56 protein-coding genes and 6 pseudogenes (1 of these 62 running past the window's edge) are annotated in these 56225 nt (G+C 62.2%); 32 read left to right on the forward strand and 30 right to left on the reverse strand.

The genetic code is table 11. The features are described 5' to 3' along the window. The coding region (locus AC1RU4_RS17560; RefSeq protein WP_492892412.1) for a transposase at positions 1-282 on the reverse strand (282 nt) is incomplete at its 3' end. 585 nt (positions 283-867) lie between these two features. On the opposite strand from AC1RU4_RS17560, the gene AC1RU4_RS17565 reads away from it, so the two are divergent. Next, positions 868-1590, forward strand: coding sequence for an acyltransferase (locus tag AC1RU4_RS17565; protein WP_492892413.1), 723 nt, complete (start codon positions 868-870; stop codon positions 1588-1590). Positions 1591-1923: 333 nt separating this feature from the next. On the opposite strand, the pseudogene AC1RU4_RS17570 reads toward AC1RU4_RS17565, so the two are convergent. Together AC1RU4_RS17570 and AC1RU4_RS17575 are read right to left on the reverse strand one after the other, a co-directional pair. Continuing rightward, a pseudogene (locus AC1RU4_RS17570) lies at positions 1924-2558 on the reverse strand (integrase core domain-containing protein); the annotation flags it as partial. 606 nt (positions 2559-3164) lie between these two features. Then, entirely contained in the window at positions 3165-3461 is a 297-nt protein-coding gene (locus AC1RU4_RS17575; RefSeq protein WP_492892414.1) for a hypothetical protein, read from the reverse strand. A 337-nt stretch (positions 3462-3798) separates the two neighbouring features. On the opposite strand from AC1RU4_RS17575, the pseudogene AC1RU4_RS17580 reads away from it, so the two are divergent. The 3 genes and pseudogenes from AC1RU4_RS17580 to AC1RU4_RS17590 all read left to right on the forward strand — a co-directional run. After that, positions 3799-4132, forward strand: a pseudogene (locus AC1RU4_RS17580) (transposase); the annotation flags it as partial. Positions 4133-4481: 349 nt separating this feature from the next. Then, complete coding sequence (locus AC1RU4_RS17585) at positions 4482-4685, forward strand: hypothetical protein (protein WP_492892415.1); 204 nt, start codon at positions 4482-4484, stop codon at positions 4683-4685. A gap of 14 nt (positions 4686-4699) precedes the next feature. Then, positions 4700-5332, forward strand: coding sequence for a DNA methyltransferase (locus tag AC1RU4_RS17590; protein WP_492892416.1), 633 nt, complete (start codon positions 4700-4702; stop codon positions 5330-5332). A 46-nt stretch (positions 5333-5378) separates the two neighbouring features. Here the strand turns inward: AC1RU4_RS17590 and AC1RU4_RS17595 are convergent, their stop codons facing one another. Together AC1RU4_RS17595 and AC1RU4_RS17600 are read right to left on the reverse strand one after the other, a co-directional pair. After that, on the reverse strand, positions 5379-5693 hold the full coding sequence (locus AC1RU4_RS17595; protein ID WP_492892417.1) for a type II toxin-antitoxin system RelE/ParE family toxin: 315 nt from the start codon (positions 5691-5693) through the stop codon (positions 5379-5381). After that, positions 5683-5958: a type II toxin-antitoxin system ParD family antitoxin gene (locus tag AC1RU4_RS17600; RefSeq protein ID WP_492892418.1), complete on the reverse strand. Its 276-nt coding sequence runs from the start codon at positions 5956-5958 to the stop codon at positions 5683-5685. The genes AC1RU4_RS17595 and AC1RU4_RS17600 overlap by 11 nt, the downstream gene beginning before the upstream one ends. Positions 5959-6514: 556 nt before the next feature. On the opposite strand from AC1RU4_RS17600, the gene AC1RU4_RS17605 reads away from it, so the two are divergent. From AC1RU4_RS17605 to AC1RU4_RS17630, 6 genes are all read left to right on the forward strand, one after another. Continuing rightward, the gene (locus AC1RU4_RS17605; RefSeq protein WP_492892557.1) at positions 6515-6907 is read left to right on the forward strand and encodes an SH3 domain-containing protein; all 393 of its coding nucleotides are present in this window, start codon (positions 6515-6517) and stop codon (positions 6905-6907) included. Positions 6908-7221: 314 nt separating this feature from the next. Continuing rightward, complete coding sequence (locus tag AC1RU4_RS17610; RefSeq protein ID WP_492892419.1) at positions 7222-7482, forward strand: hypothetical protein; 261 nt, start codon at positions 7222-7224, stop codon at positions 7480-7482. 392 nt (positions 7483-7874) lie between these two features. After that, complete coding sequence (gene mobQ / locus AC1RU4_RS17615) at positions 7875-9098, forward strand: MobQ family relaxase (protein WP_492892420.1); 1224 nt, start codon at positions 7875-7877, stop codon at positions 9096-9098. 39 nt (positions 9099-9137) lie between these two features. Beyond that, positions 9138-9467: a hypothetical protein gene (locus AC1RU4_RS17620; protein ID WP_492892421.1), complete on the forward strand. Its 330-nt coding sequence runs from the start codon at positions 9138-9140 to the stop codon at positions 9465-9467. Between the two features lie 115 nt (positions 9468-9582). Next, the gene (locus AC1RU4_RS17625; RefSeq protein WP_492892422.1) at positions 9583-9873 is read left to right on the forward strand and encodes a ribbon-helix-helix domain-containing protein; all 291 of its coding nucleotides are present in this window, start codon (positions 9583-9585) and stop codon (positions 9871-9873) included. Further along, on the forward strand, positions 9860-10195 hold the full coding sequence (locus AC1RU4_RS17630; protein WP_492892423.1) for a type II toxin-antitoxin system RelE/ParE family toxin: 336 nt from the start codon (positions 9860-9862) through the stop codon (positions 10193-10195). The genes AC1RU4_RS17625 and AC1RU4_RS17630 overlap by 14 nt, the downstream gene beginning before the upstream one ends. Before the next feature lie 397 nt (positions 10196-10592). Here AC1RU4_RS17630 and AC1RU4_RS17635 read toward each other — a convergent pair whose 3' ends face one another. The 3 genes from AC1RU4_RS17635 to AC1RU4_RS17645 form a co-directional block, all read right to left on the reverse strand. Further along, positions 10593-11021 carry a hypothetical protein gene (locus AC1RU4_RS17635; protein WP_492892424.1) on the reverse strand — a complete coding sequence of 143 codons (429 nt, stop codon included), beginning with the start codon at positions 11019-11021 and terminating at the stop codon, positions 10593-10595. 509 nt (positions 11022-11530) lie between these two features. Beyond that, complete coding sequence (locus tag AC1RU4_RS17640; protein ID WP_492892558.1) at positions 11531-12043, reverse strand: GNAT family N-acetyltransferase; 513 nt, start codon at positions 12041-12043, stop codon at positions 11531-11533. Further along, on the reverse strand, positions 12044-12334 hold the full coding sequence (locus tag AC1RU4_RS17645) for a type II toxin-antitoxin system TacA family antitoxin (protein ID WP_492892425.1): 291 nt from the start codon (positions 12332-12334) through the stop codon (positions 12044-12046). A 181-nt stretch (positions 12335-12515) separates the two neighbouring features. On the opposite strand from AC1RU4_RS17645, the pseudogene AC1RU4_RS17650 reads away from it, so the two are divergent. Continuing rightward, positions 12516-12725: pseudogene (locus tag AC1RU4_RS17650) on the forward strand (integrase core domain-containing protein); the annotation flags it as partial. 130 nt (positions 12726-12855) lie between these two features. On the opposite strand, the gene AC1RU4_RS17655 reads toward AC1RU4_RS17650, so the two are convergent. Both AC1RU4_RS17655 and AC1RU4_RS17660 read right to left on the reverse strand, forming a co-directional pair. Then, entirely contained in the window at positions 12856-14172 is a 1317-nt protein-coding gene (locus AC1RU4_RS17655; protein ID WP_492892426.1) for a hypothetical protein, read from the reverse strand. A 36-nt stretch (positions 14173-14208) separates the two neighbouring features. Then, a complete protein-coding gene (locus AC1RU4_RS17660) occupies positions 14209-15030 on the reverse strand; it encodes an NAD-dependent epimerase/dehydratase family protein (protein ID WP_492892427.1) in 822 nt (273 codons plus the stop codon). Between the two features lie 155 nt (positions 15031-15185). On the opposite strand from AC1RU4_RS17660, the pseudogene AC1RU4_RS17665 reads away from it, so the two are divergent. Beyond that, positions 15186-15455 (forward strand): annotated as a pseudogene (locus tag AC1RU4_RS17665) (transposase family protein); the annotation flags it as partial. Between the two features lie 284 nt (positions 15456-15739). Here AC1RU4_RS17665 and AC1RU4_RS17670 read toward each other — a convergent pair. The 3 genes from AC1RU4_RS17670 to AC1RU4_RS17680 all read right to left on the reverse strand — a co-directional run bounded on the left by AC1RU4_RS17670 (position 15740) and on the right by AC1RU4_RS17680 (position 16944). Next, positions 15740-16153 (reverse strand): right-handed parallel beta-helix repeat-containing protein, encoded by a 414-nt coding sequence (locus AC1RU4_RS17670; protein ID WP_492892428.1) that lies wholly within the window; start codon positions 16151-16153, stop codon positions 15740-15742. A gap of 99 nt (positions 16154-16252) precedes the next feature. After that, positions 16253-16549, reverse strand: coding sequence for a hypothetical protein (locus tag AC1RU4_RS17675; protein WP_492892429.1), 297 nt, complete (start codon positions 16547-16549; stop codon positions 16253-16255). Further along, a complete protein-coding gene (locus AC1RU4_RS17680; RefSeq protein ID WP_492892430.1) occupies positions 16549-16944 on the reverse strand; it encodes a glycosyl hydrolase family 28-related protein in 396 nt (131 codons plus the stop codon). The genes AC1RU4_RS17675 and AC1RU4_RS17680 overlap by 1 nt, the downstream gene beginning before the upstream one ends. 177 nt (positions 16945-17121) lie before the next feature. Here AC1RU4_RS17680 and AC1RU4_RS17685 point away from each other — a divergent pair. The 3 genes and pseudogenes from AC1RU4_RS17685 to AC1RU4_RS17695 all read left to right on the forward strand — a co-directional run. Beyond that, positions 17122-17879 (forward strand): IS5 family transposase gene (locus AC1RU4_RS17685; protein ID WP_492892431.1). Its coding sequence is split into 2 segments (ribosomal slippage): positions 17122-17431 and positions 17431-17879, totalling 759 coding nucleotides; the frame shifts between segments, so codons are not numbered across the junction. A 223-nt stretch (positions 17880-18102) separates the two neighbouring features. Continuing rightward, a pseudogene (locus AC1RU4_RS17690) lies at positions 18103-18600 on the forward strand (HNH endonuclease); the annotation flags it as partial. A 113-nt stretch (positions 18601-18713) separates the two neighbouring features. Continuing rightward, positions 18714-18770 (forward strand): annotated as a pseudogene (locus AC1RU4_RS17695) (hypothetical protein); the annotation flags it as partial. A 95-nt stretch (positions 18771-18865) separates the two neighbouring features. On the opposite strand, the gene AC1RU4_RS17700 reads toward AC1RU4_RS17695, so the two are convergent. Together AC1RU4_RS17700 and AC1RU4_RS17705 are read right to left on the reverse strand one after the other, a co-directional pair. Beyond that, positions 18866-19900, reverse strand: coding sequence for an enoyl-CoA hydratase/isomerase family protein (locus tag AC1RU4_RS17700; RefSeq protein WP_492892432.1), 1035 nt, complete (start codon positions 19898-19900; stop codon positions 18866-18868). Positions 19901-19944: 44 nt separating this feature from the next. Next, on the reverse strand, positions 19945-21165 hold the full coding sequence (locus tag AC1RU4_RS17705; protein WP_492892433.1) for a CaiB/BaiF CoA transferase family protein: 1221 nt from the start codon (positions 21163-21165) through the stop codon (positions 19945-19947). Positions 21166-21475: 310 nt separating this feature from the next. Between AC1RU4_RS17705 and AC1RU4_RS17710 the strand changes: the two genes are divergently transcribed. The 6 genes from AC1RU4_RS17710 (at position 21476) to AC1RU4_RS17735 (ending at position 27829) form a co-directional block, all read left to right on the forward strand. Continuing rightward, positions 21476-22465 (forward strand): LysR family transcriptional regulator, encoded by a 990-nt coding sequence (locus AC1RU4_RS17710; protein ID WP_492892434.1) that lies wholly within the window; start codon positions 21476-21478, stop codon positions 22463-22465. Positions 22466-22752: 287 nt separating this feature from the next. After that, on the forward strand, positions 22753-23724 hold the full coding sequence (locus tag AC1RU4_RS17715; RefSeq protein ID WP_492892435.1) for a Bug family tripartite tricarboxylate transporter substrate binding protein: 972 nt from the start codon (positions 22753-22755) through the stop codon (positions 23722-23724). Positions 23725-23895: 171 nt separating this feature from the next. Beyond that, the gene (locus AC1RU4_RS17720) at positions 23896-24357 is read left to right on the forward strand and encodes a tripartite tricarboxylate transporter TctB family protein (protein WP_492892436.1); all 462 of its coding nucleotides are present in this window, start codon (positions 23896-23898) and stop codon (positions 24355-24357) included. A 10-nt stretch (positions 24358-24367) separates the two neighbouring features. Continuing rightward, positions 24368-25867 carry a tripartite tricarboxylate transporter permease gene (locus AC1RU4_RS17725; RefSeq protein ID WP_492892437.1) on the forward strand — a complete coding sequence of 500 codons (1500 nt, stop codon included), beginning with the start codon at positions 24368-24370 and terminating at the stop codon, positions 25865-25867. A 74-nt stretch (positions 25868-25941) separates the two neighbouring features. Beyond that, positions 25942-26772 carry an N-acyl homoserine lactonase family protein gene (locus AC1RU4_RS17730; RefSeq protein WP_492892438.1) on the forward strand — a complete coding sequence of 277 codons (831 nt, stop codon included), beginning with the start codon at positions 25942-25944 and terminating at the stop codon, positions 26770-26772. Positions 26773-26833: 61 nt separating this feature from the next. After that, entirely contained in the window at positions 26834-27829 is a 996-nt protein-coding gene (locus AC1RU4_RS17735) for a D-2-hydroxyacid dehydrogenase (RefSeq protein ID WP_492892439.1), read from the forward strand. Positions 27830-27887: 58 nt separating this feature from the next. Here the strand turns inward: AC1RU4_RS17735 and AC1RU4_RS17740 are convergent, their stop codons facing one another. The 8 genes from AC1RU4_RS17740 to AC1RU4_RS17775 form a co-directional block, all read right to left on the reverse strand. Beyond that, entirely contained in the window at positions 27888-28763 is an 876-nt protein-coding gene (locus tag AC1RU4_RS17740; RefSeq protein WP_492892440.1) for an HpcH/HpaI aldolase/citrate lyase family protein, read from the reverse strand. A gap of 119 nt (positions 28764-28882) precedes the next feature. After that, on the reverse strand, positions 28883-30142 hold the full coding sequence (locus AC1RU4_RS17745; protein WP_492892441.1) for an MFS transporter: 1260 nt from the start codon (positions 30140-30142) through the stop codon (positions 28883-28885). A gap of 74 nt (positions 30143-30216) precedes the next feature. Further along, the gene (locus AC1RU4_RS17750) at positions 30217-30924 is read right to left on the reverse strand and encodes a GntR family transcriptional regulator (protein ID WP_492892442.1); all 708 of its coding nucleotides are present in this window, start codon (positions 30922-30924) and stop codon (positions 30217-30219) included. 34 nt (positions 30925-30958) lie between these two features. Continuing rightward, a complete protein-coding gene (locus AC1RU4_RS17755; RefSeq protein WP_492892443.1) occupies positions 30959-31915 on the reverse strand; it encodes a hydroxymethylglutaryl-CoA lyase-like TIM-barrel protein in 957 nt (318 codons plus the stop codon). 124 nt (positions 31916-32039) lie between these two features. Beyond that, positions 32040-33281 (reverse strand): CaiB/BaiF CoA transferase family protein, encoded by a 1242-nt coding sequence (locus tag AC1RU4_RS17760; protein WP_492892444.1) that lies wholly within the window; start codon positions 33279-33281, stop codon positions 32040-32042. A 92-nt stretch (positions 33282-33373) separates the two neighbouring features. Next, entirely contained in the window at positions 33374-33757 is a 384-nt protein-coding gene (locus AC1RU4_RS17765) for a DUF4387 domain-containing protein (RefSeq protein WP_492892445.1), read from the reverse strand. A gap of 2 nt (positions 33758-33759) precedes the next feature. Continuing rightward, entirely contained in the window at positions 33760-35139 is a 1380-nt protein-coding gene (locus AC1RU4_RS17770; RefSeq protein WP_492892446.1) for an acyclic terpene utilization AtuA family protein, read from the reverse strand. 25 nt (positions 35140-35164) lie between these two features. Further along, a complete protein-coding gene (locus AC1RU4_RS17775; protein ID WP_492892447.1) occupies positions 35165-36862 on the reverse strand; it encodes an ABC transporter permease in 1698 nt (565 codons plus the stop codon). 308 nt (positions 36863-37170) lie between these two features. Here AC1RU4_RS17775 and AC1RU4_RS17780 point away from each other — a divergent pair, with 308 nt between their 5' ends. Both AC1RU4_RS17780 and AC1RU4_RS17785 read left to right on the forward strand, forming a co-directional pair. Continuing rightward, the gene (locus tag AC1RU4_RS17780) at positions 37171-38187 is read left to right on the forward strand and encodes an ABC transporter substrate-binding protein (protein ID WP_492892448.1); all 1017 of its coding nucleotides are present in this window, start codon (positions 37171-37173) and stop codon (positions 38185-38187) included. 17 nt (positions 38188-38204) lie between these two features. After that, the gene (locus AC1RU4_RS17785) at positions 38205-39320 is read left to right on the forward strand and encodes an ABC transporter ATP-binding protein (protein ID WP_492892449.1); all 1116 of its coding nucleotides are present in this window, start codon (positions 38205-38207) and stop codon (positions 39318-39320) included. Between the two features lie 294 nt (positions 39321-39614). On the opposite strand, the gene AC1RU4_RS17790 is transcribed toward AC1RU4_RS17785, so the two are convergent. Further along, the gene (locus tag AC1RU4_RS17790; protein ID WP_492892450.1) at positions 39615-40616 is read right to left on the reverse strand and encodes an AraC family transcriptional regulator; all 1002 of its coding nucleotides are present in this window, start codon (positions 40614-40616) and stop codon (positions 39615-39617) included. A gap of 277 nt (positions 40617-40893) precedes the next feature. Here AC1RU4_RS17790 and AC1RU4_RS17795 point away from each other — a divergent pair, with 277 nt between their 5' ends. The 3 genes from AC1RU4_RS17795 (at position 40894) to AC1RU4_RS17805 (ending at position 43973) form a co-directional block, all read left to right on the forward strand. Next, positions 40894-41244 carry a hypothetical protein gene (locus AC1RU4_RS17795; RefSeq protein ID WP_492892559.1) on the forward strand — a complete coding sequence of 117 codons (351 nt, stop codon included), beginning with the start codon at positions 40894-40896 and terminating at the stop codon, positions 41242-41244. A 119-nt stretch (positions 41245-41363) separates the two neighbouring features. After that, positions 41364-42986, forward strand: coding sequence for a DUF1254 domain-containing protein (locus AC1RU4_RS17800; protein WP_492892560.1), 1623 nt, complete (start codon positions 41364-41366; stop codon positions 42984-42986). A 183-nt stretch (positions 42987-43169) separates the two neighbouring features. Further along, the gene (locus AC1RU4_RS17805; protein ID WP_492892451.1) at positions 43170-43973 is read left to right on the forward strand and encodes a hypothetical protein; all 804 of its coding nucleotides are present in this window, start codon (positions 43170-43172) and stop codon (positions 43971-43973) included. Positions 43974-44227: 254 nt separating this feature from the next. Here the strand turns inward: AC1RU4_RS17805 and AC1RU4_RS17810 are convergent, their stop codons facing one another. The 6 genes from AC1RU4_RS17810 to AC1RU4_RS17835 all read right to left on the reverse strand — a co-directional run bounded on the left by AC1RU4_RS17810 (position 44228) and on the right by AC1RU4_RS17835 (position 49326). After that, entirely contained in the window at positions 44228-44950 is a 723-nt protein-coding gene (locus AC1RU4_RS17810; RefSeq protein WP_492892452.1) for an amino acid ABC transporter ATP-binding protein, read from the reverse strand. Continuing rightward, complete coding sequence (locus AC1RU4_RS17815) at positions 44943-45596, reverse strand: amino acid ABC transporter permease (RefSeq protein ID WP_492892561.1); 654 nt, start codon at positions 45594-45596, stop codon at positions 44943-44945. The genes AC1RU4_RS17810 and AC1RU4_RS17815 overlap by 8 nt, the downstream gene beginning before the upstream one ends. 26 nt (positions 45597-45622) lie before the next feature. Beyond that, positions 45623-46285 carry an amino acid ABC transporter permease gene (locus tag AC1RU4_RS17820; protein ID WP_492892453.1) on the reverse strand — a complete coding sequence of 221 codons (663 nt, stop codon included), beginning with the start codon at positions 46283-46285 and terminating at the stop codon, positions 45623-45625. A 28-nt stretch (positions 46286-46313) separates the two neighbouring features. After that, positions 46314-47129: an ABC transporter substrate-binding protein gene (locus AC1RU4_RS17825; RefSeq protein ID WP_492892454.1), complete on the reverse strand. Its 816-nt coding sequence runs from the start codon at positions 47127-47129 to the stop codon at positions 46314-46316. Between the two features lie 133 nt (positions 47130-47262). Continuing rightward, positions 47263-48270 (reverse strand): trans-3-hydroxy-L-proline dehydratase, encoded by a 1008-nt coding sequence (gene lhpH, locus AC1RU4_RS17830; RefSeq protein WP_492892455.1) that lies wholly within the window; start codon positions 48268-48270, stop codon positions 47263-47265. A gap of 333 nt (positions 48271-48603) precedes the next feature. Beyond that, positions 48604-49326, reverse strand: coding sequence for a GntR family transcriptional regulator (locus tag AC1RU4_RS17835; RefSeq protein WP_492892562.1), 723 nt, complete (start codon positions 49324-49326; stop codon positions 48604-48606). A 332-nt stretch (positions 49327-49658) separates the two neighbouring features. On the opposite strand from AC1RU4_RS17835, the gene AC1RU4_RS17840 reads away from it, so the two are divergent. The 6 genes from AC1RU4_RS17840 to AC1RU4_RS17865 all read left to right on the forward strand — a co-directional run. Then, a complete protein-coding gene (locus AC1RU4_RS17840) occupies positions 49659-51827 on the forward strand; it encodes a N,N-dimethylformamidase beta subunit family domain-containing protein (RefSeq protein WP_492892456.1) in 2169 nt (722 codons plus the stop codon). A 31-nt stretch (positions 51828-51858) separates the two neighbouring features. After that, positions 51859-52887, forward strand: coding sequence for an Ldh family oxidoreductase (locus AC1RU4_RS17845; RefSeq protein ID WP_492892457.1), 1029 nt, complete (start codon positions 51859-51861; stop codon positions 52885-52887). A gap of 53 nt (positions 52888-52940) precedes the next feature. Next, positions 52941-53378, forward strand: coding sequence for a GNAT family N-acetyltransferase (locus AC1RU4_RS17850; protein WP_492892458.1), 438 nt, complete (start codon positions 52941-52943; stop codon positions 53376-53378). A gap of 325 nt (positions 53379-53703) precedes the next feature. Beyond that, positions 53704-54396 carry an HAD family hydrolase gene (locus tag AC1RU4_RS17855; protein WP_492892459.1) on the forward strand — a complete coding sequence of 231 codons (693 nt, stop codon included), beginning with the start codon at positions 53704-53706 and terminating at the stop codon, positions 54394-54396. Beyond that, positions 54393-55352: a sugar-binding transcriptional regulator gene (locus tag AC1RU4_RS17860; RefSeq protein ID WP_492892460.1), complete on the forward strand. Its 960-nt coding sequence runs from the start codon at positions 54393-54395 to the stop codon at positions 55350-55352. The genes AC1RU4_RS17855 and AC1RU4_RS17860 overlap by 4 nt, the downstream gene beginning before the upstream one ends. A gap of 226 nt (positions 55353-55578) precedes the next feature. Further along, on the forward strand, positions 55579-56225 hold the 5' end (the start) of the coding sequence (locus AC1RU4_RS17865) for an ABC transporter substrate-binding protein (protein ID WP_492892461.1). 673 nt of this gene lie beyond the right edge of the window; 647 of the gene's 1320 nt are visible here — the first part of the coding sequence; its start codon is at positions 55579-55581; its stop codon lies off the right edge, out of view.

Below are 56225 nucleotides of genomic sequence, written 5' to 3' on the forward strand. Positions count from 1 at the left end.
GGGCTTTGCGTCGTGCCATCGGGAACCTCCATCAGCTCCAGTATGGCCGCCCTGCACACGAAATTCCTGACAGTCCCCCCTTTCACCGGCGAGCCCTGCGAAGATGCGATCGAACACTCCGAGCCGACTCCAGCGGATGAAGCGATTGTACAGCGTCTTGTGCGGGCCATAGCCTTTGGGCGTGTCCTTCACTGCAGGCCGTTGCGGATCACGTAGACGATGCCGATCATCCACACGCGGCACGCCATGCGACAACAGAAAACACGCCTCGGTCCGCGCCATCTGGCGCTCGCTCAACAGAAACAGATCACCCCTCACAGCATCCTCTCAGACACCGTGAACATACGTCACCACACTTTATCAGGTCCTGAGCCCAGGTGTTTGGTCCCAGGATGTAATGGCGTCTTTTTGTCGCCATCAGAAAAAATGGGGGTGCTATGGAGGTACTATGGACCAGATTCTTCATGAGGGCACCAAGACTCCATACACCGTTCGAACGGAGCTACAATGATCGCAGGCTTCAACCGCGGAACTCGCGCGGCGCTTCGAATTCAACGAGAAAACCGTGAGGAGGTGGCGGGCTCGTCATACGGTCGAAGGCGAGCCCATGAGCCCGAAGGGGCGGCGCGGTTCCGTTTCTTCACATTGAGAAGGCTGCGATCGTCACGCTTCGCGTTTAAGTCCGTCTGCCGTTGGGTGGTGTTTTCATCGCGCAGGAGGCCGGCCGAATAGAGAAGAGCCATTTTGCACACCCGCGCAGATCCAATTTTCAAGGGCGTATTGACAATACAAAGCAATTCGTGTTTATACTTTCCCCATTATTAGGTAGAATTTACACTTTGGTTTCCGGGTAACGAAGGGGGTTTAGTGACCTATCGTCGCGTTTCCGTGTCGAGCTTGGTGGGCCTTCGTGGCTTTCATGCGGTTCGCTGTACTGATCTCAATATTTGGATAACAGAAGAATGTTTGAGGAATCTTGAGTCTGGCGCTGCTGTGTTAGAACTCAGGATGGCTAGCCCTGACCTCACTCCTGTAGTTGCAATTGGCAAATACACGGGGACTATTGAAGTAAGATTCAAGAGTAACAATGCCGCTTTCTTGTTGGAAAGTTGCGGTCAAATAAATTTGTCGGCATTATTTTATTCCAATGCACTATTGCGAGTTGGGCGCGGCACGACAATCAATTCTTGTAACGCAACTCTTTCAGACGCCTCAATCGAAATCGGTCAAGACTGCATGTTTTCACATGGGGTCACAATGCAACCTAGCGATCAGCATGACATTTACGATATAAATTCTAGTGTGCTGATAAATACAAAGCGTTCTATCAAACTTGGAAAGCATGTTTGGCTTGGCAAGGAATGTTATATTGGCGCCGGCGTTGAAATTGGCGAGGGCGCCATTGTTGGGGCGCGAGCGGTGGTAGTGTCCAATGTGCCGGCTTTTTCAATTGCCGCAGGAAATCCTGCGCGTACAGTAAAAGAGAACATATCTTGGCGTCGCGAATTTGCTTCTGGACGTATAGCTGGGAGTAGCGCGTCTACAATAATGGAAAAAGTACGGTCATCTGGGTTTGTTTTGCCGGAATGAATTCTGCCTCTCGATGGAGTATTGAATTTCTAATGTTGTCGCTTAGGGAATCATTAGAAATTCGTACCATAATGATACTCAACAGTTAGAAGTGAATATTGCTGATTTCATTGCGGTTTACTATTCGGACTTCTGCTTTTGAAGATCCATTTGAGGCTAGGTTGAGGATGATCTGGCCTGTTTCAAGCTTGGGTATGGCCCCGAGCGGGCAATGGTCAGATGGCTGATGTTGAGAAGCGAGCGAAGCGCTATCCGAGCGATCTGACCAACAAGGAATGGTCGATCGTTCGCCCGCCTCTGTTGTCGTTGACGTCGCCCCCGCTTTACCCTCGATCATAACTGGATTCTGGTCTCGTTTTGGCCCTTTCGGAACCGGGTTGCAAACTCGTTTGGGGTGAGGCCGCCGAGACCCGTATGCGGCCGTCAGGTGTTGTAGTCCGTCCTCCATTTTTCAATCAGCCAGCATGCTGCCGGCAGGTTGCGGAACAACTGCTCGTTGAGACACTCGTCGCGGAAGCGGCCGTTCAGGCTCTCGACGAAGCCATTTTGCATAAGCTTGCCGGGCGCGATGTAGTGCCACTCGACACCCTGATCCTCTTGACATCGCAGGATCGCTCGCGACGTTAACTTGGCGCCGTTGTCGCTGACGATCATGAGCGGCCGGCCGCGAAGGGCGATGATTGCATCGAGCTCCCGGACAACGCGCTGGCCAGAGAGCGAGGTGTCGACGATGAGCGCCAGACACTCTCGCGTAAAGTCGTCGACGATGACACGGAAGCGACGGCCATCGATGAGCATGTCGGCGACAAAGTCGCGGCTCCAGCGCTGGTTCGGCCCCTGTGGCATAGTCATCGGCGCCCGTGTCCCGAGCGCGCGCTTGCGCCCGCCACGCCGCAGCAGGATGTGCAGGGTCGGTAGCCGAACCGCCGACGTTGACCCGCCAGGGACTCCAGGCGCCCACGGATCTTCTTCATCTCCGCCTCCTTCCTACGGAATCCAATTCAAACCGAAGGCATTTTAGGGGGAAACGTCAGCGTTACTGAGGCGGAGGTGCAAGCCAATGGCGAATCTAGCATGAGGTGATGAATGCCTTGCGCTACACGGACCGTTCGGACGGATGCCGCCGAAGAATCTCCTACCGTGGCAGATTCTGCATTGGCGGTCCCGCCACCTCATGCATCGGCTGCTGTTCGGATCGTCCATGACGCGACAGTCATGCTCGCGATCATCGACAGTCAGCCCGTCAAAACGCCCGCGCCGAGAAAGCACGGGCTTGAGCGGCTAAGAAACCACCGGCATTCCGTCCTCCGCCCGCTTCACAACAAACGCGATCTGCGCCTCCGGGAACCGCGACGCCTTCATGGAACTCTCCCTGTCTCCGAGCCAGGGATCAAAATGGGAAATTCCGGCTCAAACTGGCCCGAAAAGCCGGAAGCATGTCAAGGGCACGGCAGGACACTCCACATGCGCCGCAATCTAACCCTTCGACAACGCAATCAGGCCCCTTCCGCTTCACTACGAACATATTAAGAAATATAATTTGAACTTATATCAATACATCCATTACATTATATTTAATGCAAAGCATTATTTTTGTCGAACTTCCGATCTATATGGACAACTATCTTTTTGTCATAAAAATGATCCGGCACCTGTCCAAATATTGCAATAATATTCGGCTCATCTCCTTCATATGTTTTTGGATTAACATTTAATGAAAATACAACAATTCCTTTATTAGATTTGATTAATATCTTAGATATACGCATTGCATCTTCAGATGAATTAAATTCTACTGGGATTCCCCTGGTAAATGAACCAGACTCATCCACCTGGAAGGGCTGAACTACAAAGAACATCTTTTTTGACATGCATCTCTCCAGCCGCCGATCATGGCCATATTTCCGAATAGATTTAAACAAAATCAATTCATATCGCAAAACAATATCTGTGACATATTGACGTTGGCCCCTCCAATTTGTCCTCGATCATAAGCGGACGCTGTTCTCACTTGATCTATTTGAGTTCCGCCAGCTTCGTGGACACCGAGATTGGGTGTTTCATGAAGCCGAAGGTGACAGATACAGCGAAGACGGTTTGGGCGTGAGTTCAAGATCGCGGCAGTGTCGATCTAATCCCGGAAAACTGGACCGTTTGAAGTTGGAGTTTTCCGCGCCAAAATCCCTTGATTGGGAGGAGCGGAACACGATGAAGGTATCGAAGTTCTCGGACGCGCAAAAGGCGTTCATCCTGAAGCAGGGGGCGGATGGCGTGCCGGTGGCGGATATCTGCCGGCACGCTGGGATCAGCCCGACGACGCACTTCAACTGGAAGAAGAAATACGAGGGCCTCGCCCCGCTTGGGATGCTCCGGCTAAAGCATCTCAAGGGTGAGAACACGTAGCTGAGAAAATTCGTCGCCGAGCTGTCCCTCGACTGTGAGATGCTGCAGGACATCATTCGCCAAAAATCTGAGCCTTGGTCGCACGCGCGAGCTCGTTGGCGTGATATGTGGCGAGTGGCAGGTGTCAATCCGGCGGGCCTGAGCCAAGCAATTTCACATCTGACGCGGTGTCGGGACGCCCGTACTGTCTGTTCGGCGCCACCGCGATCCGCGCGATATTCACCCGAGCTTCGCCTCTTCCAGCTCCGGTCTTGCGCCCCTTGAAGTCGGCTTCTGTGAGGTTTCACTTGGATCGATCTCGCCCGTGGCCGGCATCGGACGGGAGATGCGGCAGGTCCTGCCACGGTCAAGCAGCTGCCCGCTCCGTTCGCGTTCCGCTCCCGTGTTGCTGATGACCGCGGACGCCTTTTGGGCTCAGGTCTCCACCGCTTTCAATCTCCCGACCGGCCACGAAGGGCGTGACCGGATAATCAAAGGGAGAACCCCACATGAAGAAACCAGCATCAACCGGTCCCAGTCACGACGTCTACGTCGTCGAGGGCGAAGGAGAAACCGCTTTCTGGACCCGCATCGGAGCCGCCTGGCCGCATACGAACGGCGAAGGCTTCAACATCCAGCTGACCTGCGTGCCCGTTGATGGCCGCCTGGTCATCCGCAAGCGCAAGCCCAAAGACGCCGGGGTGGGCCGATGAGCCCACTCACTACCATGCCGCACGACACCGTGCGGCATGGGGACTGCGTCCGCCTGATGCGCCGCATGCCAGCCGAAAGTGTCGATTTCATCCTCACCGATCCGCCCTATATCTGCCGCTATCGGTCGCGCACCGGGCAGACCGTGCGCAACGATGACAATGGCCGCTGGGTGAAGCCCGCCTTTGCCGAGATGTACCGTGTGCTCAAGCCCGGCAGTCTCTGTGTGAGCTTCTACGGCTGGAACAAGGTCGACGTGTTCATGGACGCCTGGCGGTCCGCCGGATTTTATCCTGTAGGCCATCTGGTGTTCTGCAAGGAGTATGTGTCGTCCAAGCGTTTTCTGGGCGCGAGCCACGAGCAGGCTTATCTGCTGGCGAAGGGCCATCCGTCGCGGCCGGACATGCCGCCGAGCGATGTCCGAGACTGGGTCTATACCGGCAATCGTCATCATCCGACCGAGAAACCCGTGCCAGTGCTTGAACCGCTGATTGAAGCGTTCTGTCCCGCCGGTGGCGTGGTGCTCGACCCGTTCTGTGGGTCCGGGTCAACGTTGGTCGCGGCCCGGAAGTGCGGGCGGTGCTTCGTCGGATTCGAGCTCGATTACAACCATCACCGCACGGCGCTCACGCGTGTTCAGGCGCCTTAGGGCGCCCTTCTCATCTGCGCGGCCCGCTCAGCGTCACCGGACGGGCCTAGTCCTCCGACCTCTCGTCCAAGACTGCTGCCTCGTAGTCGCGCCCCGCATAGAACACCCGGAGGATTTGAACCTCCCGGTCACGGACACGGTACGCAATCAGCGCGCGCCGTTTCATGGCGAGGAGTCGAACGCCCGGGCCGAGATCCTCTCGGCTGGGCGCGCGTTCGGGCATTTGCGTGAGCGCTTCGCAGCGCTCCCTGATTTGTCGGATGAAGGCGATCGCCCGATTTAGGCTGTCCTCGGTGATGAAGTCGTAGATCTGCTCGAGATCGGCGGCGGCGAGAGGGCGGAATATGACCTCAAGCGCCACTGCGTGACGCTTTCACCTGCCCCGCATACTTCTGTTCGAAGCGGCTGAAGACCTCGTCGGCTGACACGCTCGGACGCGGGTCGTCCAAGGCTTCCTGAATGCGGGCTTGGAGCACGGCATTGAGGGCTTCATCTTCGCGGTCGAGAGCCCGTAGAGCGGCGCGCATCACTTCGCTCGCGGACGCGTATGCTCCCGAGGCCAGCCGGGCATCAACGCTGGCTTGCTGCTTGCCGAGGGTGACGGTGAGGGGCTTATTGGTTCTCATGGCGGTATCTTTCCTTGTACCTCTTTATACCACAGAGTGTATGACACTGTCATACACTTCCTGACAGGTCTTCTGCGGCCTATCCCTCTCTTTCTCTTCTGAACCTTTCCAGCCGTTTAGCTAGCCTCGTCTCAAACTGGCCCGCCCCTCGACTCTGCGTTGCAGAAGCGCGAGCATGCTGCCGGGCACTGAGGGGGCCAAGGTGGGCATTCAACTCAAATCCGTATCACCACGCGACCGCGGCGCGGCGCGTGTGTCGTTTACGTCGCTTCGCTCCTCTTCGCGGCACGCGGTCTGATCGGGCCGTGCCATGGCCAGGAATCAGGCCGGATGCCTTGGCTGGGTCATTCTGAGCGCTCTCGCGCTCGGCTACTGTTCGTCGCGCGACAGCTCCCAGGTCGCGCCAGTCGCTTCGCCGGCTGCGCCGCGCGCGACCGTTCAATCCACATCCTATTCGCGGTCGCCGCCGGCTGCGGAGACCCGCCCGACGAGCCCGCTTGCCGCGGTCCCGTCGATCACGACGCCTGAAGAGGCATCGTCCGCGTCCACGGCGGTGATGTACACCACCGCCCGCGTCAATCTCCGTGCAGAGCCGTCGGTGATGGCCCGCGTGCTGATGCGCCTCGAAGCTGGCGCTTCGGTCGCTGTGTCAGGGATAGAGGGTCGGTGGTGGCGTGCCGCCTTCGGCGGCCAGCGCGGGTGGGTCCATGCTGATTATCTCACCGCGTCAGCGCCGCCTACGGCCGCGCCGTCGCGGGAATCTCCCATCAGGTCTCCCGCACCAGCAGCGTCACTTGCCCCGTCGCGAAGCCCGGGCCGCACACCCATCCGTGAAGCCTATGTGGGAACCTGCGACTGCCCTTACGACTACAAACGGAACGGGGCCAGGTGTGGTGCAACCAGCGCCTACAGCAGGCCCGGAGGTCGTGAGCCGGACTGTTACGAGTAGTCCCGCTGCAACCTGCCACCCAATCAGCGGTTCTGTCCGATATCGTACCAATCGCGATTCGGGCACCGTCACCCTGTTTCATGAAGATGAAAGTTGCCTGAATGCCGGCGGAGGCGGTCTCATGGGATCAAGCATCCGTTCCCTCGGGTGACCGGCGCGTGGAGATGCGCGGCCCGTGTCCCCCGTCAAGAGGCTGCCCGCTCCATTCGCTGCGCTCCCGTGTTGCCTCCTGACCGGGGCCCGCCCCTTGGGCTCACGAGGCCGCGCGGAGAGGTCAGCGCCGGTCACCCAAGAGAGCCGGCGCCGATCAACCCATGAAAGAAACCGCCATGACCGCCCGACCCCTCAAGCCCTACCGCATCCTCCTGACCGAGGTGCGCGTCTCCGAAATCACCATCGAGTCCGACACCGACTACGACCTCGAGGACTGGGCCCGTGAGGGCTGGGAGGCAACCGACCCGTACGATCCCGAGCCCTATGCCACGCTCGTAGAGCGCCGCCTCGCCAAGGTGACCGTGCTCGAGAGGTCCTGCCTGCCCTGGAGCCGCAAGGTCGAGATCAAGCTTAAGGTCTGAGGAGCCTTGCACCTCTGAAGGGCCCTGCAGGGCCCTTGGAGCGTTTCATCAAGGCAAGCTGGTGCTTGCGGTTCTCGGTTCGCATAATCGTTTCAGGTGCGTCTGAGGCGGTCTGGCCGGGGGCGGCTTGTCCTCGGAGTCGCCGGTGCGCCGGCTCTCTCCGTGGAGCGTGATTGTCCGTCATCACATGTCGGAGAGGGGTGCCGGTCGGCCCTTCGCTTGTGGTGCTGCTCTGTTGCCGGAAAGCCAGGGAGAGAGGTATTTTCGTGGCAGGGGGTGGTAATGGCGCACTTATACATCGCTGCGCGACATAGGTGCACGGCCGCCACCGGAGGTAGCTATCCGCCGTATGGTGTCGCCATGAGGCGACGTCTTTTCATATGGAGGCGCCCATGGCGTCCTACCATTTCGCAGTGCAGGTCGTGAAGCGATCGCAAGGTCGCTCGGTCGTGGCCATGGCCGCGTACCGGGCAGGAGAACGTCTACACGATTCGCGGCGAAACCACGTGGAGGATTACAGCAAACGTCGCGGGGTCACCCATCGGGAGATCCTGGCACCGGAGGGTAGCCCCCAGTGGTTAACCGATCGTGAATCCCTTTGGAACGCGGTTGAGCATGCGGAGAAGCGGGTCGATGCCCAATTGGCCCGGGAGATCAATCTCGCCCTCCCCCATGAACTCACGCACGATCAGAGAGTCGAACTTGTTCGTCATTTTGTCCTCGAGCAGTTCGTTGCCCGCGGCATGGTGGCCGATCTGGCGATCCATCAGCCGGTGGTCGAGAAGGGGGACAATCACCTCAATCACCATGCCCATATTCTGCTGACCTTACGCCAGGCCACCTCAGAGGGGTTGCGGCGCGTGAAGACGCGCGAGTGGAACTCCGACGACATGCTGGCTGTCTGGCGGACGGCATGGGCGGAGCACCAGAACCGGGCTCTCCAGCGCAACGGGCATGCGGCCTTGGTCAATCACCGCACATTGGCAGCTCAACGGGCGGCGGCGCGCGAGAAGGGGGATCGGGCGGGCGCCGTCTTGCTTGATCGCTTGCCGGAGATCCATATTGGGCCGTTGGCGAGGCAAGTTGCCACGCATGGTCGGCAGGTCCATAGCCGTGACCGTGAGGTCGGGCCGAAGCGTTATCGGGTGCCCGGCAAACCGGCAGTGCGGCGCGTTCGGCATTACCCTGCGCATGATCGGGGGAGTCGCCTGGACTGGGTGACCCGTATCCTGAAGGGGAACGACCGTCACGCCCGGACGGGCGTCGAGCGTCTGGAGTTTCGTGCAGCGCGGTTGCAGCGCAAACTTCATTATTGGGAGACGCGGGCGAAGTTCGGCCTAGATGGCCGCGCCATGCGGTCGGCTCTGTCTATTGACCGAGCTATGGCCTCTCAACGAGGAAAGCCGCTCACGGCGGATCAACGGCGCCTGCAGTCGCACGCGGGCAAACGCGTCGATCTGCTCAAGCGATTGCTCAGGGAGCTGGCCAATGTGTTACGCGCGATGCGTCATCAGCGCGAAGCTGTCCTCACGCGATCACGCGAAATCAACGACTGGACCCAGCGTCTAGGCGATATGCTCATGCGCGAGCATCCATCGCGCGACCTCAGCCGCTAAAATTTCCCAGAGCTGCCACCCTTGGAGACGTCTACCGCCATGGGCATTATCGTCATCCCGATCATTACGGTGTTCCTGCTGGCCACGGCCTCCTTCCTCATGGATCGCCGGCTCGGCGAAGTAATGACCTTACCAATGCAATGGGACCTGCAAGGCCGCGTGAACTGGACGGCTAACAGGCGGCTGGCTCTCGCCTTTACGCCGATTCTCGCGGCGGCCCTGATGGCATGGACGGCTTGGAGGGGCGTCGAAGACGCTTCTGTCGTTGGCACGGAGCTGGCTCTGATCGTCATGGCCCTCGTGTTCGGGGCCGTCCATGCCGTTCATTTGGGGCTCGTCATGCGGTGGATGCGTCGAACCGAGGCCTGATGCAGGTAGCCGCGTCACCACGCACCCACCGTATTTACATTGAATATTAGTAAATAAGACTGGCGTCAGGTCAGATTTTATCCTACTATATAAGATAGTAACGGAGGATAACGCCATGCAGAATGCTGAGAAGGTGAGCGTGACGATGACGCCCGACATGATGCGGGCGATACGAGAAAGCGTGGAAGCTGGCGAATTCGCGACCACCAGCGAGGCGATGCGGGATGCGGTTCGGGTCTGGCAGCGTCAGCGGCTGGAATATGCGGAGCGCTTGGAGGCCATGCGTGCTCGGATACGTCACTCTCTCGACGATCCGCGCCCGAGCTTGAGCGCCGAGGAAGTGGAAGCGGAGATGGCCCGCTTCATCGCCGCGGAAGGCAAAGCTGCCGGCAATGCGGCAGGCTAAGGTCGTCTATCGGCCGCAGGCGCTCGCCGATCTCCAGCATATTTACCGGATCGTCGCCGATATCAGTCAAAGCCACGAGGTGGCGGGCGGCTTCGTTCAACGGATTATGGTCCGCTGCCGCAAGATCGGGGATGTGCCCAAAGGCGGTAGACCGCGGAATGACCTCATGGAAGGGTTGCGGACGGTTCCGTTCGAGCGCCGGGCCGTCATCGCTTATGTCGTGACGGCACAGGTCGAAATTACCAACGTCTTTTACGGTGGCCGCGACTACGAGGCGCTCTATCACGACCGGCCGGCTGAGGACTCCCCGCTCCAAGAGTGAGCTGGCTGATTGGGTGTACTTGCCCACCGGCAGCTTACCAAGCGCTTAGGCCGCTACACTCAGACCATTGGACGGGGTTGCGGCTTCGTCCGTCCGGCGGTCCTGTCGCGCACCGCACTTCAATCCCTACAGGTAGGACAAATCCCTTCCACCCAGCGCATACACCCCTTTTTTAAGCAAGCCTTGCCGACCAGGAAGACATCCTGCCCCTGATATTCAATAATTATTTATAATTCAGATACTTAAGCTATTTTTATCGTTCAAGCTTGGGATCCCGAGCTACAAATCCTATTGGCTGGCCCAACTCCAGAGCAATTAGCACAAGATTTAGCACACACCTCATGGAAATAATTTTTATTTCTTTAAAATCAATAACTTATAAAACAGACAAGCAGGCTCATAACCTGAAGGCCGCAGGTTCAAATCCTGCCCCCGCAACCAACGATTCTTGTGAAAGCAAGGCACCCGAAACCCCGGCTTCCGAAAGGACGTCGGGGTTTTTCTTGTTCGCCGCGAACCGAAGGATCGCGGTCAGGTCGCCGCGCAGCACGATCGCCAGTTCGGCCTCGTCGGGCACAAGCGTCACCTGATCGACCAGCGTCCGGAACACCTCGGCCGCCTCGGCCTTACCGTCCTCGCTCTGCAGGCTCTCATAAAGCGCGGTAATCCGTTGGCGGTAAATCTCCGCCATGTTCGGATACAGGAGGGGCGGCGGCTCTTCCGCATTCGCAAGCTGGTTCTTCAGCCCCGCCTTTCGGGCCTCGAGCCGCTTCATATCCTCGACGATGGCTTCGATCGGCCCGCCAGCCTTGATAGCGGTCAGCAACTTTCCGAGTTCACGTTCAATGCGCGGAAGCTCATCTCGCATGGCGGCGAGAGCGCGACCTTCATAAGACGACCTCCTTACTCCGGGAGGCGGTCTCGCGTCCGGCTGTCTGTTTCGGCCTGAACGAAGTCCCGTGCGGCTTGTCGCGCCAGCAGTCGGACCAGATTGACGAGGCGTGGATCAGGCTTCGACGACGCTGGCACAACCGGTTCGCGGGCCGCGTCGGCGACCACACGAAGCTTTTCGGCTGTTGTACGTCTCGGTCGCGCCACGATCGCGTCCTTGTCCTCGCGCGGAACACCCCGCTTCGCGCCAATGATGCCAAGCAACAGCGCGTTGGCAAGAGAGAAATTTCTTGTAAATTAATGGATTATGGAGCAGCGCAGCGAAAGCTGGCGAATATCGGCATAATTCCGGGCGATGGAACGAGTTCGATCGGACCAAAATATTTTTGTGATCGCCCCAACCGACACCATTTCTTCTGGTCGTCATCGTATTCGCCACCATCCCTATATCCTCTCGAAAGCCGCCTCCGCTGTCGAAGTCAATAGAAAGAGCCGCTGCGGTCGCAAGGGGAAGGACCGAAACCCGAAACCCTCATAGAAGGCCGAGGCCACCGCGTCCTTCGCCTCAACCACGATCGCAAACACCGCAACCGCGCGGCTGGCCCCCAGGATACGTCGCACGGCATCGGCCAACAGCAGTTCACCGATGCCTTTCCCGCGCACCCGGACATCGCGAGCCAGGCGGCCGATCAGCGCCGCCGGGATGGCGTCATAGCGAGGAAGCTTACGTCCGACTTTCTCGGGCAAATCGTCGATCGCCAGCGTGAACGAACTCAGGCTGTAGAAGCCGACGATCCCAAGTTCGTCGTCGGCCGCAACAAACACCCGTGCGATATTCCGCTTGTCGTCCTGGCTGGCACGACGCTGAAACCAATCGTCGAGATCAGGCTGGCCACACGAGAACTGTTTTCGATCGTGACCCTTGTCCAGGACGCGACAGCAAATCCCATGAGTCAGTCAGCCCACCAAGTCCCGATGCCGCCGAAGGGCCGCCACCAATCTGTCCGCTGGTTCCGGAGGATCGAGTACGGCGGCAAGGAAGGCATCCCGATCGGCGCCGGTCAGCACCATGCGTTCGTGTTCGTCCAACACGCGGCGCGCACCCTCATAGGCAAGATCGCCGGCCGTCAAACCCGATACCGCTATGGCGCGCTGGATCAGTTCCTTGGCGGAGCTGGCAACACGCAGTTCGATCCGGTCTTTTTTCAGTTCACGGGGTGGATGGGCAGGGCGAGCAGAAGACGGCATAGCAGCATCCTTTCATTCGAAATAAGCACGGCAAAACACCGTGCGCTGTCAATCGCAATCTTCTCGGCCGGTCCTCCCAAAACGTCTGTTCGATTTCTCCCGGCCATCGATTTACCTTTTCGAATAACCGGATCGAGCTGCGAGGCGTTGCGGGCGGGCAGACGACCGAAGACGACACCGATCAGTCTCGAACAAGCTGCGCGACGAACTGCTGAACGGCGAGATCTTCTACAGTCTGGCAGAGGCCAGGATCATCATCGAGAGCTGGCGCCGGCACTACAACACCGAGTGGCCCCACTCCTCGCTCGGCTACAAGCCTCCAGCACCGGCAGCGATCATCCCGCCCTTGCCGCCTACATCAACCCCGGCCACAAGGCCGACAATGCATTAGACTGAAACCGGACCACTCAATCGGGGCAGGCCAGCACCCAGACCACCTGAGTGCCCTTAATCTCGCAGGAGTTGTATCCGGGAGAGGGGTCGGCAACCTCCGTCCTTTGACGGGTGTGACTGATATTCACTCAAAGCCCCGCCACCATCAGGCGCCTTGCAGCGGCCATCGCCGTCAGCGTATGCGGCGCAAGGCCGATCCGGCGCAGCACGGAGGCGTCGATGCAGGAGACGCTTCCACCCGACCAGCCCCGTAGAACCGCATCGACCGGCAGCGCTTCGCCGCCGCCGCGCAGCCGGACGCTCAGCGCGTGATAGTGGAACCCGAGGCCGGGAGCGGTCCGGCTGACATGCAGGACCTTGCCGCCGAGAGCCCCCAGGTCCTTCAAGGTAGCGTCCCGCTCCTTGTCGGTCGCATCGCTCGGGCCCTCGCCCGACACGAGGCCGCTGGCGGCATCGATGGTCACGCGGGCAAAGCTGCTGTCGGTCCATATCTGCACCGGCTGCACGCGGGACGCCGCCGCGGGAGCCGGCCACCTCTTGAGGACCGGAAGCGCGACCCCGACGGTCGAGGCCAGCAGCAGGTTCAATTCCGCCGCGCTCATGTCGTAGAGCGATGCGAAAACCGTGCAGCGGCCGTCGCGCCGCCGCTCCAGCGTCAGCGCATTGAAATGCCGGGTCGCCGTGACGGGCCGGGCCTTCAGCAGGTCCCGCAGGCCGGTCATATAGGCCATGCAGGGCGCATGGTCGCGGAACGACAGCTCGGCAATGTCGGGGACCGAGGCGCGCACAAGCTGGGCGGTGCCGATCACGCCTGCCGCCAGCACGATCCGGCGCCCGGCGATGACGCAGCCATCGGACAGATGCACCTCCCACAGGCCGTCCGCCCGCCGCGAGAGGCACTGCGCCCGGAGCGGAAGCACCATGGCGCGGGACATAAGTGCCTCCGCCACCCGCCGCATGGACGACAGGCCGAGCCGCGTGTCTCCGGCGCTTCCGGCCAAGAGCCGCGGCAGATGAAGCCGATAGTCGCCGGGGAGACCATCAAGCACCGGAAGGTCGGCTCCGCCCTCCAGCGCGAACAGCGCCTCAATGGCGGCGCAAGCCTCGGTATAGGCGGCGTGATCGGCGAAGATGTCGGCGGGATAGGGATCGCCCGCGCCATAGCAAATGAACTGCTGGCCCCAGTAATTGGCCAGACCACCGACCGCCGCTGTGGGAAACAGCGGCTTCCTGAGCGGTGGCGCCGTGTCCATCGGCGCCCCCAGGCCGGGAACCTCCCCTGCTTCCAGCGCCACGACCCGTATCTTCGGATGGATGCCGGCGCCGGTTCCGGGCACGGCGCCGGTCACGACGGCCAGATCGGCACCGGGTTCGATGGCCGAAAGCCCGGCCACGGCGGTCGGCCCGGCACCGATCAGAATGGTGTCGAAGCGGGAAGGCATCATGACGGGAGCTTTCAGGAGAGTGCGTGATCGCGTCCTTCAGAAGGAAGCGAGCTTCAATTCTAACGCGGCCAGTGACGGCTGCGTCGTCATGGGACGCAACGCAACAAGACCGTCGATACGCTCCAGCAGCGGGGATGCGGGTCTCAAGGAAAAATCAAGCAAGGCTGCAAGCCCCCGGACCGGAGTCGCAGGAAACGGGATCATCAGCGGCGTCCGCTTGCCGCTGCGCAGAGCAACCGCACGGATCATTTCCTCGAAGGTCAGAGGAATCACGCTGCCGAGTTCATAGCAAACCATAGGCGCATCGGCCTCCACAATCCTAACGAGTGCTTCGGCCAGTTCCTCGACATCGATCGGCTGGATGCAGGGGAGCGACGACAGGATCGGCACCGCCGGCAGCTTGGCCAGCGACGCGAACACGCCGAAAACGCTGCCTCCCATGCGATCATAGACCAAGCCCGGGCGCACGACGATCTCATCTTCCTGCGTCAGATTTTGTTCGATCGTGAATTTACTGTGGCCATAGTCGTTTCCGGCATCCGGCCGGGCCGATTGACTGGAAATGAAGATGAAGCGCCCGCGCTTTCCTGCAGCCCGAAGCGCGCGATGCTGGTTCAACAGCGTGGCCGTGCCCTCGATATCGAGGCGGGACGCCAGTTCCCGGTTGCGCGAGGCCTTCAGCACGGCGCTCGCCAGATGGATGACGGCGATGGCCGCGTCGCAGGACGGCGGCAGCGGGGCGCCCAGCCGCCATTCCTGGCCGGAGGGGGCAATGACCTCATATCCGCGCGCGCGAAACCGCGCGACGACATGCCCGCCGATGAACCCGCGCCCGCCTGTGACAACAATCTTCTTCACCACAATTCCTTGCCCTGCAGCGCACAAAAGCGCACTGCTCCTTCATTTCTTATCATTCCGCCCCAAAATACCTCAACGTTGGCCCGCAATGGAGATTCCTTCTGTGACGGCTCCACGAGCACAAGGGCGCCGGGGTGAAACGTACCGGAGCGCTAGGAGCCTGCACCACCCTCTACAACCGTTTCGTTTGCTGGCGGGCCGCCGGGTTCCGGGACCGGCTGCCCGAAGCGGTCTGCGCCGCCGATGACGGCGACATCGTGATGATCGACCACTCCTGTGTTCGCGTGCCTCAGCAAGGCGCCGCGATCAAAAAAGGGGCGACGACGATCGTTGCCGTGGACGCTGCCGAGGCTGCCTGAACATCAAGATCCATGCGCTGGTCGACCCCCGAGGACGGCCGATCCACCTCAAGCTGACCGCCGGGCCGGCCGACCAACCCCTGTGGAGTACGAGTTGCTAGGACACCTTCCACCTGACGGAATCCTTCCCCGCCCACAAGGTGCATGACACCTACGCCCTCCGCGCGGCGATAGCGAAGCGCGGCAGCGGCGCCATGCGCCGCCACGCACCACCCACTAGGATCGCTGAGCCTTTAATGCATGGCTCCATCATCAAAGGAACTACGTCGAGCGCCTCTTCAAACGCGCGAAACTAAGAAACCCCCTTCATCTTTTGCAACCAAAAACGAAGGGGGAATCAGTTTAGAATTTTATGTTTTGTTTGCAGTTACGGTCCAGCCCGACGCTCCGTCAGAAATATTCTGGAACGCTCCATTTGCGTTATCAGTAAGTATACATCCAACTACGAGGCCCGCGCGCACAGCGCCGCCCAAGGAAAAAATAGCATATCCATTACAGTTCGTAATTTGCGTCGACTCTATCAAAATTCGAGCTCTGCTTGTTGACATCGGCGTTTGAATTTTGAATCCTCCACCGGATCGATAAGAAAAATCACATCCGGAAACCGTCAACTTTCCCTCATCTTGGTAAAAAACTGCGGCGTCAGAGCCCTGCTGTGCACGAACTCCCGTCAGAATTACGCATGCGCCATAGTCTACTGGCGCACCTGGCGTGACGGGAGGGCCTTGATAGGCTATCTCAAAACCCGTCGTGCCACCATTCACTACACATCCAGACGCCTGAAGACTCTGCAAGCTCTGCGATGAAATGTTTATATTCGCGGCAACCGGATTATCGCCAGAAAATGTCGGAAGAAATGTAATTTAACGATTACGAATATTAGAAAATATCTTGTGACAATACAGAGAATGCCTACCAGCCTCGGCGACAAACCCTCCCAAATAAACTCCGCCAACGCCACCACCAATAGAATAACCATCACGTCCGGGCTGCTGTATGGTAATTTCACCCTCGCAAAGCAATCCTGCCCCACCGGTGGCGCCATCTGAAAAAATCTGCACTCCGTCGCTGACAGGCTTGATAATCTTAATATCCCGAATCAGAGTCGACGCGACGCCATTCAGGACAATACCGTTATAAACTTGGGCATTACCCAGCATTATAACCCTTTCAATAACAAGACGCGCAACACCGTATGCATAAATTGCGGCACCTCCCGTTTTGATGCAGCAATGAAATTAAACCATTCAATTATTAGATCATCAACACGATTCACAGCATTGTTATTTATTTCCATGATATTTTGATTCAATGAACTTGATCTTTGTTTTATGATTGTCAATCCGTAATCACCCCAGATACGACCTGAATAAGATTGATTTGTATTCGGACTTCCTGGGAATACAATTTTAGTGATGCTGTAAATTACTGGTGGAAAATATACTGATTTTCCTGTTGTCGCACTATCACTGAGTGCTGAGTTAATGGCATTTGTATCGTTTGTCGTTCCATCTCCTGTGGCGCCGTAATCTTTTACGTTCAGGAAATCGGCCATAACACTCTCTCCGAAAACGCCCGATGCATAGGCGACGATTCACAAAAACTAAGGTAGCAGCGTCGACTACTGGCGGAACAGGTCTTTCTCACGTGGCCGGCGCGCCTAGGTAGTGGCCCTATAAATTTGCGGATGTGATGGGGCCGTGATTCAAGCTCTCCGAACTGGGAGAGCGGCATGCGTCGACACGAACTGACGGACGAGGAGTGGGCGGTCATCGCGCCACTTCTGCCAAACAAGCCGCGCGGTGTGGTGCGGGTGGATGACCGGCGGGTGATCAACGGCATCCTCTGGCGTTTTCGCACCGGCGCCTCGTGGCGAGACGCGCCGGAGCGGTACGGCCCGCGCACCACCCTCTACAACCGCTTCGTGCGCTGGCGGTCGGCCGGGGTTTGGGATCGCCTGCTGGAAGCGGTATCGGCCGCCTATGACGGCGATCTGGTGATGATCGACAGTTCCTGTGTTCGGGTCCACCAGCATGGCGCGGCGGTCAAAAAGGGGGCGTCGACGATCGTTGCATGGGACGCTCCCGGGGCGGACTGACCACCAAGATCCATGCCCTCGTCGATGCCGAGGGCCGACCGATCCGGCTCGTCCTCACCGCCGGACAGGCCGGCGACGCGCCGGCGGCCCACGCCCTCCTGTCGGATTTGCGGGCGGGAAGCATCCTGCTCGCCGACAAAGCCTATGACACCGATGCGATCAGGGCAGAGACCTCCAGCCGCGGCGCTTTCCCCAACATCCCGCCACGGATCATCCGCAAGCGGACTTTCGCCTTCAGTCCCTGGCTGTATCGACAGCGCCATGCCGTCGAACGCTTCTTCAACCGCATCAAGCAGATGCGCGGCCTCGCCACGCGCTACGACCGGTTGCCGGAAAACTTCCTCGCAGCACTCAAGCTCGCTGCCCTCCGCATCTGGATCAGGGCGTTATGAGTCCGCTGCCTAGGACAGAAGGGACGTGTCGGCAATCTTCTCGAATGGAATTGGGCGCGTTACGGGCGCTAAGCGCATTGGTCTGCCCCCTGAAAAGTGGTCCTCCCTGAAGGGGGCTTTCGCGCCTTTAGAGGATGGCGCAATGGCGCAGAAGAAACACAAGCCCGAAGAGATTGTCGCGAAGCTTCGTCAGGTCGACGTGCTGGTGTCCCAGGGACGTCCAGTTGCCGAGCCGCTGCTCCCGCGCGTCGACGATAGCGCATCCATTGCCGGCTTCCACGAAGAACAAGCTCCCTTCGAGTTCGAGCAGAGCCGCGAGCGCGTCAGCACTCTCTCGTCGCGGATCGTGCGGGATCGGATCTTCCGGTGGGTCGTGCTGCGGGCCTATGGCGAGCGCTGCGCGATCAGCGGACTGAAGCTGATCAACGGCGGCGGCCGTGCCGAGGTCGCGGCAGCGCACATCCGGCCGGTGGAAGCGAACGGTCCCGACATCGTCAGTAATGGACTGGCGCTGTCGGGTACCGCGCACTGGATGTTCGATCGTGGGCTGATCAGCCTCCCAGATAACCTGGAGATCCTGATCTCCCGCCACGCCAATGACCCCGATGGCGTGCGTGCCTTCATCGACAAGGACGGTCGTGCCATCGCGCCTCGAAAGGCGTTCGAGCGTCCGCATCGGCACTTCCTGCAATGGCACCGGGAGCACTGCTTCAAGCAGTGAAACGGAGGCTCCCTATGCCGCCTCCCACACGCGGTTGAGGATCTGTGCCGCAAGCGCCGCCTTGTCCTGCGACAGGAAGCGGCCGTAGTGCTTATGCGACCGAGCTCGATCGACTTCTTGCGATCAAGGCAACCTACGATGCTGACAATGTTGTCCGGCGTTGGGGATAGGATCGATCGTGGGATGAAAGAAGGACTGCTGACCTCGCCGGCCATCGCCGGTTCGAGCCGCATCTCGCCGACGTCGTCGCCGCTTGAACTCTAATCTAAACGCAGACCGGCTCGAAGAGTGGATTCGAATACAGCCGCTTGGCAAAATTTGCCTCGATAAGGCGGGCGTTCTCCGCCGCCCATCGTGGCGATTGATCCTTGTCGATCAGCGCCGCGCGCACGCCTTCCACGAAATCCGGGCTCTGGATGAAAGCTTCGGCAAAGGCCAGTTCTCGGTCGAGGCAGGCCGCGAGCGGGCGCTCGGCGCCCCACTCCAGCATGCCGAGCGTGATATCGAGGCAAGACGGGCTGGCCCGGCGCAATCCTTCCAGCGCCTGAAAACTCCAGGGCGAGCTTTCCCGCTCCAGCATGCGCGTCATCTCCGCCACGCTGGGTTGGCCGAAGCAACGCGCAATCACCGCCCGGTTCTCGTCGAACGGACCGGCGGGGGGTGCCTCGGCGAAGGCGTCCAATATGTCTTCCACCCGCTGGCGCGAGCGGCACAGTTCCTCGGTGAGCTCGGAGAGTGACGTGGAGGGTATGAAATGGGTAGCGAGCCCCACCCGCACCGCATCCCCCGCCGGAATGCGCATGCCGGTCAATCCAAGACAGGTCCCCACGAAGTCCGGCAGACGCGAAAGGAAGAAAGTACCACCAATATCCGGGAAGAAGCCGATCCGCGTCTCCGGCATCGCGAAGCTCGCCCGCTCGGTGACGACGCGATAGCGGCCATGGACGGAAAGCCCCATACCGCCGCCCATGCACACGCCGTCGATCAGCGAGACATAGGGCTTCAGATAGCGCGAGATCAGAATGTTCACCGGGTATTCGGCGAGGAAGAATTCCATGGCCTCGCGCACCTGCCCCGAAGCCGCGAGTTGCTGGATGTGGCGAATATCGCCGCCGGCGCAGAAGGCCCTGGAGCTTGTGGAGGTGAGCAGCACCCGCTCCACCGCCGGCTCGCCGAGAAAGGCGGCGAGCGCCGCCTGGATGTCCCGCACCATGGCGGTATCGAGCGCGTTGAGCGCCTGCGGCCGGTCTAGCGCGATGATGCCGGCACGTCCCCGGCGGTCTGTCTGGATATTTCCCAAGGCGGAACCTCCCTTCCAGCCTCCCGTGCGGTGCGCGGCAGTCGCTACTGCACCGCGCCGCTTTCCTTCAACTTGCGAATGCGTTCCTCGCTGTAGCCGCAGGCGGCCAGCACCGCCTCGGTATGCTGGCCCATGGTGGGCGCGGCGATGGGGGCGGGTCCCGGCGTGCGCGAGAATTGCAAGGGCTTGGTCATGCCGCGATAGCTGCCCACCACCGGGTGCTCGTAGGTGGTGACAAGATCCTGGGCGAGTATCTGCGGGTGATCGAACATGTCCTCGATCGGCCGCACGGGGGCGTTCGGTACGCGCTCGCCGAAAATCTCCGCCCATTCCTCAGCGGTATGTTTCTGGAGTCCCGCGCGCATCCGCGGCAGGATCAGCTCGGCGTTCGCGATGCGTAGTCCCATGGTCGCAAAGCGCGGATCCTCCTTGAAGTCCGGCATGTCGAGGAAGTCGCACAGCGCGTCCCAGAAATGCTTGGAATGCGAGGAAATGTAGATGTAGCCGTCCCTGGTGGGATGGATGCCAGTCAGCGGGGCGAGGCGTATATCGCGATTGACCTCGCGGCTCTCCTCCCTGGTCCAGACAAAACGGCCGGATTGCATGGTGATGGCGCTGCGCAGCAGCGAGGCGCCGATATACTGCCCGCGCCCATCCTTCTCCCGCTGAAACAGGGCGGAGGCGACGCCGAAGGCGACCAGCGAGGAAGTGTAATAATCTACCACCGAGCCGAGCACGATTTCCGGGTCGTTGCCCTCGCCGCCCTGGAACGTACACAGGCCTGTCAGACACTGCAGGACCTGGTCGAAGCCGGCATTGTTGGCGAGCGGGCCGGTGTCTCCGAAGCCCGTGATGCCGCAATAGATCAGGCGTGGATTGATGACGCTGAGGCGCTCATAGTCGATCCTGAGCCGACCCGGCACCGAGGGGCGGAAATTGTGCACCACCACATCGGCGGTGCGCACGAGGTCGAGGAAGGCCTCCAGCCCCGCTTCCTTCTTCAGGTCGATGACGATGCCGAGCTTGTTGCGGTTGGTGCCGACGAAAGAGCGGCTCTCGCCCGGAATGGTGGAAGGGTAATGGCGCATCATGTCGCCCTGCGGCGACTCGATCTTGATGATTTCCGCGCCCATGTCCCCGAGCAACGCGCAACCATAAGGGCCGGCTAGATAGCTGGTGAGATCGAGCACCCGGATGCCCGTCATCGGCCCCAGCGGCTGGCGCTGCTCATCTGCCGGCTCGTCGAGATCGGAAGTATTTCTCACGCGCCTATCCAGCATGAGGGGTATCCTTTACAGATAAAGCTTATAATTGTGGACCAACGCCCAACGCGACAACACAACGAAAGCAGCTCTCGTCCCATTGTTAAATATTGGTACTCCCTCTTACGCCAGGTTGTTTCTGGATATACGGTCTACCAAGTACAATGAGACCCCAGGGAGCGGCCAATCTCGGGAAAGGCCAAGTGGAGTGCTGTACGCGAGCCTAGGTGTATGACACTCTGCGGAAGCTAAAAAATAACGTTCGGGCCTACCGCATATATCTCCATGGTATGGTCCGGGGAGGAACGCCAGGATGAACGCCCCCTTTCCGTCGCCGGTCGCGATGTTCAAGAGTGAACGGTTCGACCTCAGGAAGCTGCATTACTTCGCGCGCATCGTGGAGCTCGGCAGCATCTCGCGCGCCTCAACCGAACTGCGCACGGCCCAGCCCGCGCTGAGCAAGAGCATACGCTGTCTGGAGTTCGATCTGCGCACCCCTCTTCTGGAGCGTTCCAGCAAGGGCGTGCGCCCGACGCGCGCCGGCGAGAAGCTCTACGAACACTGCAAGATCGTGTTCCGTCAGCTTGAGCTGGCACGGGCGGAGATACAGGGAACCGGCGACATCCCGATGGGCAGCGTGACCATCGGAATCCCCTACAGCGTAAACCTCATCCTCGCCGCGCCGCTGCTGCGCGAGACACTGGTGCGCTTTCCCGAGATCGACCTGCAGATCGTGGAGGAGCATAGCGCCGGCATCGCCGTGCAGTTGCTCTCAAATCGTTTCGACATGGGCATCATTGTCTCGGAGGGCAATATGAACTCGGCCCTGCAGGCCGACGAGATGCTGCAGGAGGAGTTCCTGCTGGTGCGCCCCGCCACCGGCGAGGCGCCCGCCGACGAGCGCGCCGTGCGGCTGGAGGATGTGGTGGACCGTCCGCTCATTCTCGCAAAGGGGCAATTGCGCACCATGGTGGAGGAGCGCTTCGCACGCCGCTCGCTGCGGCTCGGCTCGGTACGCGAGATAGAGACGTTCAGCATGATCCCGCAATGCGTCGAGGCCGGTATCGGCGAGGCGATACTGCCCGGCGGCTGGATCAGCGCGCTCGGTCAGACACGCACCACCTGCACCAGCTTCGAGGAAGGCATGATGCATCGCCGCCTCGCCATCTGCCATTCCTCCGCACGCCCGCTGAGCCATGCGGCCTTGTGCATCAAACGCCTGATCGGCCAGATCGCCGCCGAGCTGATCGATAGCGGGCAATGGAGCGGCGCGCGCCTCACCCGGCGCCCTGAAAACGCCTGAGCCCTGCTGTCGAGGCACTGGCCCGCCCAGTGCGTGTGGGCGCGGCGCATAGCGCGATGTTATGGCGGTTAGACCACATCGCTATATGCGCGACACCAACGCGATGGATGAAGCTTGCAATGCTGGGACGGCGCCCCGACACGCCAACGGGAATGTCGCCGTGCCATTTGCGTGCCGGTCCGCCGGCGCGCTGTTTCGCGACAGCCGTCGGCCGCCATGCCCAACGCGTTCCCATGGGCGCGGCCAGGTCGACACAAGGGGCAACGAACCCCTTCAGGGAGAGAAACATGTCCAGGATGTTCATCTGGCCGCTCATCGCCGCCACCCTCGGCCTCGTGCAACCGGCGACCGCCGACTATTATCCAAGCCGCCCGGTGAAGCTGCTGGTGCCCACTCCGCCCGGCAACGCTCTCGACATCGGCGCGCGCCTGCTCGGCGAAGGCCTGACCCAGAAGTGGAAGCAGAACGTCTTCGTCGAGAACAAGCCCGGCGGCGCCGGCGTACCGGCCATGCTGGACGGTAAGTCCTCCGCGCCGGACGGCTACACCATCATCGTCGCCCCCTCCTCCACCGCCGGCATCAATCCTGGGCTCTATCCCGATCTGCCCTACGCGCCCCTGAAGGACTTCGACGCCGTGAGCGGCATCTATCTCGGCCCGATCATGCTGGTCACGCGGCCGGCCTCCCCGTTCAAGACCGTGAAGGACGTGGTCGACGCCGCCAAGGAAGAACCGGGCAAGTTGATGATCGCCATTGCCGGCCCGCTCGGCACCACACAGCACCTGTCCATGGAGTTGTTCGCCAACCGTGCCGGCATCGATATCGAAGGCGTACCCTACAAAGGCAGCGGCCCGGCGATGCAGGACCTGCTCGGCGGCCACACCGACCTGTTGTTCGACAGCGTGGCCTCGGCCATTCCGCATATCAAGGCCGGCACCATCCGTCCCATCGCTGTGGCCACACTCCAGCGCATGCCGCAGATCCCGAACGTGCCGACCTTCGCCGAATCCGGCATGCCGGATTTCGAGGCGGTGAGCTGGGGCGGGCTGATGGTCCCGAAGGGCACGCCGCCCGAGATCATCCAGAAGATCGCAGCCTCCACCAAGGAGGTCGTCGCCCAGCCGTCCGTGAACCAGAAGATGGTCGACCGCGGGCTGATCCCCGACACGCGCGGCCCGAAGGAATGGGAAGCCTTCATCGGCGCCGAGATCGAAAAATGGGGCGCGCTGATCAAGGCGGGCAATATCAAGCCAGAATGATCAGCCGCACCTGATCGCTCGCCCCGACACCTGCTCCAGCCTCGCCTTCGCTCCGCGCGCGCGGATGCCGGCGCCTGGCCCGACCGGCGCCCAGTTCGCGGTGTCGCGCCACTCTTTTCCGCATAGGGCCATGTCCCCATCCCCGGCACGGGCCGTACCAAGGAGAAAAGCATGGGTTTCGTCCGCAACCCCAAGGACGTGCTCGGCGGCCTGGTGTTCATCGGCCTCGCCGTGCTGTTCTGGTGGCAAAGTCACAAGCTCGCCCTCGGCTCGTCGGGCCGCATGGGGCCAGGCTATTTTCCGATTCTGCTGTCCGGCCTGCTCGGTTTCATCGGGCTTCTGGTGCTTACCAACGGGCTGAGAATAAAGGGGGATGCGCCGGCCGGCTTCTCATGGCGCGGGCTGGCGGTGATCACCGGGGCGGTCATATTCTTCGCGCTCGCGCTGCGGCCGCTCGGCTTCGCGCCGGCCCTCGCCCTCACAGTGTTCGCCTGCATGCTCGCCAGTCGCGCCTTCCGTCCGATGGCCGCCCTCGCCATGGCGGCGGGGATGACGGTGTTCGGCTGGGCGGTGTTCATCCTCGGGCTCGGCCTTCCGCTACCGTTGCTCGGACCGTGGCTCGGCGGCTCGTGAGGAAAGCGGGATGGAAATTTTCGACCATCTGATGCTGGGATTTTCCGTCGCGCTTTCGCTGGAAAATCTCTTCTACTGCTTCCTGGGCGCACTGTTCGGCACGCTGATCGGCGTGCTTCCGGGCCTCGGCCCGGTGCCGACCATCGCGATGCTGCTGCCCCTCACCTACGGCCTGCCGCCGGTCTCCGCGCTGATCATGCTCTCCGGAATCTATTACGGTGCGCAATATGGTGGCTCGACCACCGCGATCCTCATCAACCTGCCGGGCGAGAGTTCCTCCGTCGTCACCGCCATTGACGGCCATCAGATGGCGCGCAAGGGGCGAGCCGGCGCAGCGCTGGCCACGGCGGCGCTGGGCTCGTTCTTCGCCGGCACGGTCGCGACCGTGCTGCTCGCTCTGTTCGCGCCGCCGCTCGCCAGCTTCGCTCTGCAATTCGGCCCGGCCGAATATTTCTCGCTGATGGTGCTCGGTCTTGTCGCCTCCGTCGCACTGGCCTCGGGCTCCGTGATCAAGGCTCTGGGGATGATCGTGCTCGGGCTTCTGCTGGGGCTTTCCGGGCAGGACATCTATACCAGCGCGCCGCGCCTGACCTTCGGCCTCACCGACCTCGCGGACGGCTTCGACTTCGCGGCGGTGGCGATGGGAATCTTCGGTATCGGCGAGATCGTGCGGAACCTTGAAGACGAATCGAGCCGCATCCTGGTCGCCTCCAAGGTGTCGCGCCTGGTGCTGACGAAGCAGGAGTTCAAGCGCATCATCGCCCCAGTGCTACGCGGCACCGCGCTCGGTTCCTTCCTCGGCATATTGCCGGGTGGCGGGGCGTTGCTCTCGTCCTTCGCCTCCTACTCCATAGAGAAGAAGCTGTCGCGGGAACCGAAAGCCTTCGGCTTGGGCGCGATCGAGGGCGTGGCCGGGCCGGAGAGCGCCAACAATGCCGGCGCGCAGACCTCCTTCATCCCGATGCTCACCCTGGGCATCCCCTCCAATGCCGTGATGGCGCTGATGATCGGCGCGATGATCATCCAGGGCATCCAGCCGGGACCGAACGTCATCACCGAGACGCCCATGCTGTTCTGGGGGCTCATCGCCTCGATGTGGGTCGGCAACCTCATGCTGGTGATCCTGAACCTGCCGCTGATCGGCATCTGGGTGCGGCTGCTCACCATTCCCTATCATGTGCTGTTCCCGATCATCGTGGGCTTCTGCTGCATCGGCGCCTACAGCATCAACAACAACACGATCGACGTCTATTCCATGGCGGTGTTCGGGATGCTCGGCTACGTGCTGGTGAAGCTCGACTGCGAGCCGGCCCCGCTGCTGCTGGGCTTTGTCATCGGGCCGATGCTGGAGGAATATCTGCGCCGCGCCATGCTGCTGGCGCGCGGCAACCCGCTGGTGTTCATGGAGCGGCCGATCTCCGCCGCGCTGCTGTTCCTGGCGCTTGCCGCATTGGTAGCAGTCGGGCTGCCCGCCATCCGCCGGGGACGCGAGGAGGCGTTTCAGGAGTAACGCCCGAAGGGCGCGGCCGGAACGCCCGCCTGCGCCTTCCATTTCTCCCCCACGGGTTCCGAGACACACCGGACATGTCCCAGCACCAGATCCCTTTCGATGCGGCTCCGGCCCAAGCGCGGCCCGACTGCGCACCCTTCGAGGTCTATGCCCTGCGCTATGCAACCCGCCCGGGCACACGGCGCGAGAACTTCATCGACCGCGATCCGCATGATGGGTCAATGCCGCTGAGTTATTATGTATGGCTGGCCCGCTCGCCGGAAATGACCGTGTTGATCGATACCGGCTTCTGCCGCGAGGTCGCCGAACAGCGCGGGCGTACCTTCCTGCGCTGCCCGATTGAGTCGCTCGGGCGCCTCGGCGTCGACCCGGCAGGGATCGAACATGTCGTGCTGACCCATCTGCACTACGACCATTGCGGCAATCTCGAAAAACTGCCTTGCGCCAGCTTCCATCTGCAGGACACCGAGATGGCCTACGCCACGGGGCGCTATATGGGCCATGCCTGCTGCGCGGACGCCTTCGAGCTGGAGGACGTGGTGCGGGTGCTCAGGCTGAATTATGCCGGCCGTGTGCAGTTTCATGACGGCGCCGCCGAGCTCGCCCCCGGAATCCAGCTCCACCGCGTCGGCGGGCATTCGGCGGGCCTGCAATTTGTCAGGCTGTGGACACGCCGGGGATGGCTGGTGGTTGCTTCCGACGCCAGCCATTTCTATGAGAACGTCCAGTCCTCGCGCCCCTTCCATCTCGCTTTCCATGTCGGGCAGATGCTCGACGCCTTCGGTGACCTCAAGCGGCTCGCCTCCGCACCCGAGTTGATCGTGCCGGGGCACGACCCCCTGGTAATGGAGCGCTTTCCTCCCGTTAGCGAGGCGCTGCAAGGTATCGCGGCGCGGCTCGACTGATGCCATCGGACCGTCGACCTGCCCGCCCCTTTCTTCCAGGCAGCACAGGAGATCCGCACCTATGTCAGACGGCACCGCATCCGCCGCGTCGAACGAGCATCGCATCGTCATGCTCGACAAAGCCGCCCTGCCGCCCTGGGTGAGCCTGCGCCGGCCGCGCTTCGCCTGCGACTGGCGCGAATATGACGAGACTACCCCCGCCGAGATCGTCGAGCGGGCGTGTGAGGCGACGATCCTCCTCATCAATAAACTGCCGTTGACCGCGGAAGCCCTCGCGCAGCTGCCCAGGCTCCGCATGGTCGGCATCGCGGCGACCGGCACCGACAAGGTGGACATCAAGGCATGCGCCGAGCGGGGCATCGTCGTCTCCAATATTCGCGGCTATGCGACGAAAACCGTGCCCGAGCATACATTCGCGCTGATCCTCGCCCTGCAGCGTAGCCTGCTCTCCTATCGCGATGCCGTGGCCAGGGGGCGCTGGGGCGAGACGGCGCAGTTCTGCTTCTTCGACTATCCGATCCGGGATCTTTCCGGCAGCACGCTGGGCCTCATCGGCCGGGGCGAGCTGGGCGGAGCTGTGGCGGCGCTGGGACGCGCCTTCGGCATGGAGGTTGTCCAGGCCGGCCGCAGGGGCGATGCCAGTCCCGGTGAGGGTTTGACGCCATTCGACGAGGTGCTGGCGCGTAGCGACGTCATCAGCCTGCACTGCCCGCTCACACCGGCGACGCGCGGGTTAATCGGGCGGGAGGAGTTCGCCCGCATGGCGCGCCAGCCACTGCTTGTCAACACGGCACGCGGCGGCCTCGTCGACGAGACCGCGCTGATCGAGGCCGTCGAGCAGGGGCTGGTGTCGGGCGTGGGGTTCGACGTGGCAACGCAGGAGCCGATGCCATCGACGCATCCGCTGATGCGGATCGCCGGGCGTCCAAATGTCATCATCACCCCCCATGTCGCGTGGGCGAGCCGGGAGGCGACGCAGGCACTGGCCGACCAGCTCATCGACAATGTCGAGGCCTTCGCGGAAGGCCGGCCGAACAATGTCGTGCTGCCGGGCTGAGGCGGCGCGGCGCCAAGGACCCTGCCTCATCCCGCCGTGGAGAGGAAGCCCGCGCCTTCTAGGCCGCGCGGTCGTTCTCGATCGCCTTCAGCGTCTCCAGCACGCGCTGGGCGCGATAGACGATCGGGTAGTCGATGAACTTGCCGTCGAGCTGGAACGCCGCCTTTCCTTCCGCTTCCGCCGCGGCGAAGGCCTCGACGATGCGGCGGGAATGGGACGCCTCGGCCTCGGTCGGCGTGAAGACCTCGTTGACGATCGGGATCTGCGTGGGATGAATGCACATCTTGCCCTGGAAGCCGTTGGCGCAGACATATTCCGCCGAGACCCTCAACCCCGCCGCATCGTCGAGCCGCACCCAGACGGAATCGATGGGCGGCTCCAGATCGGCGGCGCGTGAGGCGGTGACGAGTGCCGCGCGGGCATAAGCAAGCTCGCGCTCATGCGCGGTCCACGCCATGTTGACATCCAGCGTGAAGTCGCCCGCCCCGAAGGCGAAGCGGCGCACGCGGGTGCCGGCGCGGGTGATCTCGCGCACATTGTCGATGCCCTTGGCGGTCTCGATGATCGGCAGCAGGTCGATGGAGCCGACCGGCAGGCCCCGTTCGCGCTCAAGCTGGCTGATGACCCAGTCGGCGGCGCGCAGGCCGTCGGCCGTCTCGATCTTGGGCAGCATGATGCCGTCCACGCCCGGCTGCACCATGGCGACGAGATCTCCATAGCCGAACTCGGTGTCCATGGCGTTCACCCGCACATAACCCACGCAGCGGCGCGGACGCTGCAGCGCGGCCACCACGAGCGCGCGCGTGGCTCGCTTCTCGGCGATGGCGACCGCATCCTCCAGATCGAGGATCACCGCGTCGGCGCCGATCTCGATACATTTCTCGACCCGGCGGGCATGGTTGCCCGGAGCGAACAGCAGGGTGCGAAGCGGCATCGGCGTCTCCTGATCCTTGTCTCATGCGGGTTCCGGCCCACCGCGCGGGCGGATCGAAACTAGCGACGGATCAGTGGGATGTGGGAATACCGAATGGCTCGGGCACCGATATCCGGGAGTTATGGCCTTTCCTCGCCGGGCCTGCGCCGCGCATCCGTGAAGCGCTTCACCAGCACGAGGAGGATGGCGGCCACCGCCGAGAAGGCGGCGATCACCACATAGGTGCCCTGATAGCTGCCGAACACGTCATGGAACTGCGAGAACAGGCTGGGCCCCACGGCAACACCGGTAAAGGTGAAGAACATCGCCGCCCCGGTGACGGTCCCGACCGCCTCGGCCGGGCTGAGGCGGGCAATCTCCGAGAGATAGACGCCATTCCAGGAATTGGCGGTGAGGCCGAGGACGAGGAACAGCCCGACCAGCCCCGCAAGCGGCAGCATGTCGCCGGCCCATGCCACCAGCAGGGCGGCTGCCATCATCGCCAGCGCGAGGCCGACCAGCACGGAGAGCCCCCGGCCGGTGGCATCGGCCACCGCGCCCCACAGCACGCGCCCGAAGGCGCCGCATAGCTGCACGGCGGCCAGCACGAGGCCGGCCGTGGCGAGGTTGACGCCCTTTTCCTCCACCAGCATGGCGACGAGAAACGCCACCACGGAGAGCTGCACCGCCGAGAAGCAGAAGGTGGACAGCGCCAGCCAGCGCAGCGGCGGATTGCCGAGCACCATCCGCAGCGAGGCCCAGGGCAGCACCATGGGCACGCGGGCGCGCCCCTCCGGCCGGTCCAACTCTCGCCGGCCGCGCTGGGAATACAGCATCACCAGAAGGCACGCCGCGCCCACGCTCCACGGCGCCGCATGCCAGCCGAAGCGGAGCGCAATCCAGGGGCCAATGATGCCGGCCGCCATGCCGCCCACAGGCACGCCCGCCTGCTTGATGGAGAAGATCAGGCTGCGCCGGTGCGGCGGGGCGTGGCGGATCAGCAGTTCGGACGATGCCGGGATGATCATCCCGTAGGCGACGCCGATGGTGAGCGAGCCGACCGCCATGGAGGCGAGGTTAGGGACGCTCACCAGCACGCAGCCGATGGCATCGAGCAGCATCGCCAGTTGCCCCATGCGGCGGCCGCCATGGCGGGCGACCAGCGCGCCGGCGACCAGCGATGCCACCATTGCGGCGAGGTAGATCACCGTGATCTGGTAGCCGATGAACAGGGTCGGCACGCCGAGCGAGGCGGAGACGGCCGGCGCCAGCGCCGGCACGATCAGCACCGACATGGTGCCGAGCGCCTGCACCAGGACCGTCTCCGCCAGAACGGAGGTGAGCGAGACGGCGCGCCCCGGTGGGGCGGCTTCGATGCGGCTGGCGGTTCGGTCGTCCACGGCGGGTCCTGTAGGAAACGCGCGGCGGGGAGTGCCGCGCGGAGCATCCACGCCGGCCCGATAGGCGACCGGCGTCAGATCTGATGGATGCGGAAGGTTCTCAATATGTCGATCTGCTCGTTTCCGCCACGTTCGCGATGCTGGCGGAACAAGGCATTGGCCTGGATGCGGTCGCGCCGGCGGATGGCCTCGATGATCTCGAAATGCTCCTCGATGGATTTGCGCGGCTGGGGATGCGGGCGCAGGCGCAGCGTGAAATAGCGCGCCCGGTGTACCTGGTCCCAGCAGTTCGTCACCACGTCGGCAAGACGCTTGTTGCCGCTCATGCGAATGATGTTGAGGTGGAACTCCTCATCGGCGAGCGCCCATTGCTCGATATCGTCGCGGTCCAGCGTCTCGATCATCCTGTGGCAACACGCCTCCAGCTCGGCGAGCTCCTCTTCCGTGGCACCCCGCGCGGCGATCAGCTCCGCCGCCATCGGCTCCAGGCTGATCAATATCTCGTAGATCTCCTTCATGTCGGAAATCGACATGGGGAGGATGCGCACGCCATGGCGCGGAATGACCTCGACGAGCCCCTCGTTCTGCAGCCGCACCAGAGCCTCGCGGATCGGGGTGCGGCTGACGCCAAGCATGATCGCCAGCTCCTGTTCGAGGAGTTGGGAGCCGGGCGTGAGTTCGCTGTCGATCACCTTGCGGCGCAGGATGTCGTAGACGTTCTCGGTCGATGTGCGCCGTGCCGGCTTGGCATCGGCCTTCTTCGCCTCGCTCATCTTCTTCATCCCATCCCCTGCGCTCGAAATCATCGCGTGCTCTTCATGCGGGGTGTGAACGGGCATGTTCGGTGGAACTCCCGAGAATGTCCGCCCGCGTACCGGCGGCGGTGACGTAGCTCTGGCACCCGATATCCAGCATGTCGGCGATATCGCGCGCCGCCGCAACAACCTCGGCGGTGTCCACGCCGGTCTCCACACCCATTTCGTTGAGCAGGTGGACGATGTCCTCGGTGGCGAGATTGCCGACCGCGCCCATGCTGGTAGGCGTCATGATGCCACCGCCGATGCCGCAGATGCTGCCCTCGATAAAGCTCGCGCCGGCATCGAGCGCCGCCACGATGTTGGCCGCGCCATTGCCGGCAAGGTTATGGACATGGAAGCCGACCTCGACATCCGGGAAGCGGTCCAGCGTCTTGCGGATCAGCTCGTTGACATGGCGCGGGTCTTCCATGCCGAGCGAACCGGCGAAGTAATAGCGCGTGATGCCGCCATTGCGCATGCGCTCGATCAGGTCGAGCACGCGGCTCGGGGGAATCACGCCCTCATAGGCGCACCACCAGGCCATGCCGATCGCCATGACAAAAGGCGTATGTGCCGCATCGGCGATGCGGAAGGTTTCGATGGCGGCATCGAGACCCTTCTCGATCGTCATGTTCTGGTTCTTGAGGTTGTAGGCATGGCTGGCGGTGATAAGGCCGAGGATTTCCTGCGACTTCGCCGCCACCGCGCGCTGTGCGCCGCGCGGATTCGGCGCCTGCGCACGGTAGACGACGCCCGGCTTGCGGGTGATGCGCTCCATCACCTCCTCCGCGTCCCGAAGGTGCGGGATGACGCGCGGATGGGCGAAATTTGTCACTTCGACCACGGGGAAGCCAACCTCCGACAGGCGGTCGACCATCGCCACCTTGGTGTCGGTATCGACCCAGCGGTGAAAGCTCTGAAGCCCGTCGCGCGCGGAAACATCGACGACGGTGGTTGAGGTGGGAAGGTTCAGCACGGAAAGGCTCCAGTGTGAAAGGCATCTGTCGCGAGCGGGCCGCCGAGCAAATCACCTTTAATGTATACGTTACGGCATGCATTGGGTCAATGAAACGCCTACGGACCGGCGCTTCAGGGGCGGCTCACTCGGCCGCGCGCAAATCGGAGGACAGCACGCCGCTGTCGAGTTCCTCGGGTGTGAAGCCCAGCTCTTCAATGAGGATGTCCTTGTTGGCGGAGCCCAGCGCCGGCCCGGCATGGCGCACCCGGCCGGGCGTCGCGGACAGCTTGCCGGCGACGTTCTGGAAGCGCAGCGGGCCGCCCAGCTCCTCGTCGAACACGGTGACGATGTTCTCGCGGGCCGCAAAATGCGGATCCTCGAACACCTGCCGGATGTCGTTGACCGGCGCGGCGGCGGCCTCACAGCGGATGAAGCGCTCCATGATCTCCTGAAGGGTAAAGCGCCCGACGGCGTCCTGCAGCGCAGGGTCCATCTCCTTGTTATTCTTCACGCGCAGACGGTTGTCGACGAAGCGCGGGTCCTTCGGGATTTCGGGCACGTCGAGGGCGACGCACATGCGTTCGAAGGTCGATTGCGAAGCGCCGGCAATGGCGACGTATTTGCCGTCACTGGTCCGGTAGCAGTTGCGCGGTGCCGTGAAGGAATGCAGGCTGCCGTTGCGCTCCTGGATCAAACCAAGCTGGTCGAAATCCACCGCCTGGGGGCCAAGCAGCGTGAACAGCGGCTCATAGAGCGCGAGGTCGATGAACTGGCCCTTGCCGCCGTTCACCTCGCGGCCCTTCAGCGCGACCATGGCGAGGAAGGCGCCCATGAGACCGGTTGTGGAATCGGCGAGGCCGAAGGCCGGCAGGATGGGCGCCTGCTCCGGGACGCCGTTGATATAGGCGAAGCCGCTATAGGCCTCGGCCAACGTACCGAAACCGGGGCGGGCGGAATTCGGCCCGGTCTGCCCGAAGCCGGTGACGCGCAGCATGACGAGGCCGGGATTGATCTGCGACAGCACATCCCAACCCAACCCCCAGCGCTCCAGAGTGCCGGGCCGGAAGTTCTCGACCAGAATGTCGGCGTCCTTCACCAGCCGCTTGACGATCTCAACGCCGAGCGGCGTGCGCAGATCCGCCGTCACCGAACGCTTGTTGCGGTTGAGTACCTTGTAATAGAGGCCGACCCCGTCCTTGCTATTGCCCCAGTAGCGGGACTCGTCGCCGGTATCCGGCCGCTCGACCTTGATGACGTCGGCGCCGAAATCGGCGAGGAACATCGCGCCGATCGGTGCGGCGAGGAAGGATGCGATGTCGATCACCCGCACTCCCTGCAAGGGCAGAGGAGTCGAGTTCTTTGGCGTTTCCTGCTTGGCTGGCATGGGCTTCTCCTCCTGCGGCAACAATGTCTCTGGTAACGTATGCATTGATTTTTCAGACAACGGCCCTCCCCTGGCCGGCCGCGGTCTGACGGTCAGGGAATCTCGATGTCGATCAGCGGGACGTGCTGCTGGGCACCATAGACGTCGCGGTCACCCGGCGCACCGGAGGTCGGACCGGTGCGCGGGATGGTGATCTTGATGGCACGGGCCGCCTCGAATGGCATGATCTGCACCTCGCCGGCCGGCAGAGCGTAGAGCTCGCCGATCCGCTCCGGCGTCAGCACGCCGCTGTCCACGACGCGCCGATAGGTGGCGAGGTCGTCGAAAATGATGTCGAAGGTGATGTAGAGCGGCCCGGCATTCTTGCTGCGGAGCACGGCAGCCAGATCGTAGAGCCGCTCATGCCGGGCGTTGGGATGCGCTTGGGGAAGCGTCTGGACGGCCGGCTGGGGAATCGCGTGGACGTTGGCGCTCATGATCAGGCCACCTCGCTTATCTCGATGGGGAACAGCGCATCGGGATCGTCCACCTCCATCAGGTGATAGATGGTGAACTCGTAGACCGGCCCGCCCACGAAGTCCGACGGCGAGAAGGGGAAGGCGAGATTGCCCGCCGTGGCTTTGCGCCCGTCGAAATAGCAGTGAAGGAACGAGCTCCGGGCCAGCGACAGCACCATGTTCGCGGCCGCCTGGTCCTCGCCGATCGCCTCGATGACCAGGCCGACCTCGCCGGCGATCGGCTGGCCGACGCGCGGGCGCACGCCATCGCGGCCGTAATAGACGAAGCTGAGCTGGTAGCTGTCGGGCCGGAGCGTGCCCTGCACCAGCCGGGCGACGCCCTCGCGCACGCGGTTTTCCACCTCGTCGACGGCGGCAATGAGCCGGGGATCGGTCATGCCGGCGATGGCGATAGCGCGATAGCCGCGCAGCCGCACGCCTTCCAGCTTGATGGTCGGCCGGTCGGCGGGGACCAGCCGGCTGCCCGAGACCTTCACCCGTCTTTCGGTCAGTCTTTCGATATGGCTGGTCTCCAGGTCCACCATGCCTTCCGGCTCGAAGAAATGATGCGGGTCGGGCTGCTCGTACATCATGTGCGCCGCCACCGAGGTCGGGGAGAGCCGCATGTCCGGGTTCATCGGCTCCAGCTCGAAATGGTCGCGGCGCAGCGTGCCGAGGATGCAGTCATTGGCCGCGAGCGGAATGGCGCATTGCGCGCCGCATTCGATGATCTTGGCCATGTGGAAAGCCAAACCCATGTCGAGCCCCTTATAGGCGGCATAGCTGGCATAGATCGCGGTGTCGCAGGCCCGCCCGGCGATGATGACGTCGGCACCGGCGTCGAAGGCGTTGACGAAAGGCCCGGTGCCCATCTGGCCGACGATGCGCACCGTTTCGTCCACCATCTGTTCGGTCAGTTCCGGCAGCACGCCGAGCGAGCGGATCCGCCCCTCCCGCACCGCCTTCTTGACCACTGCCTTGTCGAGTTCGGCCTGGATGGTGGCGAGGCGGTACTTGTGGCCGTCGCGCCGACTCACCTCGTCGAGAATGTCGACGAAGCCTTCCAGATGCGGCCGGCCTCCGGCCGTGCCGGCGGTGCCGATCACATAGGGCACGCCGGCCTGCCGGGCCGCTGCCAGCGACAGGCCGAGGTCGCGGCGCACCTGCTCGCGCTTGGTGAGCTGGGTACCGCTGCCGAGATAATACGGCCCGGGATCCGAGGAGCCGTTGTCCGCGCCGATCAGATGCGGGTTGCGCGCCAGCCCCTCGCGCAGCGAGCGCTCCGGGAAGCCGTAGCCGAGATTGCCGGTGAGGGAGAGGATGCGCGCCTCTTCCATTCCGGGGGGGCGATGGATGGTCATGAGCGGAACTCCGGGATTGGCTGTGTCACTGGATCCGGCTCATGCGGCCGAGGAGATTGGCGCCGCCGACGATGACCAGCAGCAGGAGGGCCTGGAAGGCGCTGAAGGCCGCCGTCGCCCCGGTATCGCCGCCCTCGTAGAAGTCCAGCAGCAGCACCGGCATGACGATGGTGTTGTTGGTGAAGAGGAACAGCGAGGAGCCGAGCTCGCGGATCGAAAGGATGAACAGGAGGCTCATCGCCGAGACGATGCCCGGCACGGTGAGCGGCACGATGATGCGTAGGATGGTCTGCAGCGTGCCCGCGCCGCAGATGCGCGAGGCCTCCTCCAGCTCGCCATGGATCTGGGTGAGCGCAGCACTGAACACCTTCAGCGTGTCCGGCAGGAAGCGCGCGACCAGGGCGAGGGCGAGGATCAGCGTCGTGCCCCACAGATGCTCGGAGAAGGCGATCCAGGCCCACAGATAGGCGACGCCGATCACCAGCCCCGGCACCGCCACAGGCGCCGTGCTCAATATATCGAGCGATCTGCGAAACGGCAGCCTGGTGCGGTTGATCGTGTATGCCAGTGAGAAGGCGAGCACGCCGCCGAGCACGGCGCTCATGATGCCGACCTCGATCGTGTTCCAGAACGAGCGCCAGACCAGATCGCTGGCGAACAGGCGCTGAAAATGGATCAGCGAGTATTGGCTGGCATCGAACAGGCTGGCGAAGTTCGGCACGAACATGAAGCGGCGGAACGCGCCGACCAGCAGCCCGATGCAGGGCACCACCACGGCGACGAGCGCATAGAGCGCGGCAATGGAGAAGGTGAGCCAGCGCCAGCGGCCGAGATCCATGGTGCGGGGCTTGAACGATTTGCCGGTGACCGTGACGAAGCTGCGTCCCGCCAGCACCCGGTGCTGCAAGGCAACGCACACCGCCGTGACGATAACCAGCACGATGGCGACCGCCGCGGCCGCATTGAACATGGGCGGCGTCCACGAGGTGAGGCGGAACAGATAGGTGGTCAGCACGTCGATCTTGCCGGGCGTACCCAGCGCCGCAGGGATGCCGTAGATGCCGAACATCACGATGAAGCACAGAAGGCTGCCCGAGAGGATCGCCGGCGCGATCAGCGGGAAGGTGATGGTGAGCGTCGAGCGCAACGGCCCGGCGCCCGACATCTGCGCCGCCTCTTCCAGCGAGGGGTCCATGTTCTTCAGCGCCGCGGAGACGAACATGTAGACGTAAGGCGCGTAATACATCGCGAAGACCGCGATCATGCCGCTGAGGCTGTAGAAATTGACGCGGATATCCAAACCGAACTGCTTGAGGAAGACATTGAGCAGTCCGGTCGTCGGTGAGCCCATGTAGGACCACGCCACCGCCGCCACCATGGGCGGCAGGAACAGCGGCATGATCGCGGAAATCTCCACCCAGCCCTTTCCGGGCGTGTTGGTGCGGGCCACGATCCAGGCCAGCCCCACGCCGATGATCACGGCGAAGAAGGTGCCGATGCCGCAGGTGATCAGCGAATTGACCGCCGCCTCGCGCACCAGCGAGGAATTGGCGATGCCACGAAAATTATCCATCGTGAGAGCGGTCGAGATGCCCTCAAGCGCCGGGTTCGTCGTGGTGAGCGCCCCCAGCAGCAGCATCGCCATTGGATAGATGACGAGCACGCACAGCACGAGAACGAGCCCCAGCGACCAGATATGGCCCCGCCAGGCATTCAGCGTCATCCTCCACGAAAAGACGTCAGGGCGCGCATGCACGCCCTGTGGAACAGTGAAATCCACCACCGTCGGCTTCCTCCGGGTCGTTTCCCTAGGCTCGGCATTTTTTCGGGGCATTTTTCGCCCTCAGTGCCGTTTGCACGATTAACGTATACGTAAATGAATTTATCAAGCGATTTTTTATCTTAATAAGAAACGTATTCGCTATTTACGCCGGAGCTTTTCTCGTAATAGGCTTGCCGCTCAAGCGCGCAGCCCGGCCGGCGCCAACCGACCGCCGCACAAAAACCGCGCGCGAACCCAGGAGGAAATCGATGAAAGCTCTCATGACGCGGGCGGTGCTTGCTGCTGCCTCCCTTCTCGTACTGTCCGGTGCCACGTCGGCACAGGAGTGCTGCTCGAAGGAACTGGTCGCGGCCGCCACCAAGGAAGGCAAGCTCACGCTCTATTCCGGCGTGGTGCTCGACAATGAGCAGATCCTCGCCAAGGCGTTCTCCGAACGCTTCCCCGGGATCAACGTCGACATCGTGCGCGCGCCAGGCGGACGACTTTTCACCCGAATCGAGACCGAAGCCGCCGCCAACAAGCTGACGGCCGACGTGGTGGACCTGACCGACCGCATGCTCGCCACCCGCATCGAGCACCTGTTCGCGGATTATGCCCCGCCCAATGCCGCCAAGTGGGACCGCTCCTCGATGCCGGTGAAGAGCCTGTGGCCGCGCACGCTCTTCGTCTACGGCCTCGCCTACAACCCGGCCCTGATGGAAGCGCCGAAGGCGAGTTGGAAGGAGCTTGAGGATCCCAAATACAAGGACAAGACCGGCCTGATCCTTGCCGGCTCGGGCGGCAGCGCGTGGACGGTCGCCATGTTCCAGCGCAAGGTGATGGGCGCGGACACATGGGAGAAGATCGCGGCGCTACGGCCTCGCCTATTTGAATCGAACGGCCCGGCCTCCAGCGCCATTGTGCGCGGCGAGATCCATATGGGAGCACTTCTGCTTGCCACCGCTACCGCTCTGAAGCTCCAGGGTGCGCCGATCAACGTGGTGTATCCGATGGAGGGACTACCCGCCGCGCCCGGCGCCGCCGGCATCTTCAAGAACGCGCCGCACCCCAACGCGGCCCGGTTGTTCATGGACTGGTCGCTCTCCGAAGAGGGCCAGAACGTGATCGTCGAGAAGCTCGGCGGCATGTCGCTGCTCGCAGGCGCGAAGAAGCCCGAGGGCGCCCCCGCGGATGCCAAGGTCTGGGTGCCGGACAATGCCGAGTTCGACTCCCTGCGCGAACCGTGGGTGAAGGAGTGGGACGCCATCTACGGCTACCGCAACTGAACAACGGGGGTTGATCCATGTCTGTCGCCCTCTCGGTCGCAAACCTCAACAAGTCGTTCAGCAGCGGGCTTCGTCCGGCGGTCGACGATGTCAGCTTCACCGCCGCGCCCGGGGAGATCATCGTTCTCCTCGGTCCCTCGGGATGCGGCAAGACCACCACGCTGCGCATGGTCGCGGGACTGGAGAAGCCCACCTCCGGCACCATCCGCATCGGAGACCATGCCGTCTATGATTCCGCCAGCGGGGCGCTCGTCGCCCCGCAGCATCGACAGATCGGCATGGTGTTCCAGTCCTATGCCGTCTGGCCGCACATGACGGTATTCGAGAATGTCGCCTATCCGCTGCGACGACGCGGCCAGAACAAGGCGGAACTACGCGAACGCGTCGAGGAAACACTCGAACTGGTCGGCCTGGCAGATTATGCGGAACGCTCCGTCGTTGCGTTGTCCGGCGGGCAGATGCAGCGCGTGGCGCTGGCCCGCGCGTTGGTCTACCGCCCGCGTATCGTGCTGCTGGACGAGCCGCTCTCCAACCTCGACGCCAAGCTGCGCATCCGGCTGCGCGACGATCTGCGCCGAGTGATCAAGCAGCTCGGCCTCACCGCGCTTTATGTCACGCACGATCAGGAGGAAGCCGTGGTGATCGGCGACCGCATCGGGGTGATGCGCGACGGCAAGCTTCTGCAGATCTGTGCCGCTACGGATCTCTACAACAGCCCGGCCGACCCCTTCGTCGCCAACTTCACCGGCGTAACCAACACGCTGAAGGGCCATCTGGTTCAGGTCGATAATGGGCAGGGCCGTTTCCAGTTGGAAGGCCAAGGCGCCCATCTCCATGCCCGGATGATGGGCAAGCTGCGCGTAGGCGATCCTGCGCTCATCGGACTCAGGCCGGAGAACATCGCGCTCTCCGCCCGTGACGGGCTGGCGACAGGAGACGGTAAAGGCCAGCGCTATCCCGGCCGCATCACCCAGCGACGCTTCCATGGAGGGCAGAGCGTCTACACGGTGGACGTGCTCGACGCCTCGCTCGACGTGGTGGAACTGGGTACCGAGCCACGCTTCTCCACGGGTACGGAGGTTCTGGTTTCGATCCCCGTCGATCTGTGCTGGGCCTATTGCGGCGCGGCGTAACGAGGCCGGCGCCGTTCAGGGCAACCAGCGCCACCGATGCGCGGACCGCGTGCCGGTGGCGCTCGGTCTTGGCGCCATGCGACTGGAAAGCGCAAATGCCTGTCGCCCGAATCAAGACCCGACACCTTGAAAAGGCCGGCAGCGTGTACAACTGCGGAAATAAGTGCCTGGATCGAGAAGCAGGTTCGCGAGCCAGCGGCCGCACGTCTCGCTTAGAGCAAGATCAGGGCTGCGATCGATCGGTCCGGCCGATCCATGATGCACCTCTGTGTGCAGGCAGTCCTCACTCCTAGCCTATCTAGCGCGAAAGTCCCGCGGGGCACGGCCGGTCGCCTTTCGGAAGGCGCGCGCGAAATTGGCGGGAGAGGAATATCCCATCTCCGCCGAAACACGGGTGATCGAGCCATTCGTGTGCCGGAGGAGCTCGGTGGCTCGCTGAAGCCTTGCTGCGTTCGCCAAGCTGCGAAAATCGGTTCCCGCCCGGTTCAACTCGCGTTGCAACGTTCGGATGCTGGTATCCATCGATTGCGCGGCACTGTCGATGGACACGCTCCCGGTGAGAACCTGGGCGCGGATCTGTTCCACGACGACGTCGAGCAGATCCCGTGGAGCCCCGCCCCGCCGGTCTCGCGCCACGTCCTCGATCGTGATCATCGACCATGAAGCGCGCCTTCGAGCAGCAGATAAATGATGGCGCTCCATGACGACCGTCACTGCTGGCGCATTGAAAAGGACCGGGCACTGAAAGACATCTTCGAACAGCCCAGCCTGGCGCGGCTTGTCGATATCAAGCTCGATGCGCAGCGGCCGCCAGTCAGCGGGCAAATAAGCCCTGAGGACGCTCAGCAGGACGCCAGCCGCGGCGCTGGCGATGATGTCGTAGCCGGTGCGCCCGGCAAGGGCAAAGACGTAGCTATACCGTGCCTCGTCGCCGACGATCGCGACCGACATCCTGTCATCCGTGCTATGGTAGTGAAGTGCCGCGATGGCGCGCTCGATGGATTGGCCGAGGGTGTCGGCTCCCAGCACGTAGCGCCCGAAACTGCCATAGTTGGCAGCGTTCATCATCGGAGCCAACAGGATCCCAAGGTTGGGCTCGCCCGCCGCTCTCGCCGCGGCATTCACGAACCCAACCACCGCCGCATGCGGGATGAAGCAATTCCGATCCTCGGTCAGCTCGAGATCGAAGCCGGCGGCTCGATTCGCCTGCTGAAGCGCCCTTTCCCCGATTTCCTGGCGCAGGAAGGCCGGCGTGCCATGCAGTATGCGGTTCGAGATAACCGGTATCTCAGCCATGCGCGGAACGCTCCGGGGATACCGCCATTGGTGGCGCAAAATGAGTGGTCTCGAAGTCCGATTGCTGCTTTGTGGCGCAATATAGGTGTATCGGACAAACGGGGAAGCCTGCTTGAGGCCGCCGGCGTGGCTTTGACTGCAGCCGAGGAAATTGTCGGCCGTGAGCGCGAGGAAGTTGCCCATCGTCGCGTTCGTTCGCGCCGAACTCAATCATGATAGAGGGGCTGCAGTGCTGAATGCATGCAAGCTAACGATCCTGCCGGCAGGGCTTGCAGCCATGCTCGCCACCCCGATGCTCTCGATCACGCCGGCTCAAGCCTATCGGTCTGGCGGGGCGGCCTGTGGACCGCGCGGCTGCGTGGCAGCGGGCTGCGGTCCGCGCGGATGCGCAGCGGGCGCTGTCAGGCCGGGCTATGGAGCCCCGGGGTACCGCCCGCGCGGCGTCGTGGTTGTAAATCCTCATCGTTATTGGCGCCCCGGAGGCGCGATCGCGGCCGGAGCGGCCGTGGGATTCATTGCTGATGCTGCAGCCGTTTCGATTGCCGGCACTCCGCCCGAGCCCGGGTACTGCTGGTACTATACGACTCCTAGTCGGAGTCAGGGTTTCTGGGACGTCTGCCCACGATAGTTATCTATCGGACACTCAACTTAGGCGCAGAGATGATGACGCAACTGAGCCGCCGACAGAAGGCGATGCGTGGCGCCGGAGGCGCCGCGCATCTCGAATTGCAGCAAAGGATGTTCACCATGAAACGCTACCTGAGACTGGCCGGCGCCACCGCCTTCGCGGCCCTTACGCTGCCCTCTGCCGCTGCGATCGCGCAGGTGTCGCAAGAGACCATTCGGTCTCTTGGCGCACCCGATACGGCGCAGACGCGCATCGGCACGCTGGAGTTCAAGGACGGTGCACCGACCGCCGAAACCGCCAGCAGGGTATACGACGCGCTCGATTTCACCCGGGCGCTCAACGTCTACAACAACAGCTTCCGCGGCGCCTCGGCCCTGGCGCTCGTCAAGGGATTCGCGAGCATTGGCGTCAAGCCCGGCGATGTTGCGATCTTCTCGGAGCTCATGGACTCGAGCTCGCTGTTCCTGACGGCAAATGCCGATACGGTCTATTACCTCACGGCGCTCGATCTGAGCAAAGGCCCGCTGGTGGTCGAACAACCATCGGACGCCGTCGGCACGATCAACGACATGTGGTTCTCGTGGATCATCGACATTGGCGCCCCGGGACCAGATCGCGGCCTTGGCGGCAAGTACCTGATCGTCGGCCCCGACTATAACGGTCCGCTGCCCGAGGGCGGCTATTTCATTGCCCGTTCAAAGACGAACCTCGCTCTCTACGCCGCGCGCGCCTATCTCGTCGACAGCGACCCCAAGCCGGCCGTCGAGAACGTCAAGCGGAACCTGAAGATCTATCCTTACCAGCCGGGCTCTTTCGGAACGAGCCTTGCTCAGGCGCTCGAAGGCACGGTGCGCATTGCCGGCGAGCCGAAGATTCCAGAGATGAAGTTCATCGAGGCCAGCGGACGGTCGTTCAACACCATTCCGCCGAGCGGCTACGGTTTCTTCGAACTGATTAATGAGAACGTCCAGAACGAGCCTGCCACCAGCTACGACATCGAGCTTGCAGGACAGCTCGCGGCGATCGGCATCGTGCACGGCAAGGAGTTCAAGCCCGACGAGCGGATGAAGAAGATCCTGTCGGATGCGGCGGTGGTCGGCCAGGCATCCGGCCGCGCACTCAACTGGCGCTATGCGATGCAGCACCCAGACTGGACCTACTACAAGGGTTCGCAGTGGGGCAACATGCTGTGGGATGGTGGCGCGTTTTTCGAGACCCCGCCGCCCGTCTTCAAAGATGGCATGTTCGAGCCGCTGGCACCGACTGGCGCGCGCACGCTCGATTCCCGCATAGCCTTTTATTACGGCTACACGCTCGACTCGCCTGGCATGATCATGCGCATCCCGGGCGTGGGCTCGCAGTACCTCATGAGCTTCCTCGATCCTGATGGAACTCCCTTCGACGGCGCGAAGACCTACAAGGTGACGCTGCCCAAGGACATTCCCGCCAAGGCGTTCTGGTCCTTCACGCTCTATGACAACCAGACACGCTCCATGTTGCAGACGCCGCAGAAATATCCGCGCGCCGGCAGCCAGAGCTATCCCTCTCCGGCCGCCGAGGCCGCCGCCGACGGCACGACCACGGTCTATTTCGGCCCCACCCAGCCGAACGGTGTGGCACGCGGCAACTGGATCCAGACCGCCCCCGGAAAGGGCTGGTTCACAATTCTGCGCCTCTACAGCCCGTTGCCGTCGTTCTTCGACAAGAGCTGGCGGCCGAGCGAGATCGCTCTGGTGAAGTGACCCAAGAGCCGGCCCGCGGAAGATCGCGGGCCGGTTCGCCGAAATTGCGCCCCCGAAATAGATGCCTGGGATCCGAACGGCGTGCTGGGCCGTGCTGGCGCAGACGATCGAATCGGCCGGTGGAGAAGGACGATGCCGAACAATCTCCAGAAGAGGCGTGCAGCCGGGTACAGGACAGGTGCCATGACGTTGGCGCTCGTGGCGTTTGTCGCCGCGGGTTCAGCGGGCGCCGCCGACCTGTCCTATCGCCGTGTGCCGCAGCCCGTCTCGGCATTGCAAGTGCGGCCGGCATCGGACTGGCGCTTTCAGGCGACGTTCTATGGCTGGCTCACCGCGATCGACGGCGAGATCGGCGTGCTCAACCGGCCCATGGCACCGGTTGACGCATCGGTGCCAGAGGTGCTGGAAAACCTCGACGGCGCGGTGATGGGCTCGTTCCTTGCGGAAAACGGGCAGTGGCTGTTCCTGGCGGATCTCGTGCTGGCGCGGCTGTCGCACACCGATCAGATCGGCCCTTATGGAGGCAGCGACGTCGACGCGGAGCTGTCGCAGACCATCGCCACCGGCGCGATTGGCCACTGGCTACCACTCGGCGCATCCAGCTTTGATCTCGGCATCACCGCCGGCCTGCGCTACGTGCGGCTTTCCGCCGACGCAGCCTTGTCGGTCGCTGGTTCACAGCTTGCCTGGTCAGGCAGCCAGACGGAGCAGTGGATCGATCCCACCGTCGGACTGGTCCTGCAATGGGCGATCGACGATCGCTGGTTCCTGAACTCCACCGCGGATATTGGCGGCTTTGGTGTTGGATCGAAGCTGTCGAGCAATGGCTATGTTGGGGTCGGCTACTGGTGGACGTCCTCGATCTCGACGGCGATCGGCTACCGCTATCTCTACGAAGACTATCAGGGGCCTGGCGTCGGCACGGGCTCCTTTCGCTACAATACCGTCATGCATGGTCCAACCCTCAGTCTAGGCTGGCATTTCTGACCGAGATCTAGAGCCAGGGCTCGCCCCCACGCGTGGCGCCTACAATGGTCAAGGGCCGCTGCGTCAACGCCAATTTTGTGTCGTGAGCGACCACGTTGACGATGTGCACCCGCCATGGACCTCCGAGGTCGGTGGCGGGCAGCATGTCCCAAAGGGACGCGCGTCCGAGTTCTTTGGTGACGAGGAGGCGCTCGCGTGGCCATCACGGTCGGAAGAACGCGTAGCCACAGCTCCTGGGATATACTCCCCCAGCTTCAAAGGACGGATTTGAGGAAGGCGACGGTTTCCGGCTGCTGCGGATTGCCGATCACCTGGGCCGGAGGCCCGATCTCGTGGATCTTCCCCTTGTGAAAGAACGCGACCCGATCCGACACTTCGCGGGCGAAGGCGATCTCGTGGGTGACCACGATCATCGTCATTCCCTCGGCGGAAAGAAGGCGCATCGTGTCGAGAACCTCGCCGACCAGCTGCGGGTCGAGCGCCGAGGTCACCTCGTCGAACAGCATGTAGTCCGGCGACATGGCGAGCGCACGCGCGATCGCCATGCGCTGCTGCTGGCCGCCGGAGAGCCTGGAAGGATAGACCTTCAGCTTCTCGCCGAGCCCGACATGCGAGAGCTTCTCCACACCGATCGCCTCGGCCTCGGCCCGGCTCTTGCCCAGCACCTTGCGCGGGGCGAGCATGACGTTCTCCAGCACGGTCAGGTGCGGAAACGCATTCCATTGTTGAAAAACGATGCCGATCTTGCGGCGGAGCCTGTTGAGGTCGGTGCCGCGGGCATGCACGTCGACGCCGTCGACCAGGATACGGCCGGCATTGATCGGCTCCAGCCCGTTGATGCACATCAGCAGCGTCGACTTGCCGGAGCCGGAACCGCCGATCACCGAGACCACCTCGCCTTTCTCCACCGTCATGGTGACGCCCTTCACCACTTCGAGCTGGCCGAAGGATTTGTGGACGTCGTCGATCTCAATCATTTTCGCGCCACCTCTTCTCCAGCCGCGCGCCGAGACGGGCAATGGGAAAGCTCATCAGGAAATAGATCAGCCCGGCGATCGCGAGCACGAAGAGCGGCTCCTGGATGCGGGTGACGATGATCTGCGAGGAGCGCAGCAACTCGACGATGCCGATCCACAGCACCAGCGCGGTGTCCTTCATCACGCCAAGCGTGAGGCCGATCCAGTTCGGCAGCGCGACGCGCAGGGCGATGGGAAACACGATGGCGGTCAGGTCCTGCCGCCAGCTCAGCCCGAGCGAGCGGGCCGCCCGCCGCGTCGTCGCCGGTACCGCGAGGATGCCGGCGCGCACGATCTCGGTGCAAAAGGCTGCGGTATAGATCGCCAGTACGACACAGCCGATCGTAAAGGCCGACCAGTTGAGGCCGATGATCGACTTGAAGGAATTGGCCAATACGAACTGGATCAGCAGCGGCACCGAGCGGAAGATGTCGAGCACGAAGCCGATCGGCGCGTTGACCCACCACGGCACGGTTGCCCGCGCCAGACCGAACAACATGCCGAGCAGGGTTCCGCCCAGTACCGCCCAGAAGGTGATGGAGATGGTGACGCCCGCTCCCCTCAACATGAACCAGAGGTCGTTGAGAGTGAAGGAGGTTTCGAACAGGGAACCGTCGAACATCTGCGCCTCCCTCAATAACGGAACAGCCGCCACGCCATCAGGCGGGCCGAGCCGGTCACGGCCTTGGCGATCAGGTAGTAGATGACGGCGGCGATGGCGAAGAACTCGAAGGAGCGGAACGACTTGACGTTGAGGTGCTGGGTGACGCCAGTCAGGTCGTTGTTCAGCCCCACCACCACGCCGAGCGAGGTCATCAGGATCGCCCACACCATCTGATTGGTGAGTGGATGGAACACCACCCGGAACATTTGCGGCAGCACGATCAACCGGAATGCCTGGATGGACCCCATGCCCAGCGAGCGGGCGGCGCGCACCTGTGTCGATGGCACGGCGCGCAGACCGCCGCGAAAGGTTTCGGCGAGATAGCCGGCATTGTTGAAGGTGATGCCGGCCAGCAGCGCCGGGAAACTGTCGAGATAGATTCCCAGCGAGCCGAGGCCGAAATAGGCCATGTAGATCTGGAACAGTGCCGGGGTGTTGCGCGCCAGTTCCACCCAGCTCGTCGCGATCGCCCGGAGCACGCGAAAGCGCGAGCCGGACGCCAGCGCCAGAAGCACTGCGAATGCCACCCCGAGCACCATGGACAGCACCGCGACCTCGAGGGTCACCAGTGCTCCCCAGAGCATGTCCGGCAATGCCCGGAAGGCCGGACGCCAATGAAAGGTGTAGTTCATCGCTCGCGCCCGCCGCCGGAATGTTCGATCAGCGATACACACCTGGAATCGTCAGATCCGGCGCCTCGCCGAGGCCGATCCACTTGTCGTAGAGCGCCTTGTAGCGGCCGGTGCGGACCTGCTGGTTGATGAACAGGTTCAGGTAGTTGAGCAGCCCCTGCTCCTGGCGCAGCGCGATCAGCGCCACGTAGTCGATGTCGTAGGGGGCGTCGCCGGTCATGGCGAAGCCCTTGAACTTGCCTTCCTTCACGGTCGCGGCCGCAACGGTGGAGGTGACGACAGTAGCGTCGATCTGGCCCTGACTCAGCGCCAGGAACACGTCGGCCTGGGTCTGATAGGCACGGAAGGAGCCCTTCGGATCGTTCCACTTGTTGACGTCGGCTTCCAGCGCCAGCGCCTCGTAGCCGCCCGCGGTCGAGCCGACCTTGCGGCCCTTCAGCTTGTCATAGGTATCGAGACCGAGGCCTTCCTTGGTGAGGATGACATCCTTGAAGGCGAAATAGGGAATGCTGAAACCGGCGGTCTTGGCGCGCTCCAGCGTGTCGGAGGTCGAGGCGACGCCGATATCGACGCGGCCGGAGACCAGCGCCGGAATGCGGTCCGGGAACGGGGTCTCGACGATCTCGGCCTTCACGCCCAGCGCTTTAGCCAGGTCGTTGCAGTAGTCGACGTCGAAGCCGATCGGGTTGTTGCTGGCATCGCGCGAGCCCATGGGCGGGAAATCGAGCACGACGGCGCAGCGCAGCGTGCCGGAAGCGATGATGTCGTCGAGCTTGTCGGCATGGGCGGTCGCGGCTGCCGATACTACCAAGGCCGCAGCGAAGGCAAATGAGGTGATGCGCATTTCTGTTCCCCTTCTCGTTGATTGAAATCATGCTCGATTGAAGACAAACGTATCTTAGATATCGTATACGATTAATGAGGCAAACAAACCCTTCACCTGGATCAATGTAATTCCGTCAAATGATCAGTTTCCATTACTGAACAAGGAACCCATAGGTGAGAGGATCCTCTTCATCTATGATCCAATTTGCGAACCCGCAAATATAGGCATTCCCGCTGATTTCAGGAATCACCGCATCGAACGGACCGACCTTTGTCTCGCTGAGAACATGCCCCTTGAACACTGTCCCAATAATGGACTCGTTTACCAGCGTATCTGAGGCGGAGAGTTCTCCACGAAGATACAATTGGGCAACGCGTCCCGCGGTACCCGACCCGGTTGGCGATCGGTCGATCGCCCGATCCGCATAGACGCAACAATTTGCCTGGGTTGACCCTTCATGACGCGGGGCGCCATAGACCATGACGCCGTAAACATCATTGAATTCAGGAATTTCCGGGTGAATGACCGACATTTCCGCATTCACCGCAGTTTTGATTTCGTATCCAAACTGCATGATCTTTTGAACATCCTTCTCACGAATGGAAATGTCGTAAGGGCGCCCATCGGCATAGAAATACGTTGCGCCTCCATAGGCAATGTCACCCGTTACCTTGCCAAATGTCGGCGTAAGGACAGTCACATCCCGCTTGAAGATGAATGAGGGAACATTCACGAAACGTACGGTTCCGGCTCTATTCCCGTCCCACTCAACGAAGGCTTCAATGAAGCCGCAAGGGGCATCAATGCCGACGCGCGTCTCGGGCGAGTGCCGATCGACCCAGCCCAATTCCACAGCCGCCGTCGCAAGGGCGATAACGCCGTGCCCGCAATGAGGGCTGTAGCCCATATTGTTCAGGAAAATCACGCCAAAATCGGCATTGGCGCTGACGGGTTCGGTGAGGTATCCGCCATACAGATCCTTGTGGCCACGCGGCTCCAGCATGACAGCGCGACGATATTGATCCGCGTTCTGTTCCAGCCAGGTACGGCGCTCGACAATGGTATTTCCTGGAATCTTCGGAAGACCCTGCGTCACAAGTCGAAATGTTTCACCGCACGTATGCAATTCAACGGTACTTAACGATCTCTGGTACTGCATACGCCATCTCCACAATTCAACATCAGGCCACGCTTTGCTGCAAACTAGCTGCAGTATTTGTTTGACCGGCTTCGGCGCAGTCCTTCGCGCTCTCGGATCGCCGGGAGGTGGTTAGCGCCGTTCGACAGTTTATGATTTTCAGATATCGTATACGATCATGGATGCGAGTCAACCGCAGAAATGACCATGCCGCGCGAGATTCCTGACTGCCCCGATCCGAAACGGATTGCCCTGGAACTATCTGCCGGAAACCGCGCCCAGAGCACGATTTCGTTCGCGAGATTATCCCTCTCGCCTCGCCCGCTCATCCATTGTCAGATGACGAGCGCCGACCTATGGCCGCGACGCCGACTTCGGATCAATAGCAATGCCCGATACAGGTCTCATTTTTTTGAGATGGCTCAAAAGAGAGTCGCAGGCGCTTGATATGTGATGGTGCAGCAGCGCGGCCGCCTTGTCGGCATTCTTTTCCCGGCACGCGGCGAGTATCTGGCGATGTTCTTTATCGTCAACGCCGGTTCCGCCAGAAAGAGTGAGCTGTATTCGCAGATAGCGCTCAATCCGATCATTGACGGATCGAATGAGATTCATGAGAAACGATCGATCCGCGTCCTCGTAGAGACATGAATGAAATTGCCAGTTGAGCTCAGCCCATCGCGCGACATTCGTCTCCTGCGCAAAAGCGTCGCAATATTCCTCGGCTCGCTGGAACGTCTTTTCAGTCATTCGCGGCACGGATAATTTGAGTGCGCTTGCTTCCAGCATAGCCCGCACTTCGAAGATCTGCGCGATTTCCGGCTCTGAAACGCTTGCGACGACGGCTCCACGGTTGCGGTGAAACTCGACAAGGCCTTCCGCCTCCAGCCGCTTCAGCGCCTCGCGCACCGGGATCTTGCTGACATCGAAGAGCTTCGCGACGTCGTCCTGCCGAATCGGCTCCCCCTCGTCGAATGCTCCACTCACGATCGCTTCGCGAATGTGCTTGGCGATGATGTCGGAAGCCGTCGGCGCCGAACCGAGAGATGGCAAATCTATCGCGGTAAGTGGCACTTCCATCTCCAAGCCTGCCATCGAAGGGCTGCGATCGAATACCGTATTCGATATGAGGTCGCAAGTTGGCACCATCACAACATCCTCGTGCAGGCGCCTTCTCTCGGTGCTGAAGATGAGGTCGAGGCTGCAAGATCGCAACTTGACAGACACTTAAAACGTATACGATATTCTATTTCATTCAATGTTCGGCGAACGTCCACCGGCCGCGCCGAGGTTCGGCGCGCAGCCGGTGACGTCCGCGCCGCTGCCCTCCCCCGCTGAACTCTCGCCTCAACGTCCGACTGTGGTGGAAAATGCCTGCTCCGGAACCCATTCAGCCTGCTGTCATAGGCTACGTGACCCCGCTCAGCGCGAGAGCGGGAGAACGGCTTGAGTTCAAGATTTCATCGATCGGCAACCGCGACATTGCGGTGAAAGTCGTGAGGCTGGATTGCTGCGATCCCAATCCGCTCGGCCCCGGCCCGAAGAGCGAAGACGTGGAATTCGGCCTGAAACCGCACTATGCGGCCACGGAGCAGAAGACCTATTTGGGGTCCTGTGCGATTGGGCCTATCCCGCCGGTCCCTGAAGCGCGGGATCTGACGGTGGAACTTATCGTCAGGCCGACCTTTTTCAGCTCTGCCGACCAGACCATTTTCTCGCTGCAGAATTCCGATGGTTCGAAGGGCCTTGCCCTGGTCCTCAACAACGGAGTTCTTTTCCTCAAAACCCGGCGATCGCGCCCCACCCGCGACACGTTGAACCTCGCTCTCGGCCTCAATGAATGGACCAGGCTGGAGGTCACTTTCAGCGACGAGCGCGTCTGCGCCCGTGCCTCCGTCCTGGAAGCTCAAAAAGACTCGAAAGGGTTCGTGGCGCCGGGTGATCTTCGGAATATCCTCGGCGAGGTCGATCATGTCTGTTTCGCAGCGGTCTGGAATGGCCATCCGGACGAGTGTTTCAACGGTACGATCGAGGCGCCGCGTCTGATCAGCCGTTCGCGGACAGGCGCGGCCTCCGACACTCACGAGCTCGCACGTTGGCGCTTTGGCGATTCAGGTAATAGCGAATGGGTGGAGGACGATATCGACCCCTCCCGCCGCCTCGCCTTGATCAATATGCCGATGCGCGCGGTTCGATCGTCCGCCTGGACCGGCCGCAACATGGACTGGAAAACCGCCCCGGACGAGTATGCCGCCATCGCGTTTCATTCGGATGATCTGAGCGACTGCAAGTGGGAAACGACGATTGCCATCGACGTGCCCACGGGAGTGCCGTCGGGCGTCTACGGTCTCGCGATCGATAATCGGATCGGCACGGACACGATCCCGTTCTACGTTCGTCCCGACCCTGCCTTGCCCCGGCAGAGGATCGTGTTTCTGGCGCCTACCTTCACTTACATGGCCTATGCCAACCATGCGCGCGGCAATTTTTCCGGTGCGCTGGAAGCGCGCGTGAAAGAGTGGGGAGCCTATCCCCATAACCCGGATGTCGTCGGCGCCTACGGCTACTCCACCTATAATCGCCATCCGGACGGATCCGGCGTGACCCTTTCGTCCCGGTTGCGCCCGATCATGACGATGCGCCCCGGCTATCTGGTCTATTACGACGAGAAGGGCTCGGGGATGCGAGGCTTCCCTGCGGATTCTCATCTGACAGGCTGGCTGAGAGCCAAAGGCTTCGGGTTCGATGTCCTGACCGACGAAGATCTGGACCGCGAGGGCGTGAGTGCGCTTTCACCCTATGACGTCGTCCTGACGGGCACGCACCCTGAATATCATACGCGCCGGACGATCGAGGCTCTCATCTCCTACAGGGAGGGAGGCGGCAAGCTGATGTACCTTGGCGGCAACGGCTTCTACTGGAAGATCGGCCGCGATCCGCGTCAGCCCCACCTCATCGAGATACGTCGAGCGGAGGGAGGCGGCAGGACCTGGGCAAGCCTGCCCGGCGAATATTACAATCAGCTCGATGGCGAATATGGCGGGTTGTGGCGTCGAAACGGCATTGCCCCACAAAAGGTGGCCGGCGTTGGCTTTACAGCCGAAGGCGCATTCGAGGGGACCTATTACGTCCGCACCAAAGAATCGTTTCAGGCCGAGCTGGCGTTCCTGTTCGAGGGCATCCCGCCCGATCAGAGAATAGGCGATTTCGGCCTTTCAGGCGGCGGCGCTGCCGGCTTCGAGATCGACCAGGCCTCCCCGGATCTTGGGACGCCGGATTTCGTGACTGTGGTTGCCGCGTCTGAAGGACACGGGCCAACCTTCGAAACGAGTTTTGAAGAATTGCTTCTTCCCGGCGTCTTCGACGGAGGTCCGCGACCTTACGGTGGCATCCGATCAAATATTGTCTACGGCCTCGCCGAGAATGGCGGAGGCCTGTTCTCGGTCGGCTCCATTACGTTTTGCGGCAGCCTGCCGCATGACGACTACGAGAACAACGTTTCCCGTCTTCTGGAAAACTGCCTCCGCAAATTTCTCGAAACATCACGCAACGCCGACACTGATCCCGCCGTGCTGCGGTGATCCACACCAGATCTAATTGGCAACGAGAACAATGACCGCCGAGCACGCTGAAATCCGCGTCGATTTCGACACACTGAAGTCGCTGCTGGGGAATATTTTCGTCGGCAGTGGAACATCGCCTGCAACCGCAGACATTCTCGCCGCGAACTGCGCCGGCTGCGAGCGCGACGGCGCCATAAGCCACGGCATATTTCGTATTCCCGGCTATGTGGCGTCTCTGAGAACGGGGTGGGTCGACGGCAAGGCGATCCCGGACGTCGTCGTCGTCAGCCCCTCCTTCATCCGCGTCGACGCCCGCAACGGATTTGCCCAGCCGGCCATGGCCGCTGCCGCAGGGGCGATCGACGAGGCCGTGGAAAGCACTGGCATCGCCATCGTCGCCACGCGCAACTCCCATCATTTCAGCGCGCTGTGGCCTGACGTCGAACCGTTTGCGCGCAGGGGCCTTGTGGCGATCAGCTTCGTGAACGGCCTGGCAAACGTGGTGCCCCATGGCGGTCGATCGCCCGTCTATGGCACAAACCCGATAGCCTTTGCGACGCCGGTCGCCGACGCCGAACCGCTCGTGGTGGATCAGGCGACGAGCGTGATGGCCAATGGCGAGGTCAGGCTCCATGCCCTGGCGAATACTCCCCTTCCTCCCGGCACTGGAGTGGACAGCGCCGGCACCCCTTCCACGGATCCCCACGCGGTCCTGGCTGGTGGGGCGCTGAACACCTTCGGCGGCTACAAGGGATCCTCCATCGCGCTCATGGTCGAGCTGATGGCGGGCGCCCTGACCGGCGGACAGCTCTCGTTCGAGAACGATTTTGGCGATTGCGTCGGTGCCCAGACGCCAAAGGCCGGGCAATTGCTGATCGTCATCGATCCCCGGCGCGGAGGAAACTCGGAGTTCGCTCGGCGTGTCGCACTGTTATGCGATCGGCTTCTCGACGCGGGACAGGAGCGCCTGCCAGGCGAACGCCGGTACAGGAACCGAGCCAATGCCGAGCGCCTTGGCATTCCGATTTCGCGAGAGAAGCTTCTCCAGCTGAAAGCCTTGGCGGCAAGCGGTACGTAGCCGCGCCGGGGGCTTCGCGATCAGTTTCAGACAGCCCGTTTCGGGAGAGCACAGTGAACACCGTTTCGCATGACAAGGATCGGCTGACTCTTCATCGGTCCCTGACCTCTTCGCAGATCGATCAGTTGGTGGACCTCTTTCAAGCCGAGTGGTGGACGAAGGGGCGCACCAAAACGGAGGTCGAGAAAATCCTGCAATCCGGCGGGCCCATATTCGCGTTCATAGATCCGCATAGCGACGATCTGGTCGCGTTCGCCCGCGTGCTGACGGATGGCGTGTACAAGGCGATGATCTTCGACATCATCGTCAAAAGCACGTGGCGCAATACGGGGCTGGGCGGTCTGCTGATGGAAACCGTGATGAACGATGCCGCCATCGTCCACATCAAGCACCGCGAGCTGTACTGCCTGGAGGAAATGGTCCCCTTCTATGAAAAATGGGGCTTCACGGCAGCGTTGACCGGCCTTCATTTCATGCGGAAGTCGGCTTGACTGGCGGCGCGCCCGAAGGGCTTGCGCAGGCGGCATCGGCGACCATTGCCGGGCAATCGCCGATGCCTTCGGCGTAGCTTCGAGCGGTCCATTCCCTTGCCTTCCCCCAGTTGTGGATGGAACTCCCCTGAACGCTGTTGCACGAATGCCGCGCATGCGGGTGGCATCACGAGGGCTCCACCCGGCAATATGCCTCCGCCTATAACCATCTGAGATATATATTAAATTTACAGAGCATCGGCGGACTGAGGACGATGAGGGTATGCACCTGCTCGCGTTCACACGTCTGCTGGACGGCCAAGGCGGCGGATACTAGCTTGTCTCCATGCAGCCTGCGCTCATCATATTCGACTGCGACGGCGTTCTGATCGACAGCGAAGTCATCAGCGCGCGCACGCTCATCGTCGAACTCGCGCACCATGGCATCGTCGTAGACCGCCACTTTGTCGCCCAGCATTTTCTCGGACGCTCCTTCCCGACGGTGCGGGCGGAGATACGCGACCGCCTCGGACGACAATTGCCTGATCGATTCGAGGAAGAATACCGGTCCCGCCTCTTTGCTGCCTTCGAGACGGAACTGGAGGCGATGGCAGGTGCGGCGGACATGCTGGCGTCGCTGAAGGTGCCGTTCTGCGTGGCGACATCCTCCAGCCCGACGAGGCTGGCGCGTTCACTGGAGATCGTCGGTCTCGACCGGATGTTCGCCGGCCGCAGCTTTACCGCGAGCGAGGTGGCGCTCGGCAAGCCGGCGCCGGACCTTTTCTTGCATGCCGCCGAGCGAATGGATGTCGACCCGTCGAATTGCGTGGTGGTGGAGGATAGCCCGACGGGCATTGCCGCGGGTCTGGCGGCTGGGATGCAGGTCTGGCGCTTTGTCGGCGGCAGCCATATCGCCGGCCTCGACCTGGCTTTGTCGAGCGAGTTGCAGCCGCACCGGAGCTTTGCCAGCTTCACTCAGCTGCGGACAGAATTCCCTAATCTCTTTCAAGCGCCCATGTGCGCAACGGTTCCGGTATGAGTTTGCCTATCGACGCCGATCCCAGCACCGATGATCAAGCAGCGCGTGCCGCCTGGCTCTATTATGTCGGGGGCCTGACGCAGGACCAGATCGCCGTTGAGATGGGCGTTTCTCGCCAGAGGGCGCAGCGGCTGGTCAGCCGAGCCATCGCGGCCGGGCTCATTCATGTTCGGCTCAATCACCGTCTGGGCAGTTGTTTCGCACTCGAATCCGCGTTGTGCGAGCGTTTTGGGCTGGTGCGCTGCCGCGTGATGCCCTGGCTGGGTGCCGAGCGCGAGCCGGTATTGACCATCGCCGCCGCGGCAGCGGCAGAGATGGAGCGCGTCCTGCGCGAGCGCAGCCCCCTTATCGTCGCAGTGGGCACGGGCCGGGCCATGCGTGGTCTCGTCGAGGCGCTGGGTGTGATTGAGGCACCGCAGCATCGCCTGGTATCGCTGATCGGCAATATCGCCCCGGATGGATCGGCCTCTTATTTCGACGTCATCATGCGGCTGGGCGAAAAGGTGCGGGCGCCGCATTATCCGATGCCGGTCCCGGTCGTCTCCGCCACCGCGCAGGAAAATGCAGCCTTCCAGTCACTCGGTCCCGTGCGCAAGGTGCGCGAACTGGCACAGGCCGCCGATGTGATTTTTGTCGGCGTCGGCCAGATGACCGATGACGCCCCGCTTTTTGCCGATGGCTTTCTCAGCGCGGAGGAATTGCACGAGGTGCAAAGGGAGGGGGCGGTCGGGGAAGTGGCAGGCTGGATCTTCAATTCGGAAGGCCGCTATCTCGATCTGGCGCTCAACAAGCGCCTCGGGGGCGTGCGCGTCGATACGACGAGCCCGGAACGACCGGTCATCGGCGTCGCGGCCGGCCCTTCCAAAGTCATGGCGATCGCGGCGGCATTGACGTCAGGCATCCTCAACGGGCTGGTCACCGACGAACCCACGGCCCGCGGCATCCTCGCGCACTAGGCCGTCTCCAATATTGGTTGAACTTCGGGCGCCCAGGGTTCCGGGCGGGCGGGATATCCATGCCGGCTGCAAGCCGTCGCGGCACCCTCCAGCCGGATTGGTGCTCGTGCCATGAGTCCCGATTTCCATTGCCGGCCGCACGAGAGACTTGACGATGGAGGAGCGCGGGTGAATATTTGCCCATAAGGCGACAAATTGCTCAAAAATCGCCATGTAGGAGGAAACGATGACGTTCACCACGCGTGCCCTTTTGGGCGCGTCCTTAGCGCTTGCCCTCACGGGCTCGGCCTGGGCGGAGACGACGATCACTGTGGCGACCGTGAACAACGGCGACATGATCCGCATGCAGGGCCTTACTTCGGACTTCACCGCCAAGCACCCCGATATCAAGATCAACTGGGTGACGCTGGAAGAGAACGTGCTTCGCCAGCGCGTGACCACCGACATCGCCACCAAGGGCGGCCAATACGATGTGCTGACCATCGGCAACTATGAGGTGCCGATCTGGGCCAAGCAGGGCTGGCTGCTGGCACTTGAGGGGCTCGGGGCCGATTATCATCCTGAAGACATCCTGCCTCCGGTGGCCGCGAGCCTTACGCAGAACGGCAAGCTCTATGCGGCGCCGTTCTACGCCGAAAGCTCGATGCTGATGTACCGCACCGACCTTCTTCAGAAGGCGGGCCTCACCATGCCGGAGAACCCGGACTGGAACTTCATCAAGCAGGCCGCGGAGAAGATGACCGACAAGGGCGCCGGCATTTATGGCATCTGCCTGCGTGGGAAAGCCGGTTGGGGCGAGAACATGGCCTTCCTGACATCCATGGCCAATTCCATGGGTGCGAGCTGGTTCGACATGCAGTGGAAGCCGCAATT

Source organism: Ancylobacter sp. GW821-FHT10E12 (assembly GCF_058809335.1).

Coding starts and splice junctions, on each gene's coding strand:
- AC1RU4_RS17575 (WP_492892414.1), bottom strand. CDS start 3,461: ATGTCAAAAAAGATGTTCTTTGTAGTTCAGCCCTTCCAGGTGGATGAG.
- AC1RU4_RS17585 (WP_492892415.1), top strand. CDS start 4,482: ATGAAGAAACCAGCATCAACCGGTCCCAGTCACGACGTCTACGTCGTC.
- AC1RU4_RS17590 (WP_492892416.1), top strand. CDS start 4,700: ATGCCGCACGACACCGTGCGGCATGGGGACTGCGTCCGCCTGATGCGC.
- AC1RU4_RS17600 (WP_492892418.1), bottom strand. CDS start 5,958: ATGAGAACCAATAAGCCCCTCACCGTCACCCTCGGCAAGCAGCAAGCC.
- AC1RU4_RS17605 (WP_492892557.1), top strand. CDS start 6,515: ATGTACACCACCGCCCGCGTCAATCTCCGTGCAGAGCCGTCGGTGATG.
- AC1RU4_RS17610 (WP_492892419.1), top strand. CDS start 7,222: ATGAAAGAAACCGCCATGACCGCCCGACCCCTCAAGCCCTACCGCATC.
- mobQ (WP_492892420.1), top strand. CDS start 7,875: ATGGCGTCCTACCATTTCGCAGTGCAGGTCGTGAAGCGATCGCAAGGT.
- AC1RU4_RS17620 (WP_492892421.1), top strand. CDS start 9,138: ATGGGCATTATCGTCATCCCGATCATTACGGTGTTCCTGCTGGCCACG.
- AC1RU4_RS17625 (WP_492892422.1), top strand. CDS start 9,583: ATGCAGAATGCTGAGAAGGTGAGCGTGACGATGACGCCCGACATGATG.
- AC1RU4_RS17630 (WP_492892423.1), top strand. CDS start 9,860: ATGCGGCAGGCTAAGGTCGTCTATCGGCCGCAGGCGCTCGCCGATCTC.
- AC1RU4_RS17645 (WP_492892425.1), bottom strand. CDS start 12,334: ATGCCGTCTTCTGCTCGCCCTGCCCATCCACCCCGTGAACTGAAAAAA.
- AC1RU4_RS17655 (WP_492892426.1), bottom strand. CDS start 14,172: ATGATGCCTTCCCGCTTCGACACCATTCTGATCGGTGCCGGGCCGACC.
- AC1RU4_RS17675 (WP_492892429.1), bottom strand. CDS start 16,549: ATGCTGGGTAATGCCCAAGTTTATAACGGTATTGTCCTGAATGGCGTC.
- AC1RU4_RS17680 (WP_492892430.1), bottom strand. CDS start 16,944: ATGGCCGATTTCCTGAACGTAAAAGATTACGGCGCCACAGGAGATGGA.
- AC1RU4_RS17710 (WP_492892434.1), top strand. CDS start 21,476: ATGAACGCCCCCTTTCCGTCGCCGGTCGCGATGTTCAAGAGTGAACGG.
- AC1RU4_RS17715 (WP_492892435.1), top strand. CDS start 22,753: ATGTCCAGGATGTTCATCTGGCCGCTCATCGCCGCCACCCTCGGCCTC.
- AC1RU4_RS17720 (WP_492892436.1), top strand. CDS start 23,896: ATGGGTTTCGTCCGCAACCCCAAGGACGTGCTCGGCGGCCTGGTGTTC.
- AC1RU4_RS17725 (WP_492892437.1), top strand. CDS start 24,368: ATGGAAATTTTCGACCATCTGATGCTGGGATTTTCCGTCGCGCTTTCG.
- AC1RU4_RS17730 (WP_492892438.1), top strand. CDS start 25,942: ATGTCCCAGCACCAGATCCCTTTCGATGCGGCTCCGGCCCAAGCGCGG.
- AC1RU4_RS17735 (WP_492892439.1), top strand. CDS start 26,834: ATGTCAGACGGCACCGCATCCGCCGCGTCGAACGAGCATCGCATCGTC.
- AC1RU4_RS17740 (WP_492892440.1), bottom strand. CDS start 28,763: ATGCCGCTTCGCACCCTGCTGTTCGCTCCGGGCAACCATGCCCGCCGG.
- AC1RU4_RS17750 (WP_492892442.1), bottom strand. CDS start 30,924: ATGAAGAAGATGAGCGAGGCGAAGAAGGCCGATGCCAAGCCGGCACGG.
- AC1RU4_RS17760 (WP_492892444.1), bottom strand. CDS start 33,281: ATGCCAGCCAAGCAGGAAACGCCAAAGAACTCGACTCCTCTGCCCTTG.
- AC1RU4_RS17765 (WP_492892445.1), bottom strand. CDS start 33,757: ATGAGCGCCAACGTCCACGCGATTCCCCAGCCGGCCGTCCAGACGCTT.
- AC1RU4_RS17770 (WP_492892446.1), bottom strand. CDS start 35,139: ATGACCATCCATCGCCCCCCCGGAATGGAAGAGGCGCGCATCCTCTCC.
- AC1RU4_RS17775 (WP_492892447.1), bottom strand. CDS start 36,862: ATGACGCTGAATGCCTGGCGGGGCCATATCTGGTCGCTGGGGCTCGTT.
- AC1RU4_RS17780 (WP_492892448.1), top strand. CDS start 37,171: ATGAAAGCTCTCATGACGCGGGCGGTGCTTGCTGCTGCCTCCCTTCTC.
- AC1RU4_RS17785 (WP_492892449.1), top strand. CDS start 38,205: ATGTCTGTCGCCCTCTCGGTCGCAAACCTCAACAAGTCGTTCAGCAGC.
- AC1RU4_RS17790 (WP_492892450.1), bottom strand. CDS start 40,616: ATGGCTGAGATACCGGTTATCTCGAACCGCATACTGCATGGCACGCCG.
- AC1RU4_RS17795 (WP_492892559.1), top strand. CDS start 40,894: ATGCTCGCCACCCCGATGCTCTCGATCACGCCGGCTCAAGCCTATCGG.
- AC1RU4_RS17800 (WP_492892560.1), top strand. CDS start 41,364: ATGAAACGCTACCTGAGACTGGCCGGCGCCACCGCCTTCGCGGCCCTT.
- AC1RU4_RS17805 (WP_492892451.1), top strand. CDS start 43,170: ATGACGTTGGCGCTCGTGGCGTTTGTCGCCGCGGGTTCAGCGGGCGCC.
- AC1RU4_RS17810 (WP_492892452.1), bottom strand. CDS start 44,950: ATGATTGAGATCGACGACGTCCACAAATCCTTCGGCCAGCTCGAAGTG.
- AC1RU4_RS17820 (WP_492892453.1), bottom strand. CDS start 46,285: ATGAACTACACCTTTCATTGGCGTCCGGCCTTCCGGGCATTGCCGGAC.
- AC1RU4_RS17825 (WP_492892454.1), bottom strand. CDS start 47,129: ATGCGCATCACCTCATTTGCCTTCGCTGCGGCCTTGGTAGTATCGGCA.
- lhpH (WP_492892455.1), bottom strand. CDS start 48,270: ATGCAGTACCAGAGATCGTTAAGTACCGTTGAATTGCATACGTGCGGT.
- AC1RU4_RS17835 (WP_492892562.1), bottom strand. CDS start 49,326: ATGGAAGTGCCACTTACCGCGATAGATTTGCCATCTCTCGGTTCGGCG.
- AC1RU4_RS17845 (WP_492892457.1), top strand. CDS start 51,859: ATGACCGCCGAGCACGCTGAAATCCGCGTCGATTTCGACACACTGAAG.
- AC1RU4_RS17855 (WP_492892459.1), top strand. CDS start 53,704: ATGCAGCCTGCGCTCATCATATTCGACTGCGACGGCGTTCTGATCGAC.
- AC1RU4_RS17860 (WP_492892460.1), top strand. CDS start 54,393: ATGAGTTTGCCTATCGACGCCGATCCCAGCACCGATGATCAAGCAGCG.